The sequence below is a fragment of the Paenibacillus sp. FSL L8-0436 genome, assembly GCF_038593025.1.
GTDB lineage: Bacteria > Bacillota > Bacilli > Paenibacillales > Paenibacillaceae > Paenibacillus_AQ.
Window position 1 is genome coordinate 2821069 of sequence record NZ_CP151955.1, and the last position, 56333, is coordinate 2877401.

62 protein-coding genes and 2 pseudogenes (2 of these 64 only partly in view) are annotated in these 56333 nt (G+C 49.0%); 46 read left to right on the forward strand and 18 right to left on the reverse strand.

Annotation, left to right across the window (positions count from 1 at the left end; translation table 11 throughout):
- Window positions 1-23 carry the end of a HAMP domain-containing sensor histidine kinase gene (locus NSS79_RS12780; protein ID WP_342439629.1) on the forward strand. Its footprint begins 1012 nt before the window's first position, so only the last 23 of its 1035 coding nucleotides appear in the window; the start codon falls outside the window, past its left edge; its stop codon occupies window positions 21-23.
- A 14-nt stretch (window positions 24-37) separates the two neighbouring features.
- Here NSS79_RS12780 and NSS79_RS12785 read toward each other — a convergent pair whose 3' ends face one another.
- Window positions 38-1159: a saccharopine dehydrogenase NADP-binding domain-containing protein gene (locus NSS79_RS12785; RefSeq protein WP_342439630.1), complete on the reverse strand. Its 1122-nt coding sequence runs from the start codon at window positions 1157-1159 to the stop codon at window positions 38-40.
- Entirely contained in the window at window positions 1156-1887 is a 732-nt protein-coding gene (locus NSS79_RS12790; RefSeq protein ID WP_342439631.1) for a methyltransferase, read from the reverse strand. Before NSS79_RS12790 ends, NSS79_RS12785 begins: the two co-directional genes overlap by 4 nt.
- 129 nt (window positions 1888-2016) lie before the next feature.
- On the opposite strand from NSS79_RS12790, the gene NSS79_RS12795 reads away from it, so the two are divergent.
- Entirely contained in the window at window positions 2017-3090 is a 1074-nt protein-coding gene (locus NSS79_RS12795) for a helix-turn-helix transcriptional regulator (protein ID WP_342439632.1), read from the forward strand.
- A gap of 54 nt (window positions 3091-3144) precedes the next feature.
- Here NSS79_RS12795 and NSS79_RS12800 read toward each other — a convergent pair.
- Window positions 3145-3564, reverse strand: a pseudogene (locus NSS79_RS12800) (KamA family radical SAM protein); the annotation flags it as partial.
- 54 nt (window positions 3565-3618) lie between these two features.
- Between NSS79_RS12800 and NSS79_RS12805 the strand changes: the two are divergent.
- A complete protein-coding gene (locus tag NSS79_RS12805) occupies window positions 3619-4299 on the forward strand; it encodes an HAD-IA family hydrolase (protein WP_342439633.1) in 681 nt (226 codons plus the stop codon).
- A gap of 87 nt (window positions 4300-4386) precedes the next feature.
- Window positions 4387-5595, forward strand: a complete 1209-nt coding sequence (locus NSS79_RS12810) for a mannitol-1-phosphate 5-dehydrogenase (protein WP_342439634.1) — start codon at window positions 4387-4389, stop codon at window positions 5593-5595.
- Window positions 5596-5788: 193 nt separating this feature from the next.
- Here NSS79_RS12810 and NSS79_RS12815 read toward each other — a convergent pair whose 3' ends face one another.
- Complete coding sequence (locus tag NSS79_RS12815; RefSeq protein WP_342439635.1) at window positions 5789-6283, reverse strand: MarR family transcriptional regulator; 495 nt, start codon at window positions 6281-6283, stop codon at window positions 5789-5791.
- Between the two features lie 628 nt (window positions 6284-6911).
- On the opposite strand from NSS79_RS12815, the gene NSS79_RS12820 reads away from it, so the two are divergent.
- The 3 genes from NSS79_RS12820 (at window position 6912) to NSS79_RS12830 (ending at window position 10689) form a co-directional block, all read left to right on the forward strand.
- Window positions 6912-9284, forward strand: coding sequence for a PEP/pyruvate-binding domain-containing protein (locus tag NSS79_RS12820; RefSeq protein WP_342439636.1), 2373 nt, complete (start codon window positions 6912-6914; stop codon window positions 9282-9284).
- Window positions 9285-9346: 62 nt separating this feature from the next.
- A complete protein-coding gene (locus tag NSS79_RS12825; protein WP_342439637.1) occupies window positions 9347-9946 on the forward strand; it encodes a TetR family transcriptional regulator in 600 nt (199 codons plus the stop codon).
- A gap of 494 nt (window positions 9947-10440) precedes the next feature.
- A complete protein-coding gene (locus NSS79_RS12830; RefSeq protein WP_342439638.1) occupies window positions 10441-10689 on the forward strand; it encodes a hypothetical protein in 249 nt (82 codons plus the stop codon).
- Between the two features lie 4 nt (window positions 10690-10693).
- On the opposite strand, the gene NSS79_RS12835 is transcribed toward NSS79_RS12830, so the two are convergent.
- Window positions 10694-11512 carry a protein kinase gene (locus NSS79_RS12835; protein ID WP_342439639.1) on the reverse strand — a complete coding sequence of 273 codons (819 nt, stop codon included), beginning with the start codon at window positions 11510-11512 and terminating at the stop codon, window positions 10694-10696.
- Between the two features lie 156 nt (window positions 11513-11668).
- Here NSS79_RS12835 and NSS79_RS12840 point away from each other — a divergent pair, with 156 nt between their 5' ends.
- Entirely contained in the window at window positions 11669-11911 is a 243-nt protein-coding gene (locus tag NSS79_RS12840; RefSeq protein ID WP_342439640.1) for an alpha-L-arabinofuranosidase C-terminal domain-containing protein, read from the forward strand.
- A 91-nt stretch (window positions 11912-12002) separates the two neighbouring features.
- On the opposite strand, the gene NSS79_RS12845 is transcribed toward NSS79_RS12840, so the two are convergent.
- Window positions 12003-12272: an AraC family transcriptional regulator gene (locus tag NSS79_RS12845; RefSeq protein ID WP_342439641.1), complete on the reverse strand. Its 270-nt coding sequence runs from the start codon at window positions 12270-12272 to the stop codon at window positions 12003-12005.
- Window positions 12273-12811: 539 nt separating this feature from the next.
- Here NSS79_RS12845 and NSS79_RS12850 point away from each other — a divergent pair.
- A complete protein-coding gene (locus tag NSS79_RS12850) occupies window positions 12812-13723 on the forward strand; it encodes a hypothetical protein (protein ID WP_340899013.1) in 912 nt (303 codons plus the stop codon).
- Window positions 13724-13945: 222 nt separating this feature from the next.
- On the opposite strand, the gene thiD is transcribed toward NSS79_RS12850, so the two are convergent.
- Window positions 13946-14758, reverse strand: a complete 813-nt coding sequence (thiD, locus tag NSS79_RS12855) for a bifunctional hydroxymethylpyrimidine kinase/phosphomethylpyrimidine kinase (RefSeq protein WP_342439642.1) — start codon at window positions 14756-14758, stop codon at window positions 13946-13948.
- A gap of 258 nt (window positions 14759-15016) precedes the next feature.
- Here thiD and NSS79_RS12860 point away from each other — a divergent pair, with 258 nt between their 5' ends.
- Window positions 15017-16138: a glycosyltransferase family 2 protein gene (locus NSS79_RS12860; protein ID WP_342439643.1), complete on the forward strand. Its 1122-nt coding sequence runs from the start codon at window positions 15017-15019 to the stop codon at window positions 16136-16138.
- Between the two features lie 430 nt (window positions 16139-16568).
- Here NSS79_RS12860 and NSS79_RS12865 read toward each other — a convergent pair whose 3' ends face one another.
- Window positions 16569-17330 carry an SGNH/GDSL hydrolase family protein gene (locus tag NSS79_RS12865; protein WP_038590046.1) on the reverse strand — a complete coding sequence of 254 codons (762 nt, stop codon included), beginning with the start codon at window positions 17328-17330 and terminating at the stop codon, window positions 16569-16571.
- Window positions 17331-17504: 174 nt separating this feature from the next.
- Here NSS79_RS12865 and NSS79_RS12870 point away from each other — a divergent pair, with 174 nt between their 5' ends.
- Entirely contained in the window at window positions 17505-17747 is a 243-nt protein-coding gene (locus NSS79_RS12870; RefSeq protein WP_342439644.1) for a hypothetical protein, read from the forward strand.
- 64 nt (window positions 17748-17811) lie between these two features.
- Here the strand turns inward: NSS79_RS12870 and NSS79_RS12875 are convergent, their stop codons facing one another.
- The gene (locus tag NSS79_RS12875) at window positions 17812-17970 is read right to left on the reverse strand and encodes a hypothetical protein (RefSeq protein WP_342439645.1); all 159 of its coding nucleotides are present in this window, start codon (window positions 17968-17970) and stop codon (window positions 17812-17814) included.
- 196 nt (window positions 17971-18166) lie between these two features.
- Window positions 18167-18589, reverse strand: a complete 423-nt coding sequence (locus NSS79_RS12880; RefSeq protein ID WP_342439646.1) for a hypothetical protein — start codon at window positions 18587-18589, stop codon at window positions 18167-18169.
- 138 nt (window positions 18590-18727) lie between these two features.
- Here NSS79_RS12880 and NSS79_RS12885 point away from each other — a divergent pair, with 138 nt between their 5' ends.
- Window positions 18728-19234 (forward strand): DinB family protein, encoded by a 507-nt coding sequence (locus tag NSS79_RS12885; RefSeq protein ID WP_342439647.1) that lies wholly within the window; start codon window positions 18728-18730, stop codon window positions 19232-19234.
- Here NSS79_RS12885 and NSS79_RS12890 read toward each other — a convergent pair whose 3' ends face one another.
- Window positions 19235-20059 (reverse strand): sugar phosphate isomerase/epimerase family protein, encoded by an 825-nt coding sequence (locus NSS79_RS12890; RefSeq protein ID WP_342439648.1) that lies wholly within the window; start codon window positions 20057-20059, stop codon window positions 19235-19237.
- 100 nt (window positions 20060-20159) lie between these two features.
- Between NSS79_RS12890 and NSS79_RS12895 the strand changes: the two genes are divergently transcribed.
- Window positions 20160-21134, forward strand: a complete 975-nt coding sequence (locus NSS79_RS12895; protein ID WP_342439649.1) for an acetylxylan esterase — start codon at window positions 20160-20162, stop codon at window positions 21132-21134.
- A gap of 365 nt (window positions 21135-21499) precedes the next feature.
- Window positions 21500-21877, forward strand: a complete 378-nt coding sequence (locus NSS79_RS12900; protein ID WP_342439650.1) for a YkvA family protein — start codon at window positions 21500-21502, stop codon at window positions 21875-21877.
- 54 nt (window positions 21878-21931) lie between these two features.
- Here the strand turns inward: NSS79_RS12900 and NSS79_RS12905 are convergent, their stop codons facing one another.
- Window positions 21932-22306, reverse strand: a complete 375-nt coding sequence (locus tag NSS79_RS12905; protein ID WP_038590065.1) for a helix-turn-helix domain-containing protein — start codon at window positions 22304-22306, stop codon at window positions 21932-21934.
- A gap of 148 nt (window positions 22307-22454) precedes the next feature.
- Here NSS79_RS12905 and NSS79_RS12910 point away from each other — a divergent pair.
- The 3 genes and pseudogenes from NSS79_RS12910 (at window position 22455) to NSS79_RS12920 (ending at window position 24477) form a co-directional block, all read left to right on the forward strand.
- A pseudogene (locus tag NSS79_RS12910) lies at window positions 22455-23136 on the forward strand (NAD(P)H-dependent oxidoreductase).
- Window positions 23137-23374: 238 nt separating this feature from the next.
- Window positions 23375-23791 carry a CidA/LrgA family protein gene (locus NSS79_RS12915; RefSeq protein ID WP_038590069.1) on the forward strand — a complete coding sequence of 139 codons (417 nt, stop codon included), beginning with the start codon at window positions 23375-23377 and terminating at the stop codon, window positions 23789-23791.
- Entirely contained in the window at window positions 23788-24477 is a 690-nt protein-coding gene (locus NSS79_RS12920) for an LrgB family protein (RefSeq protein ID WP_342439651.1), read from the forward strand. The genes NSS79_RS12915 and NSS79_RS12920 overlap by 4 nt, the downstream gene beginning before the upstream one ends.
- Before the next feature lie 10 nt (window positions 24478-24487).
- Here the strand turns inward: NSS79_RS12920 and NSS79_RS12925 are convergent, their stop codons facing one another.
- Entirely contained in the window at window positions 24488-25996 is a 1509-nt protein-coding gene (locus NSS79_RS12925; protein WP_342439652.1) for an alpha-N-arabinofuranosidase, read from the reverse strand.
- A gap of 154 nt (window positions 25997-26150) precedes the next feature.
- Between NSS79_RS12925 and NSS79_RS12930 the strand changes: the two genes are divergently transcribed.
- Window positions 26151-27053: an ArsR family transcriptional regulator gene (locus tag NSS79_RS12930; RefSeq protein WP_038590078.1), complete on the forward strand. Its 903-nt coding sequence runs from the start codon at window positions 26151-26153 to the stop codon at window positions 27051-27053.
- Between the two features lie 100 nt (window positions 27054-27153).
- Complete coding sequence (locus tag NSS79_RS12935; protein ID WP_173139976.1) at window positions 27154-27327, forward strand: hypothetical protein; 174 nt, start codon at window positions 27154-27156, stop codon at window positions 27325-27327.
- A gap of 191 nt (window positions 27328-27518) precedes the next feature.
- On the opposite strand, the gene NSS79_RS12940 is transcribed toward NSS79_RS12935, so the two are convergent.
- The 3 genes from NSS79_RS12940 to NSS79_RS12950 form a co-directional block, all read right to left on the reverse strand.
- The gene (locus NSS79_RS12940; RefSeq protein WP_342440361.1) at window positions 27519-28718 is read right to left on the reverse strand and encodes an MFS transporter; all 1200 of its coding nucleotides are present in this window, start codon (window positions 28716-28718) and stop codon (window positions 27519-27521) included.
- 87 nt (window positions 28719-28805) lie between these two features.
- Window positions 28806-29837 carry an ROK family protein gene (locus NSS79_RS12945; protein ID WP_342439653.1) on the reverse strand — a complete coding sequence of 344 codons (1032 nt, stop codon included), beginning with the start codon at window positions 29835-29837 and terminating at the stop codon, window positions 28806-28808.
- A 147-nt stretch (window positions 29838-29984) separates the two neighbouring features.
- A complete protein-coding gene (locus NSS79_RS12950; RefSeq protein ID WP_342439654.1) occupies window positions 29985-30818 on the reverse strand; it encodes an AraC family transcriptional regulator in 834 nt (277 codons plus the stop codon).
- Between the two features lie 156 nt (window positions 30819-30974).
- Here NSS79_RS12950 and NSS79_RS12955 point away from each other — a divergent pair, with 156 nt between their 5' ends.
- The 14 genes from NSS79_RS12955 to NSS79_RS13020 all read left to right on the forward strand — a co-directional run bounded on the left by NSS79_RS12955 (window position 30975) and on the right by NSS79_RS13020 (window position 43051).
- Window positions 30975-31634, forward strand: coding sequence for a ThuA domain-containing protein (locus NSS79_RS12955; RefSeq protein ID WP_038590084.1), 660 nt, complete (start codon window positions 30975-30977; stop codon window positions 31632-31634).
- A gap of 24 nt (window positions 31635-31658) precedes the next feature.
- Complete coding sequence (locus NSS79_RS12960; protein WP_342439655.1) at window positions 31659-32762, forward strand: Gfo/Idh/MocA family oxidoreductase; 1104 nt, start codon at window positions 31659-31661, stop codon at window positions 32760-32762.
- A gap of 271 nt (window positions 32763-33033) precedes the next feature.
- The gene (locus tag NSS79_RS12965; protein ID WP_342439656.1) at window positions 33034-33807 is read left to right on the forward strand and encodes an NAD(P)-dependent oxidoreductase; all 774 of its coding nucleotides are present in this window, start codon (window positions 33034-33036) and stop codon (window positions 33805-33807) included.
- Window positions 33808-33862: 55 nt separating this feature from the next.
- Window positions 33863-34057: a hypothetical protein gene (locus NSS79_RS12970; protein ID WP_342439657.1), complete on the forward strand. Its 195-nt coding sequence runs from the start codon at window positions 33863-33865 to the stop codon at window positions 34055-34057.
- Between the two features lie 145 nt (window positions 34058-34202).
- Complete coding sequence (locus tag NSS79_RS12975) at window positions 34203-34775, forward strand: putative ABC transporter permease (protein ID WP_342439658.1); 573 nt, start codon at window positions 34203-34205, stop codon at window positions 34773-34775.
- Window positions 34776-34933: 158 nt separating this feature from the next.
- Window positions 34934-35395: a hypothetical protein gene (locus NSS79_RS12980; RefSeq protein WP_342439659.1), complete on the forward strand. Its 462-nt coding sequence runs from the start codon at window positions 34934-34936 to the stop codon at window positions 35393-35395.
- A gap of 38 nt (window positions 35396-35433) precedes the next feature.
- The gene (locus NSS79_RS12985; RefSeq protein ID WP_342439660.1) at window positions 35434-35907 is read left to right on the forward strand and encodes an NUDIX domain-containing protein; all 474 of its coding nucleotides are present in this window, start codon (window positions 35434-35436) and stop codon (window positions 35905-35907) included.
- Window positions 35908-35931: 24 nt separating this feature from the next.
- On the forward strand, window positions 35932-36330 hold the full coding sequence (locus NSS79_RS12990) for a DUF2809 domain-containing protein (RefSeq protein ID WP_342439661.1): 399 nt from the start codon (window positions 35932-35934) through the stop codon (window positions 36328-36330).
- Window positions 36331-36541: 211 nt separating this feature from the next.
- The gene (locus NSS79_RS12995; protein WP_342439662.1) at window positions 36542-37267 is read left to right on the forward strand and encodes a response regulator transcription factor; all 726 of its coding nucleotides are present in this window, start codon (window positions 36542-36544) and stop codon (window positions 37265-37267) included.
- Window positions 37264-38358: a sensor histidine kinase gene (locus NSS79_RS13000; protein ID WP_342439663.1), complete on the forward strand. Its 1095-nt coding sequence runs from the start codon at window positions 37264-37266 to the stop codon at window positions 38356-38358. The genes NSS79_RS12995 and NSS79_RS13000 overlap by 4 nt, the downstream gene beginning before the upstream one ends.
- A 139-nt stretch (window positions 38359-38497) precedes the next feature.
- Window positions 38498-39274 carry an ABC transporter ATP-binding protein gene (locus NSS79_RS13005; protein WP_342439664.1) on the forward strand — a complete coding sequence of 259 codons (777 nt, stop codon included), beginning with the start codon at window positions 38498-38500 and terminating at the stop codon, window positions 39272-39274.
- A complete protein-coding gene (locus tag NSS79_RS13010; RefSeq protein WP_342439665.1) occupies window positions 39249-40604 on the forward strand; it encodes an FtsX-like permease family protein in 1356 nt (451 codons plus the stop codon). The genes NSS79_RS13005 and NSS79_RS13010 overlap by 26 nt, the downstream gene beginning before the upstream one ends.
- Window positions 40601-42112: a serine hydrolase domain-containing protein gene (locus NSS79_RS13015; protein WP_342439666.1), complete on the forward strand. Its 1512-nt coding sequence runs from the start codon at window positions 40601-40603 to the stop codon at window positions 42110-42112. Before NSS79_RS13010 ends, NSS79_RS13015 begins: the two co-directional genes overlap by 4 nt.
- 147 nt (window positions 42113-42259) lie before the next feature.
- Entirely contained in the window at window positions 42260-43051 is a 792-nt protein-coding gene (locus tag NSS79_RS13020; RefSeq protein WP_038590118.1) for a lipid II flippase Amj family protein, read from the forward strand.
- Window positions 43052-43112: 61 nt separating this feature from the next.
- Here NSS79_RS13020 and NSS79_RS13025 read toward each other — a convergent pair whose 3' ends face one another.
- Window positions 43113-43925 (reverse strand): hypothetical protein, encoded by an 813-nt coding sequence (locus NSS79_RS13025; protein WP_342439667.1) that lies wholly within the window; start codon window positions 43923-43925, stop codon window positions 43113-43115.
- A gap of 547 nt (window positions 43926-44472) precedes the next feature.
- On the opposite strand from NSS79_RS13025, the gene NSS79_RS13030 reads away from it, so the two are divergent.
- From NSS79_RS13030 to lepB, 3 genes are read left to right on the forward strand one after another with little or no spacing between them, the layout of a single operon-like run.
- Window positions 44473-45339 (forward strand): SDR family oxidoreductase, encoded by an 867-nt coding sequence (locus NSS79_RS13030; protein ID WP_342439668.1) that lies wholly within the window; start codon window positions 44473-44475, stop codon window positions 45337-45339.
- 30 nt (window positions 45340-45369) lie between these two features.
- Window positions 45370-45771, forward strand: coding sequence for a DUF4265 domain-containing protein (locus tag NSS79_RS13035; RefSeq protein WP_342439669.1), 402 nt, complete (start codon window positions 45370-45372; stop codon window positions 45769-45771).
- Between the two features lie 22 nt (window positions 45772-45793).
- Window positions 45794-46288 carry a signal peptidase I gene (gene lepB, locus NSS79_RS13040; RefSeq protein WP_340898957.1) on the forward strand — a complete coding sequence of 165 codons (495 nt, stop codon included), beginning with the start codon at window positions 45794-45796 and terminating at the stop codon, window positions 46286-46288.
- Between the two features lie 4 nt (window positions 46289-46292).
- Here the strand turns inward: lepB and NSS79_RS13045 are convergent, their stop codons facing one another.
- The gene (locus NSS79_RS13045; RefSeq protein WP_342439670.1) at window positions 46293-46598 is read right to left on the reverse strand and encodes a Dabb family protein; all 306 of its coding nucleotides are present in this window, start codon (window positions 46596-46598) and stop codon (window positions 46293-46295) included.
- Window positions 46599-46798: 200 nt separating this feature from the next.
- Here NSS79_RS13045 and NSS79_RS13050 point away from each other — a divergent pair, with 200 nt between their 5' ends.
- The 10 genes from NSS79_RS13050 to NSS79_RS13095 form a co-directional block, all read left to right on the forward strand.
- Window positions 46799-47260, forward strand: coding sequence for a hypothetical protein (locus NSS79_RS13050; protein ID WP_342439671.1), 462 nt, complete (start codon window positions 46799-46801; stop codon window positions 47258-47260).
- Window positions 47261-47419: 159 nt separating this feature from the next.
- Complete coding sequence (locus tag NSS79_RS13055; RefSeq protein WP_342439672.1) at window positions 47420-48454, forward strand: HD domain-containing phosphohydrolase; 1035 nt, start codon at window positions 47420-47422, stop codon at window positions 48452-48454.
- Between the two features lie 202 nt (window positions 48455-48656).
- Complete coding sequence (locus tag NSS79_RS13060) at window positions 48657-49397, forward strand: GTP pyrophosphokinase family protein (protein WP_038590140.1); 741 nt, start codon at window positions 48657-48659, stop codon at window positions 49395-49397.
- 102 nt (window positions 49398-49499) lie between these two features.
- Entirely contained in the window at window positions 49500-50174 is a 675-nt protein-coding gene (locus NSS79_RS13065) for an HAD family hydrolase (RefSeq protein ID WP_342439673.1), read from the forward strand.
- Window positions 50175-50232: 58 nt separating this feature from the next.
- A complete protein-coding gene (locus NSS79_RS13070) occupies window positions 50233-50787 on the forward strand; it encodes a YfiT family bacillithiol transferase (RefSeq protein ID WP_342439674.1) in 555 nt (184 codons plus the stop codon).
- A 418-nt stretch (window positions 50788-51205) separates the two neighbouring features.
- A complete protein-coding gene (locus tag NSS79_RS13075) occupies window positions 51206-52798 on the forward strand; it encodes a sensor domain-containing diguanylate cyclase (protein ID WP_342439675.1) in 1593 nt (530 codons plus the stop codon).
- A 155-nt stretch (window positions 52799-52953) separates the two neighbouring features.
- A complete protein-coding gene (locus tag NSS79_RS13080) occupies window positions 52954-53706 on the forward strand; it encodes a cupin domain-containing protein (RefSeq protein WP_342439676.1) in 753 nt (250 codons plus the stop codon).
- A gap of 151 nt (window positions 53707-53857) precedes the next feature.
- Entirely contained in the window at window positions 53858-54541 is a 684-nt protein-coding gene (locus NSS79_RS13085; protein ID WP_342439677.1) for a response regulator transcription factor, read from the forward strand.
- Window positions 54538-55797: a HAMP domain-containing sensor histidine kinase gene (locus NSS79_RS13090; protein ID WP_342439678.1), complete on the forward strand. Its 1260-nt coding sequence runs from the start codon at window positions 54538-54540 to the stop codon at window positions 55795-55797. Before NSS79_RS13085 ends, NSS79_RS13090 begins: the two co-directional genes overlap by 4 nt.
- Window positions 55798-55896: 99 nt before the next feature.
- Window positions 55897-56333 carry the 5' portion of an ABC transporter ATP-binding protein gene (locus tag NSS79_RS13095; RefSeq protein WP_342439679.1) on the forward strand. The gene runs 325 nt beyond the window's last position, so the window shows 437 of its 762 coding nt (coding positions 1-437); its start codon is at window positions 55897-55899; its stop codon lies off the right edge, out of view.

The window sequence follows — 56333 nt, forward strand, 5'->3', positions numbered from 1 at the left end:
TCATTGAATTGCCAAGAGGATAAAGATCGGGAACCTCTTACTGCGAGCGGACACCGGACCAGAACGTAAGCCCGTCAAGGGGATAATCGGCTCTGCCGGAGGCCCCGGCTGCTGAACTCAAGGAGAGCTGCGTACCGTTTGCCTGAAGCTTGAACAGCTGCTCAATATGATGTATTCCCGCCGGATGGGTTTCCTCATATACGCTCAGGGCAACCCCGGCGGCCACTCTGGCAGTGATTGCGGATTCCCGCATTCCTTCGATACCGGCTTCCATGACTACAGCTTTACCGCCCCGAACACCATAAGCATCGACTTTGACGGCATATTGTTCTGAACCCAGCCGAAGTTTGCCGAAAGCCTGGACCGTGAGCTTGCGGATGACTTTGTTGCGGAAGAGGGCGGTTAAGCCGATTTTTCGCATAAGAGCGATGCCGGAGGTGGCAGCCCGGGAATCAAAACATAAACGTGTAGCGACAGAAGGGACTTTTAAGGTACAGGGCAGGATCTGCTGATCGGAAAAAGGGAAAAGGTAAGTCTTGCGCGTTCCCGGCGTACCTCCGAAATTCACCTGCTTGCGTTCCGTGAAGCTTCTTGCGGCAACCTTGCGTCCTTGCTCCACACGCTCAAAGGCAGAGCCGAGACTATCAACCGTCCATTCCAGGGCAGCTTGGCCGTGACTGTCGCCTAGACCCAGCATGATGGAGATATCGACGCGCTCACGTGTATCCAGTTCATTCACCGCTTTGAGGGATAGCAGATTGGTTAAGCCGGGAGCAAGCCCCACGCTTAGAACAGCCGTGCCCTTGAGCCCGGCTGCTGTGTCCCCCAGGCTCTGAAGCAGCCGGAAGTATTCCCCATTTGCCGACACATCGACATAATGGGTTCCGCTGCGCAGACAAGCCTCCGCAAACGAGGTATCCTGCTGATCCAGGCACATGACCACCAGCTTGGTCCGCTTCAGCAGTTCTCCATCTATCGCTTCTCCCACACTAAGCCGCAGCGGCTTCACTTTGCCGTCTGTCGTCCTGCAGAATTGTTCCGCACGTTCCAGGCTTCGTCCCGCCGCATATACCACTCCAGGATGCTGTTCTCCCAGAAGCCGGCAAATTTCTGCGCCGACATGGCCATACCCGCCGACAACCACTATATCTGTTTTCATTTCGCAACCTCTTTTCCGTGCTTCACAGCGAACCAGCCATCAATCAGATAGGAGCTGAAAAAGCGGGTGACACCGGAGAACCCGCTGCTTGCGAGCAACGCTAGAAGTTCATGTTCCGGAATGGGGAAGGAGGTTTCACCGATGGAATGCTCGAACCATTCGCATTCCTGCCCGGAAATCCCGCCTGCCAGCATGTGGTTTTTCCATGCCTTTAGCGGCAAGGACCCGGGGATAGAACGGACGTCCCCGCTTAAGGTTGCCACAACCAGTATCGCCCCCTCCTGAAGCCGGCTATGGATTTCTTCCAGCATCCGCTGCTTCTGTCCGGTTTCCTTGACAAAGTGAAGCACCAGCATGCATGTGGCGGCGTCAAACAGCTTGTTCTTGTCCAGTTCATCAACCGTGCTTTGCTGGAAAGTGATTTCAGCGGCCAGCTCCGTGCGCTGCATCCGCTGCCGGGCAAGCTCAAGCATCGCCGTTGACAGATCAATGCCTGTGAGCCGCCAGTGCACATGCTGTGCGCCGAGGGTTATCAATTCTTGTCCGCCTCCGGCCCCGACAATCAGCAGGTCTGCCGGAGTTTTACCGCTGAGGTGTGCACTCAGCAATTGCTCCATGATGTCATAGAGTAGAGGATACCCCGGTATTTTTGCAGCGATTGTTGTCTCGTAATGCTGAACATCGGGATGCTCCCAGTCTCTGGCATGATGTAATTGTTTCTCTTGCATGATATCTGCTCCTGTCTCTATAGCTTGAATGTGAGTTCTCCTGATATATAATAAGAATTATTACTAATTATCAGGATTAAACACGGAATAGGCTATCCCACATATGTGGGATTTGGAAAGGACATCAGGATGAGCGAGGTTCTAAAAGGCTTGAGGATGCTGGAAATCAACCGGCAGGAGATGAGGATGACATCTCCGCAATACAGGGAGGCGGTAATCTCCAAGCTGCGGCAGTACATTCCGTTTACCGCTGCCTGCTGCACTACCGTGGACCCGCATACGCTGCTGTCCACCGGGGCGATCACAGAGCAGGGTCTTGAGGATCTGCACCCGCAGCTGTTTGAATATGAATATCTGCATGAGGATTATATGAAATATGAGCAGTTGGCCGCTGCGGCAGTGCCGGTCGCCTGTTTAAGTGGTGTAACGGAAGGGCAGCCCGGGCGGAGTGAACGTTACCGCAACGTACTCCAGCCTGCGGGCCTGGGAGACGAGCTCCGGGCTGCGCTGGTTGAAGGCGGTGGCTGCTGGGGATTCTTAACCTTGTTCCGGTCACAGCACGAACCCCCTTTTCAGGAGCGGGAGTGTGCGGTGATATCATCTGCTGTTCCGCTGATTGCCGGCGCACTCCGCAGCTATGCCTCCGAGCCCCCTCTGGGACGGATGGATACCGCACCGGAGGACAGTGGAATCATGATTCTGACGGACCAGCTGCTTCCGGTCAGCGCAAATAGTGCGGCCCAATATTGGATGAACCGTCTGCAGCAGCTGGAACGGTTGGATCACGGAGTTCTTCCCCGGCCGGTCAACGCCGTATGCCTGCGGGCACTTGGCGAGAATACGGAACCAGGAGGGTTGCCTTCGAAGGCGAAATTATGCCTGCGTGTCGAGGATGGGGCATACTTGACAGTTACGGCCAGCAGGCTTGAAGGAAGCGGCGGGAAGACGGAGCTGGCCGTTGCTTTTGTCTATGCCAAGTCCTCGGAGATCTTCCGGCTGCTGGCCGATGCCTGCCAGCTGACCGCCAGGGAGAAGCAGCTGGCCGAGATGCTGTCCCGGGGATTATCCACGAAGGAGCTGGCAGAGTCGCTGCATATTTCTGCGTACACCGTACAGGATCACCTGAAATCGATCTTCTCCAAGACCGGTGTATCCAGCCGGAGAGCGCTCATCAGCAAGCTGTTCTCACAGGGGATGGAATAGCCGGTAAGCACGCTAAACAGTCCCGATGCTGATACAAGGGGACTGTGTTGGCTTTTATAGGAGCTGCGGGATCTGGGAAGTGGAAGCAGGAGGGGGCCAGTGCTTCTCGCTGCCGGGAAGATCATCGAACCATTCTGCATCCGGTGGACATTCCAGGATCATTAATTTGCCGTACTCCTGCGCTCTGGACTGATGATATTTCAGATAGGCCTTGCCGTCTTCAATCGCCAGTATCTCGATTTTGCCGGAGGAGTGGCTCATGGATAGACGGACTCTTTTACCCAGACCTGAGGTTCTGGCCTTGGCTTCCTCAACAATGTTGTAGACACGCTCCAGCGGCAGAACGAACTCGCGGTTGCCGGCAATGGGCCGGTTCACGAAGAAATAATAGGGAGTGACTCCGGCCCAGGATAGCCGGTCGAGCAGTTCTCCGAGTACCGCCGGATCATCGTTGATGCCTTTCAGCACCGGTGAGCACGCTTTTGTGTGAGCTTAGCTTACCGGACTACTGCGAGGGAGATGGTTGATTTGATCAAAGGGATTATCTTTGATTTTGACGGAACGATTATCGACACGGAAACAGCTTGGTACACCGCTTTTAGCGAAGCCTATGGAGAGCATGGGGTAGACCTGTCGCTGGAACAGTATTCTACTTGCATAGGCACCAGTCTTAACAGTTTTAATCCCTACGAATATTTGATGACTGACCTTAAGCTGCCTATCGACCGGATGACATTCAGAACAGCGGTCCAGCAGAGGCATAGCAAGCTGATGGAGCTGGAACAGATGCGGCCGGGAATTCAGCAATATTTGGATGCTGCCAAGGACGCCGGACTGCGGATTGGCCTTGCTTCCAGCTCCTCTATGGACTGGGTGGAACGGCATTTGGAGCTGCTGGGCATACGCGATTATTTCGAGAGCATCCGCACCTCCGATCATGTAGAGAAGGTGAAGCCTGATCCGGAGTTGTATAACCAGGTCATGTCCTCTCTTGACATTAAACCACATGAGACAGTCGCTATCGAGGATTCGCCAAACGGCGCAAGAGCTGCAGCTGCGGCCGGAATGTTGTGTGTGGTGATCCCGAATGCCATTACCCGCTTTCTTGAATTTGATATGCCGCATCACCAGACCGAAAGCCTAAGTCTTCTTGACTTCGATCACGTGATTTCCCGGAGCTGCTTCGAAATCTCTGATGTGCAGGTATAAATCATTACGATGTACTGATTTTCTGCGTATAACAACTATAATTCGTGAAATTTAATAGAGTTGAATTTACTTAAGGGGGACACCGATTTGAGAGCCGTACATTTTGGAGCGGGCAATATTGGCCGGGGATTTATCGGTCCAGTGCTGTCAGACTCCGGTTATGAGGTTTGTTTTGTCGGAAGAAATAAGCTAAAAATCGCTCAGCTGCAGGAACGGGGGCGCTATCCCGTTACCCTTGCCAATGATGAGCGGGACCGCTTTATTGTGGAGAATGTAACCGCCCTTCATCTGAATGATCAGAAACAGGTAGCTCAAGCTGTAGCAGAGGCTGAGATTGTGACGACAGCGGTCGGACTAACAGCGCTGAAAGACATTGCCGGAGCCATCGCGCAGGGTATCGAGAACAGGCTAAACAGCAACCCCTATCCGAAGCCGCTTCATATTATTGCCTGCGAGAATGGCGTGGGAAGCAGTCAAAAGCTTAAAAATCTGGTCTACCGCCATTTAAAGCAGCCTTTAAAGGGACGTGCAGACCGCTGTGTCGCCTTCCCCGATGTTATGGTGGATCGCATCGTTCCTGTACAGACGCATAAAGATCCGCTGGAAATCGTTGTGGAGCCGTTCAGTGAATGGGTCATTCCCCGCAGCGAATTAATCGCTGATTATACGGAAATCAAAGGCGTCCATTATGTAGACTCCCTCGATTCCTATCTTGAAAGGAAGCTGTTTACAGTGAATACCGGGCATTGCAGCGCAGCGTATTTCGGTTACCTGGAGGGCTGCTCCAGCATTCAGGAGGCGATGTCCGACCCCGGAATTAAGGACCGTGTCCGCGGAGTGCTGCAGGAGACCGGCGCGTTGCTGGTCCATTTATACGGTTTTGATCCTGCGGCGCATGACAGATATATCCATAAGATCATGAACCGGTTCATCAACCCGAACTTCAACGATAAAATATCGCGCGTAGCCCGTTCCCCGCTTCGCAAGCTTTCACCAAATGACCGGTTGCTCCGGCCAGCTATGCTTGCCTATGAGCTTGGTCTAGAGACCTCGTATCTGGTGTCGGCCATAACTTCCGCACTTCTCTATGGCGACCCTAATGATCGGGAAGCCGTGCTTCTACAGGAAGAAATTCGGACTGCCGGTTTAAGCGCAGTGCTTGCCGCCCGGTTAGGGGTTCCAGCCGAACATCCGCTTCACGGCGAAATCCTCAAGGCATACCGGAGAGCCTGCTTGAGACATCCTCATATGGCCAGCAGCGGTTTTGAATCCATGGTTCAAATTCTTCGCGGCTAAGCTGTCCAGAAATTCGCATATCAACGGCAGTCCGAGTCATAATGCTTATGCCGGCCTGCCGTTTTAATAAGCGAAAATGGCTTTTGCAGCAATCCCGCATGTGAAAAAAGGACGATATCCCGGGGCCATTCGACCGCTGGATATCGTCCCTTTGAGTACGGCGAAGCCGTTTCCGCTTATGGCAGCAGAGGATTCAGGAAGAGGGCTTGCTGAGTGTAGCAGAGCTTAGCTGATAAATCTGGTCTTCCAGAACCGTACTTGCCTTGCCCAAAAATTGTGTGATGAGTTCAAGCTCTTCTGCCGTATACGAGGAAGCAAGGTTCAGCATTTCCGAGTGAAGCTTGAGGTAGGTGCTGCTTACCTCTTGCTTATTCTCATACAACGGGACAATAATCACTTTGCGGCGGTCATTGGGATCATTTTGCCTGCGGACATACCCGCTTTTTTCAAGCCGGTCAATTAATGCAGTAACACTGCCGGTAGTCAGCCCGGTCAGTTTGGATAGTTCCCCGGCCGTAATGGGACCTTTCTCACGCAGGATATCTACGGATAAAAAATCATTATTGTATAACCCGAGGGAAGCAGCCACGTTCTGCTGATAGATTACCGTTCGGGTTCCCAGGCCACGCATGAGTAGGGTGAGTTGTTCCTGCAGCTCCGTAGGTTGATCTTGTTCATGACTTGACATAAAACAACCCTCCTTCTGGAATGTTAATATCTCGATGGGCCAGATATTACAATCTTAAAATATTTGATGGCATGTAATAAATTAATTTTATTCTATCGAAACCATTGATATTTTGCAAAACAAGTTCAAAATAGTGTGGACCAAAGTGATTGGAACAACGGTCCGGTCGCGGAGCATTCGCACCAAGTGCATATGTCTATCCTGTTCACCAAACGAGGGGTGTCCCAAGCTGCCATTTCATGGCTAATGGGATGTCTCTTTTTGTTTGGTGAAATTAATCAACTATATCATGAACTGAAGAACTACCTAAATAGATTGAACTTGAGAATTACATTTAGGAATAAGTGGCGGAGGGGGGGTTGGAACTGTAGGAGCGATAGCGACCGCCTTTGTCTCCGGATTTCAACTGCAAGTAGCGGTATAAATCAAGAAATCGGGAGAAGGGCAGCGGCCGGAAGTCCAAACATTCTCTGTAGTCACAGCCAATCCCAAAATAGAAGAATTATAAGTTCAACATATATTGATAGATTAAAGCTTGACGTTTAACACAATAGTGAAATAAAGTATTAAAAGAAACTAAATATCAGTTTAAATAAAGTTTCAAATATATCAAAAGGAGCAATTGAATATGGGACAGATGATCCGAGGATTTGCCGAGCTAAGCCCGGAGCAATATGTCGAAGCAGGAGGTAAGGGAGCGATGCTCTCCAGAATGCTTCAGGCGGGCTATCCTGTGCCGGAGGGATTTGTTGTCTTTCCTTCGGCCTTTGAAGGCGATAAATTAAAGGAAGAGGCTTGGACTGAAAGTGCAGCCAGGTTGCGGAAAATCCGCATGTCACATAAGAATCCACGATTTGCAGTCAGATCTTCGGCCTTAAGTGAAGATTCGGCTGAGGCATCATTTGCCGGGGAGTTCGAAACGGTGCTGAACATGGAGACAGACGAACAGATTCGTGAAGCGATGTACACGGTCTATCAATCAAAGGATAGCGAACGGGTTCAAGTCTACAGCTCCATGCAGGACATGGACTCCTCCCATAAGGTTGCCATTGTCGTGCAGCTGATGATTCACTCGGAAATCTCCGGAGTCCTGTTCACCGCCGACCCCATTACAGGCAGCCGCACGGTTCTTCCGGGGAATTATGTCTATGGGCTGGGAGAGCAGTTAGTTTCAGGCGAGAGCGATGCATATTCCTTCACGCTGGCAAGGAACCGGGGCAGATATGAAGGCCCGGGTGATTTCAAGCGGTATGCAGCCAAGTTATACCGGTACGCATGCCGGCTGGAGAAGGAGCTGGGAGCTCCCCAAGATATCGAGTGGGCGGTTGCAAAGGGGCGGGTCTACCTCCTGCAGACGAGACCGGTTACGACCTTGAACCCGGGAAACCGCAATACCTTCGAGATCAACGACTCGCTCGCCGGTGATTTTCTCTGGACCAATACCAATGTGGGCGAATCCATCTCCGGTGTCTTAACACCTCTGACCTGGTCTATCCTGCGCTCCTTGGATGAAGAGTACAATATTATTCCGGGACATTATGTGATGTCCGGCAATATTTGCGGAAGGGTGTACACTAATGTTAGTCTTTCCTTATCAATGTTCTCGGGATTTGGACTGAACACCAAGTCGATATGGAAGAAAATGAGCCGGGTGTTTGGAGAGCTTCCTGAAGGCATGGTACTGCCGGTATATCCATTTACCAAACGGGAGCTCCTCAAGACAGTGCTTCCCAAGATGACGCACAGTATGAAACAAACTCGCAAGACCGTTAGAACCCTTCCGCAGTTCCTGGAAGATTCACCGGAGTGGTGCAGACGGCTGACAACCAGACTCCAAGCCGCAACAACCCGCAAGGAACTGCTGTCGCTCTGGAGGCAGGAGCTGTGGCCGCAGAATGTCACGGCGCTGTGGTCGGCGCTGGAAGCGCCCTCTGCCCATATGCAGAAGTTTGAGAAGCTGCATAAGCAGCTCCGCGAGGCAGTCGGAGAAGAAAAGGCCAATATGCTGCTGTCCAACGCCGGAGAAGCCGCCCAGCTGGAAAGCCTGGGACCGCTGATCGGAATATCCAGAGTAATAAAGGGAGAAATGAGCAGGAAGGAATACCTTATGAAGTATGGCCACCGGGGACCGAATGAAATGGAATTATCGTATCCTGACCCGGGAGAAGATGACACGTGGCTGGACAAGCAGATCGCTGAGTTCCGCAAGGCCCCTATGGATGTGGAGGACATCCTGCAGAGACAGCGGGTCCGGAGCGGAGAAGCCTTGAAGGCGTTCGAACGGCAGTATCCGGCAAAGGCTAAGCGGATTGGCCGGCGGATAGAGGAAGCCTCGGAGGGCCCGCGCCTGCGGGAAGCCGTCCGTTCCGAATGGACCCGAACGATGCGGGTGAACCGCGCATTTGCGCTTAAAGCGGGTGAGCTTGCTGGAATTGGAGAGGATGTCTTTTTTCTTTATCTGGATGAGGTTATGGATTGGCTTGCCACAGGCAATCTGGCTGCTGTACAATATTTCTCTGCGCGTAAGCAAACGTATGCAAGGTATCAGTCATTGCCGCCGCTGCCCTCGATGCTGCGGGGACGTTTCGAACCGTTCAAGTGGGCGAAGGACCCGCATCGGCGGCTGGATTACTACGATGCTTCCCAACCGTTCCCCTTATCTGAACACCCTCATGCCGAAAGGCTGAAGGGGTCTGCCGGAGCCGCTGGAAGGATTGAAGGGCGGGTGCGTGTACTGTCCAAACCGGAAGAGGGAGAGCAGTTTCAAGCCGGTGAAATTCTGGTCGCTTCAACGATCAATGTGGGCTGGACGACGCTGTTTCCGAGAGCTGCGGCCATTATAACCGATATCGGTGCGCCGTTGTCGCACGCGGCTATCGTAGCCAGAGAATTGGGTATCCCTGCTGTTGTTGGCTGCGGCAGCGCGACAGCAAGGCTGAAGACCGGCGACCGTGTTATTGTGGACGGGGGACAGGGAGTAGTAGAACTTATTGTGAACTGACGTACGGAAATAAGGGAAGCATTCATTACAGGTTAATTCTAACAGGACAGGATGTGTGTACTATGTCTACAGGCGGGAAACGAAACATGGGATTGCGTGAACGTAAAAAGGCGAAGTCCATGGCAGAGGTTCAACGGCATGCCCTGCGGCTGTTCCGTGAGCAAGGCTATAAGTCAACCACTGTGGAACAGATTGCCGAAGCTGCTGAAATTTCCTACAGCACTTTTTTTCGCTACTTTTCAAGCAAGGAGGATGTGCTGACACGTGATAATTATGATCCTCTGCTCGTGTCTGCCTTTGAGGCACAGCCGTCCGAACTTAGTCCGCTCCAGGCGCTCAAAAACGCCATGATGTCCGAGGTGCTTGATATGTCTGAAGATGAGCTGGCTACGATGCGCGAACGGAATCAGCTTGTGATTACGATTCCCGAGCTGTGGTCAGCGATGATGAACAGCATGACGCAGATGATGCAGCTGATTGCGGAGATGGTAGCGGGGCGTGTTGGCCGTCAGCCAAATGATCTCGCAGTTCGCACTTTTGCGGGAGCAGTCATCGGTGTGAACATCTCGGTCATGCTCCATTATGCAGAACACCCGGAAGAGGATTTCGCGGCAGTGCTGGATGAAGCGCTGAGCAAGCTGGAGGATGGACTGCCGTTGTAAGTAACTACTTCTATTTAGAGGTACTTTCTTTTTGTGGAGAAGTAGGGTTACACCAAGCCTTTCGGTTTGCCGGAGGGCTGTTAATGTTTTCAAATTAGCTATTGACCCGCCGGTTTATTTCTGTACCGTAAACCGCGTAAACTCAGGTAGAGGATAAGCAACTGTTTATTGTAAAGGAGAGATGAGATGCCGCATTATACAATCCGGCTCATGGAAGAGCAGGATACGCGGGAAATCGTGGAATGGAGATATGAAGCGCCTTTAAGCCGGCAGGGGAGTTCGTAAATAACAATGGAGAACACGAAATGATGTTCTTGTTGATGGAGCGTCCAAGCTGATGCCGAACTGATCAAATCCCTGCAAATTTGCACTAGGGCAAAAAATATGTTCTAATTTTAAGTATATTCTAAACCCCAGCTTTTTTGTTGCATATACTAGTAGTATCCTGATATGAGCATAAGTTGTCCTAGCCAATTTAAAGAGGAGGCGATGGTATGTTTAAGAAATTGCTGAAAAAAGTGATTCATTCCGTTGAGCATTCCCAGCATAAACACTCCAGCAGCAAACGGGGAAGGCAAGGGTATACCCGTCATTCCAGCTCCGATAAGAAAATACAGTATTCCCGTCATTCCAGCAGTGACAGACCGAGATCCCGGGGAGGCTCTTCTTCGGACTACCGTCATGGCAGCGGTCATAAAGGGCATAAATATTATAAGAATAAATACGGCAGCCATTCGAGCTGAGCGGTTAAGACCTCAGCCCAGGGAGACTTGCCGATAGCTCGGAGACAAACTCGGAGGTGCTCTGATAAGGTACACCTTCACCGAGCAACCTGATGAGAATAAGCTCCAGCTGTGGTGAGAGCTCAAGCTCCTCCATCCAGCTGCCTTCAGCTGCACCGGATGTGGGGCTGAAACGGGAGTAGAGCATGAACAGCATCAGATGTCCGATATCAAATAGATCACCTTGTATGGTTGCAGGCTTCGACGGCGTTACGCTGTTGAAGCCTGTTTGTGTTTGCTGCCGGGCTGCTGTGTCATTGCCGCCGATCGGTGCAGCTAATCCGAAGTCGATCAAATAGAGATCTTCACCCCGCATAATCACATTTGGAATACGGATATCCAGATGAACAAAACCCTTTGAGTGAACATATTGCACACGTTCCATAAGCGCCAGTGTCCACTTCACCGTGTCCTGCTCTCCGAAAGTCCGGCTGTCTGCAAAGATCAGATCCTCTAACGTTTTGCCCTCCACATAATCGGTCACCAGCCAATAGGAGCGGTTCTCGCTGAAATAATCGCGGCAGGCCGGGATGAAGGGATGCTCCAGCTGTGAAATGACCTCCCGTTCCCAGGCCAGCATCTTTTGCCCGATTCCTTTCTTGCTCGGCTTGGCCTGCTTCACAGCTACAATCTGCTGCTCCTGTTCGTCGATACACCGGTAGGTAATTCCGTAGCTGCCAACGCCAATCTGCGCTATAATTCTGTACCGTTTGCCGATAAAACAGCCTTTCTCCAGCGGATAGTCCGCCCATGCCTGCAGGAAGCTTTTTAGATATTTAAACACTTTGACGTTACCTCGTCTTCTTCATTTCTCATGATTTATAAATTATATCATTGGCCTTGGGGCATCTGCCATTGCTGTTCACCGTCGAAAGTGATGTGGAATACAATCTTACGCTGGAGGTCTCGGGAAGGCAGTGTAGAGCATTCTACTGGGGATATGATTCTCAAAACAGTTAATATGCAGGAAGTGAGCGTTGCTGCTGAGATTGTTTTGGAAGGATTGGCCGACAAGAGACTGAGTATAGAAGTGTACGAAATGTCGGGACATCAGCCGGAGGACGAAAACAGCTTCGAGCGTCCCATGCTTGTCTCCCCGAAACAGAAGGCCTTGCAGACAGAGGGCAGCAGCTTTGCTTATGAGTTTCCGAAGCAGTCGGTGGCAGTGATGAGACTCCGATAACCAACCTTGTATAGCTGAGAATAGACCAAAGCGCTTGGCTTCCCGGGAAGCAGGCGCTTTCTGCTGTTTTATCCGCTCTTTTGCACTGGTGTTAGGGGACGGGCCCTGCGGATTTCACCCGAAACTGGCTTGGGGTAAGCCCGACGAACTTCTTAAACTGCCGCATAAAATGCACGCTGTTCTCATAGCCGCAAGCGGAAGCAATATGGCTTACCGGGTAGGAAGTGTTCTCCAGCAAATACGAAGCGTACCCTAGCCTGTTGTAAATGACGTCAACCATGACCGGAATTCCGAAGATCTGCTTGTACATATGCTGGAAATGCGACCGGCTGAGCCGCAGCTTCTCTGCAAGCTGATCCACGGTAAACCAAATCCAGGTTCCGGATCAGCGTGTCAAACGGAAGATTCAGCTGACTGAAGAAATCCTCGGCGTCCTCCATTTCAAAGTGGAACCAATCATGGATTATCGGACATCCGGCCCCCCGGTAGAACTGAAGGCTGCTTTTCTTGTAGATAATGTAGGTGTTTTTGTCGGCGATGATCGTTTGGCCCTGTAGCTGTATCTCCATGGTGCTGCGGAACATTAAAAACAGATAATCCCCCGAGCCATGGGGACGGTCTATCGTGAACCCTTCGGGATGGATGACGTTAAGGGTCAAGTGAAAAATACATGTGAGATTAACAGATAATAAGTTAGTAAAGGAGATAAAAGTATGAGAGTGTTCATCCGGGATTCTGAATGGAAGCATTCAGTTATTCGTAATCAGATGTCAGAACATTCAGAGAGAAATTGTGTCGAGTGTCAGTAAAATATATAATGAAAGAGTAAACACAGCTAAGAACAGAGACGGCAGCGACAAAGCAAGGCGGGCATCATACATACCAAAGGAGAAATTTAATGTGAATGAGAAGCTGAAAAAGGCATATGAACGAGTGGGATTGTCTGAAAACGTATCCAGAGAAGAGATAAATAAACGGTTTGATCTGCTGCTTAAACGGCGGCGTTCCAAAGCTTCCGATGATGAAAGGTCGGCGCCGGAGGAGGATTTTCAGGCCTTCAAGTTTATTCTGGATAGTCTGGACGAGCAGGAGATTCAGGAAGCCGAACAGCAGAGACTGGCGAAATACGGCAAGCTTTCCGGTTTTGCGAGTAAATGGGAACGGTTTATGCGCCTGTACAAGACACATGTAATTGTATCCATTATTATCGTTATTGTACTGGCTGTAGGCGGGAACGCGCTCTATAATAATTGGCAGCATAAGAAATACCTCGCCTCTCTGCCGCCGGTTGATGCGGAAATCATGTTCCTGGGCAATTTCGGGGTTCAGGACCCGGATGGTAAGACGGATGCTCTGGAAAAGGCAGTTATCGCCCAATACCCTGATTGGAAGCGGGTAGAGGCCAGTATCGTTTATCTCCCGCAAACAGGACCCGGTTCGGATACGTTTGATATGAACTATATGCAGAAGGCCGTTGTAGAACTTGCGGCGAATCAGCCGGATGTTCTCATTCTGGATGAAGCAACCCTGGAATGGATCGGAGGGCAGGATGGCTTCGGGAATCTGGAGGCCGTCGTAGCAGACGGGGCAATTGCCAAAGACGATTCCCGCCTGAAATGGGGGAAAAATGAAGAAAGCGGACAAGAGGAACTGTACGGCGTAGACATTACAGATTCACCGTTTGTTTCCGCGCTTCCACTCAACCACAATTCCAAAAACATCATTATTGGGGTCCTTGGTGAAGATGAAAATAAGGACAAGCTCATTTCGTTCATTGAGAAGATTGCCGGGAAGTCAGCCGCTCAAAAATAAGCCTTGAGGTTCTCTGAAACTTCGATTGTATAGAACAAACCGTTATCATGCTGCATTGCGCAGCACGATAACGGTTTTTTACAATAGGCAAACAAAAACCGTGACACCTTATACGGGGCACGGTTTTGTTATGCGTATAGTAAGCAGGTAGCAGGTTGAGGGACGGATATCCAGTCAGGGAATTACAGCCCTGTCTGTGCAGTCCTACAGCCCCGGCTTGTCCTACTGTTTCAGGCGGTAACCGCCATGAAATACAGGGCCGACATATTGATTGAAGGCGTAACCGCTGCGGATGGCTGCGGAGACGAAATCCTTCGCTTTGACTACTGCGTCATGCACAGACAGGCCGTTCGCCAGGCCGCCGGTAATGGCAGCTGCAAACGTGCAGCCTGCTCCGTGATTGTATGCAGGTTCAATCTTGGCGGTCTCAAGTACAGTATATTCGGAGCCGTCGAAGAAGACGTCTATCGCAAGGTCTCCACCTAGCGCTTTACCGCCTTTGACAACAACATTTTGGGTTCCCAGCAAATGGATCAGGCGCGCAGCCTCTTTCATTTCTTCAATCGTTGTGAGCTTGCCTAGTCCAGAAAGCACCCCTGCTTCAAACAGGTTGGGAGTGGCTACGGTAGCCAGCGGCAGCAGCAAATCACGGATGGCATTTGCGCTCTCCGGGTTCAGCACCTCGTCTTCACCTTTGCAGACCATAACCGGGTCAATGACCACATTGGTCTGGAGGTTTTCCTTGATCGCTTTTTCCGCAACAAGCACAATATCCACACTGCCCAACATCCCTGTCTTCATCGCGTCCACAGGTCCACCGGCAAAGATAGTCTTTAGCTGCTCCGCCACGATGGAAGAGTCAATCGGGTAGACATTATGGTGCCAGCCATTATCCGGGTCCATGGTGACAATAGTCGTTAATGCGCTGAAGCCGTAGGTGCCATACTCCTCAAAGGTTTTTAAATCAGCTTGGATGCCTGCGCCTCCACTGGAGTCACTGCCGGCAATGGTTAGGGTTTTTATGATCTTTGACAAAGGTAACGTCTCCTTCTTGTATATGAAATTCTAAAGCCTGATTCAGAGGGAATCATTTTAAACTCTACGATATTATAACAAAAAACACCGCCAGCGTCCTCAAAAAAGCACACTGTGCTTGTTTCACTCCGGGCTTTCTCCTTAGGGTCAGTGGTGAATGCGGAAATATCATAGGTAGGAGCAAGGGTTCCATTCCTGCTGCGGTGCATATCAATATAGGAGAAAAGCGCGTGCTCACAAAACTTTGAGGAGGGTACTATGATAGAAATCAGCTTATGCATGATTGTCCGCAACGAGGAGAATAGCCTGCCCCGCTGCCTGTCTTCGGTAGGGGCAATTGCTGATGAAATCATCATTGTGGATACCGGGTCAACGGACAACACCAAAGAGATCGCCTTGTCCTATGGGGCGGTTATTTATGATTTTACCTGGATTGATGATTTCTCAGCCGCCCGCAATTTTGCTTTCAGCAAAGCTACCAAGGAATATATCTTCTGGCTGGATGCCGATGACTACCTGAAGGACGTGGATCATGCACGGTTCAGGGAGCTGAAGCACAGCTTGCCAGACGGTGTGGACAGTGTGAACATGCAGTACAATCTGGCTTTTGACGGAGAGGGGAGAGTCGTCACCTCTTTGCGCCGCAACCGGCTGGTCCGCAGAAGCTGCAATTTCAAGTGGATAGGTCCGGTGCATGAGTATCTGGAGGTCTACGGGCCCGCTTACAGCAGTGATGTCTGCATCACTCATGAAAAAGACAAAGTGTATACGGACCGCAATTTGCGGATCTATCAGAAGCGGGTGGCGGAGGCTGAAGTATTCTCGCCGCGTGACCAGTATTATTATGCCAACGAACTGCGCGACCATGGAATTTATGAGGAAGCCTGCCGCTATTATGAGCTGTTCCTCGACGGAGGTTTGGGCTGGATTGAAGATAGTTACCAGGCCTGTCTTAGGCTGGCTGAATGCCAGGAGCGGCTTGGAGACAGGGAGGGAGCCTTCCAGTCATTATGCCGCACGCTGCAGTATGATACTCCCCGGGCGGAGTTTTGCTGCCGGCTAGGTGCCTGGCATGTAGAGAAAGACCAGCTGCTCCCGGCTGTCTACTGGTATGAGCTTGCGATTAAACTCCCGCGGAATAATGATTCAATGGGTGTGAAGAACGAGGCGTTTGCCACCTGGGTGCCTAATCTTCAGCTTGCTTTATGTTATGACCGGCTGGGCCAGCGCGAGAAAGCTAATCTATTCAATGAAGCCGCTTTGCTCTATCATCCCGTCCATCCCAGTATGCTCTACAACCGCAATTATTTCAAAAATGTGCTCGGAGACCATTATGTAGAGCTGCATTCACGGGAAGCTGGCGAAAAGGAAGCGGAATAACACGTTGCCCGCCTAGCGCCTTGGCCGCTTTGCTGTTTGAATTAGGGGCTTTTAAGCAGACCTACTTGCATGCTGCGGCTGCATCCGGACTCCAATGCAGCTATTTCGGATAAACTGCATCATTCAGCGAGGAATCGGACCTCATGGACGTTATGCTCTACATTTGGCGATAAATGGCCGCCTTTTGGCGAGAATAACGGCTATGCAGTCCGCCGGCAAGGAATACAGCACGTTCCAGGTAAGATAGCCGCTCCTCAGTCCGGTAGACGCAGCAAACATAATAAGCCAGTTTACTGGAACAGCATTGTCTGAATCACAGAGCCGGAACCATCTGTTCCGCCAGCTGCCTGCGGTAGTTTCCATCCCATAATCCCTGAACAGGCGGCAAAAGGCCCGCTGCATCTATCATATGCAGCGGGCCTTTTAGACTTTAATGACTGTGTGCAGCCTGTCCGGTGCTGTCCACCAGCAGCTGGGGTTCACTGCTTCGGATGAAATCCAGCACCTTATCAAAGATGATACGGTGTCCTTCTTTATTGGGGTGAATCCCGTCCCGGCAGATGAACTTGGTGAAATCCGGCTGCTGGAGAAAAGCGCCCCGGACATCAATGATTTTGGTTCGGGTGCTCTCGGCGACCTTGATAATCGTGGAATTGTATCTTTCCTGCCACCAGTAGATTTTAGTGATGCTGCCGAGCCATTTCAGAATATTCACTTCCGATGCCGGGTTGTTTCCGCTGACCCATTTGAAGTAGCTGTCCGCATCCAGCGGAGGAAGACTCATCAGAATAGGCATAATCCCTTGGCTTTTCAGGAAATCAATCATATCCAGCAGCATTTTTTCGAAAGCCGTGAAATCGGTCTTGGGATTATGTTCTGCTTCAGGGTTATTCATAATTTCCTCCCAATGAAAGTCGCAGTCATTTCCCCCGTATTCGATCAGTACCACATCCGGCTTCTCTTTCAGCACATCCCGTTTCAGATTGCCGAAGCCCTTGAGCAGTGTGTTGCCGAATCTGGCCGTATTGCGCAGCGCCCCCTTCAGATTGCCCTGAAGCAGCGACACGTAATTTTCTTCCAGAATGACATATTTGCTTCTCGCTTCATCATAGACCACCCCTTTGGAGATGGAATCGCCGCTCACCATATATTTAAACTGGGGCACGGCAGTTTGTTTGTCCGATACGTTCATATGACTAGCCTCACCTCCGATAGCTATATTGTACTTAATCTTAGTGTAATCCATTCGTCCAAGGATTGCATATGTATATATGTCATGGATTTAGGGGCTGAAGAGGTCCAGTCACTTCTTGAATAATGCCATATCCTATATAGAGTTAAATTTGTGACAAGGAGGCGTTTTGTAATGACCCAGGTTGTTGATTTCAGTAAAAGCTCAATATCCAGCTTCATCCAGTCGATTTCCGTGCCGATCCTTGGCGCTCCTTCAAGCAATACACTGACTCAGTTTGGACTCGCGACAGCGCAGGGAGGCAGTGTCCTGCTCAATGCTTCGGTTGGCGTTCAAAATACACTCGGAAGTCCGGATCTGCTGTTCACGATTTTGCGCGGGGCAGCCGCTATTTTTTCAATTCGTGCAAGTGATTAATATCAATTTGCAGATCTTTCATTTTCGGGGCAGCAATTTTACCCGCGTCCCGGTAGGTGAGGCCTTATTTCAGGTCAATCCCCAGCAGCTTGTCGTTCAGACCTTTTCTGTGAACCTTGCTGATTATTATGAAGCCCAGATCAATTTCTACAGTGCTGTTAATACTGTCATAAATGTGTTCGCCCTGGACGCAGCCGGGAACATCGTTAACAGCATCCTTCAACCTGAGTTTACATACATCGATCGCTTAACAATTATCTCTACTTGAAAATGGGGTGATACGAATTGGTGAATGTCAATATTACCGCCGGGCTTCCGGGCAATCATATTGAACCTCCCATCGCAGTAAATACGTTGAGTCCGAATATTCTGTGCGCGGTGGCGGTGGATGACAGCACAGGTACAGCTTTGACCGGGTTTTACAGGTCTATTGACGGGGGGCTGACATGGTCGGCTACCTTCTGCCACTGTGATAGAACGATCAGCTTGCCGGTGGTATGATAACTGGGAAAGGATACATGATTTTCCGGCAAAAAAAGCGGCTCGTAACATAAGGACAGGCGTACATGAATTCCCTTTCCATTCTTGCTGGCGGCTTCGGCCACAGGCACAGTGGTATAGAAATTGGAAACAATGACATCGCTGGCCGGAAAGTCGGTTTCACGCAGCACCGTGTGGTCGGTGCGGAGCAGGGTGGAATGGATCTCATAGGAAATGTCGCCCTCCAGCGGAATGAGAATCACAACCTGGTGGCCCAAAGCTGTCAGGCCATTGGTGAGCTCCACCAGCATCCGTTGCGCCCCGCCATGGCATAAGGTGAGAATGGGGAATGTGAACCTCATCGATGCTCGCCTCCCTTCTGGAGAATATAGCATCAGCAGCGATGCTTTTTGTATACTATTTTATTCAGAAGGATAGGAAGAGTACCGGGTATCCGGTCATTAATCAAAATCGGGACTAGCGAACAGGAGGCAAAGAGGATGAGTGAAATGATTGCGGCGTGTATGAGAAGGCTGGATCAATCCCTGGAGTATGTAGAGAAAGCTGTCGGCAAGCTGCCGGAAGAGAAGATATGGTTCCGTCCCCGACCGAAAATGAATGCAATCGGCAACCTTTGCCTTCATATCGCAGGCAGCGAATACCAGCATCTGGTCAGCGGGATTGGCAATCAGCCGGTGATCAGGGACAGACCGGGTGAGCTTCTGGAGACAGGCGGACATAGCCGGGAAGAATTGCTCACCCTGCTAAGATCGGTAAGAGCCGAGAGCTGGTCCGTTGTCCGGAAGCTCACGGCTGCAGATTTGGAGCAGGTAGTTACCATTACCTACCCGGAGAATTCCGGCGTGGACAGCTACCAGTGGAGCATCCAGAAGGTACTGATCGGTGCGGCAGAGCATTATTCCTACCACACCGGGCAGATTGTGTATGCAGCGAAGTGGCTGCAGGAGGAAGACGCACATCTTTTGAACTGGAAGCATTACAATTAATCATGTCAGCAGGGCAACTGTTTCCCGAATCTCAGGAAGAGTGATTTCTTCTAGGGAGACATCAATCATAGGCTTGAAGGTCTGAAGCTTTTGCAGGAATTCTGCAGTGTGGAACAGCCCCTGGCCCGCTTTTCCGTGACGGACATGGTTCCCTTCGCGGTAGATATCCTTCAAGTGGGCCAGGATCATCCGGTCACCGAGCAGACTGAAGGCACTGTCCACAATTTCATCCTGCCGGGACACATCGTCACCGATCCAATTGCAGGGGTCGAACACGACGCCTATGGAGCTGGAAGGCACCTCATCCAATAGGCGGCGCATTTTTTGCGGGGTGGATAAGGTGTGGGTGCTGACGCCTTCGATCCCCAGAAATACGCCCCATTTCTCCGCTTCCTCGGCCAATTCTTCCACCGTAGTCCGCAGCGTTTCCCAACCGATCTCCTCGTAACGGTAAGGCTCCATCTCTTTAAACGTATGCAGGTCCCCGGTTTCTGTAGCTACCATCGGTGCGCCGAACTGTCTGGCAAACTGCAAGTGTTCCTTGAAACGGTCGATTTCTGCCCTGCGGACCACCGGGTCCGGATGAACGGGATTGATGTAGCAGCCGAGAACACCGATACGGATCCCTGCCTTGTCGAATTGCTCGCCGATATAATTGGCCAAGCCGGGACTCAGTTTGCCGGGGGAAGTGTCGATATCCTGTATTGCCTTGGACAGGGCGAGCTGTACGAAGCTGATATCGTGGGCCTGCAGTGTGGAAGTTAAGGTCTGGAGCGGCAGACAACCTGCTGAATGCGCCAAAGTTCCGTATCGAATGATGAACATCTCCTTTTGAATTCTCTGGATTTATATTATTATTACTATTAATATTAATAACGCTTACAAGAACTTGCAATAACAAAGACTAAGTTTAGGAGATTATGCTATGAATACTATTGAACTGCGTAAGCAGGAACTGGAAAACTGCCGTCCTGAACCGACACTTGATGCACAGTCAGCCGACAATTACTGGGATGGAATCCTTGCGGAATATGAACAGAAGCCGCTGCACATTACCACTGTTCCCGAAGAAACACCCTATCCGGGCATGGAGGTTAACAAAGTCAGCTTCAAGGGATTTGATGAAACCACGGTGTATGCCTGGCATATTCAGCCGTCCTGGAATGCAGAAGCCGGGCAGGTGCTGCCCTGTATCGTTACATTTCCGGGTTATACCGGGGACCGGGGATACCCGGAACGTTATGCCTCATGGGTGCTTCTCGGCTATGCTGTTTTGGCTGTAGATGTGCGGGGCCAGCTGGGTGAGACGGGAAACCTGCTGCCCCAGAGCAGCGGTGTTGCCAAAGGCTGGATCACCCAGGGGATCCTGGAGAAGGAGCACTCCTACTACATGGCTGCGGCGATGGATGCCATCCGGGCCGTGGATACCGCCGCGCAGCTGCCCGGCATAGATCCCTCACGCATCGCTGTTACCGGCGGCAGCCAAGGAGGCGGACTTTCCCTGCTGGCAGGCGCGCTGAACCCGCGTGTCGCTGCGGTCGCTGCCGACATTCCGAATCTTTGCCGGCTGGATTTCGGGGTGCTGAATTCAACCAGCTCTTTGACAGAGATCGCTGATTACATCAAGCGGTACCCTGAGCATCTGGAACGCATTCTGCATAATCTTGCCTATTTCGATATCGTGAATCTGGCGCACCGCTTTACTGCACCTGTAATGATGTCTGTCGGCTGGAAGGACACGGTATGTATGCCGGAAACGATCTATGCGGCGTATAACCGCATTGCGGCGCCCAAAGAAATCTGGGATTACCCATTCTCCGGACATGAGGTCGGCGAGTTCCATAACCGTCAGAAGGCGATATTTTTTGAGCGGCATTTGGGGACAGCGCAGCAGCAATAGGTAATTCTCACACCCTTGATTTGGAGTAACACCGGGTCAAGGGTTTTAATTTTAGCTATATAGATTGAACTTGAGAATTACATTTAGGGAAGAGTGGCGGAGGGGGATTTTGGAACTGTAGGTGCGACAGCGTCCGCCTTTAGGTTTGGATTTCTACCGCGATCCGCGGTTAATTCAGGAAATCCAAACCTAACAGCGGCCGGAAGTCCAAACATTCTCTGTAGTCACGGCCAATCCCAAAATAGAAGAATTATAAGTTCAATCTATATAGGGCGCGTTGCCCGAAGGGGTATGGTGTATATGTTATAATGAGGGAGCTTTAGAACTTATTAAAGATTAGTCTATAATTACAGGAGGTATCGCTAATGGAGAAGGACGGAAACAAGCTTCCCGCAGAACTCGTAGTGGACCATTTCAAATACAGCAAAGAGAACGAGAGGCTGGTGCAGAAGAGTTTCTGGAGCAAAACCAGGAAATTCGCCGGCAAAATTCCTTTTACCAAAGATGCGATTGCGATGTACTATTGCGCCATTGACGCCAAAACTCCATTGTGGGCAAAAGGTATTGCCTTCGGAGCACTAGCCTATTTCATCTCGCCGATTGATGCTATTCCTGATGCCTTACTTGGTCTGGGACTGACAGATGACGCAGCTATTATTGCGGCAGGCATTCGGGCAATCGCCGGACAGGTAACGGACGAACACCGGGAGAAGTCAGAGGTTTTCTTCAACGGGGAAAAATAAAAGCAGGTCATACAAAAAAAGGTGCAGCATCAAACCTGCACCCCTGTTTCTGAATCAACTAGGGCAGCTTTCTTTGGAAAGCTGTTTTATTTTGTATTCTTCGCCCCAATCCCTCATCAGCATAATGATCGGGATCAGTGTCCGGCCGAATTCGGTCAGGGAATACTCGACCTTTGGCGGCACTTGATGGTAGACCTCGCGGTGCACCACTCCGTCTTCCTCCAGCTCACGGAGCTGCAAGGTCAGCATCCGCTGGGTAATGCCGGGACAGATACGGCGGAATTCATTGAACCTTTTCTTGTCGTCCATTAAATGGTATAGAAGCACACCCTTCCATTTGCCGCCAATAACGTCGAGTGTAAATTCTACGGGGCACGCTGTTTCGTTGCCGTCCGGGCATTGGCCAAATCCGCCTTTTCGATCTCGCATTCGGGGATCACTCCTATAGTATCAATTTGTATACTACATAACAAAAATGTGCGTACTACAAAATCCATTATATATACTTTAATATTATGCTTGTAAGCCACAATCAGTCAAACTAAACTCGTCCCTTTATAGAAAGGGAGTATGTACGATGGAAGCCAGTGCGACAGCAGCGGCCAAGCATGAAATCCTATCCGCCTTTGAATTCAGACATGCGACGAAAGTGTTTGACAGCAGCCGGAAAATCAGCGAGGATGATTTTCAGTTTATTTTGGAGACGGGACGGTTGTCTCCAAGCTCCTTCGGGTTTGAGCCCTGGCGGTTTGTTGTGGTGCAGAGCCCGGAAATCCGCGAGAAGCTGCGCCCCTTTGCCTGGGGGGGCCCAGGGACAATTGCCAACCGCCAGCCATTTTGTGCTGATCTTGTCCAGACAACCCGGAGATATGGCCGCCGGATCGGATCATATCCGGCATATGATGGAACAGGTGCAGAACCTGCCGCCCGAAGCTGCTGAAGGTAAGCAGCAGACTTACAATACTTTCTTGAAAGTCGACTTTGGCCTGAAAGACAATGAACGGGCCATGTTCGAGTGGGGGGCCCGCCAGACGTATTTGGCTCTCGGCAATATGATGACCGCTGCAGCGATGATCGGCATCGATTCCTGCCCGATAGAAGGCTTCGACAAGGTGAAGATTGAAGAGGTACTGGCTGCTGAAGGTATTATGGACCCTGAGCATTTTGGGATATCCTGTATGGTGGCCTTTGGTTACCGGATCAATGAGCCGCGCGGGAAAACTCGGCAAACTGCCGGGCAAGTGATTCAGTGGGTGTAATGTAAAGAGGTGTAATGTAAATAGAAGAAACCTCTCCATGTGAGCGGCAGTGTGAGAACACGATCCCGTTCTGGAGAGGTTTCTTTTTAGGATATAAGGATTTTATTTGATCTACACGTATGAAAATACATAGAAGCTTCGAAAAATAATTGAAAATTTACTGAAAGTTCTGCTACTCTAATATAGTCAGTATTTTTACATAGGATATTCACTATAAGACTGAAGGGATTCCTGCATCATGAAAATCATCCGCATTATTGCCGAGGTCGGAATATTGTACGCGTTCTATCTGGCCGGAGACTATCTGCAAAAGCTGCTGCATCTCCCGGTTCCGGGCAGTATTGTCGGGCTTCTGCTTCTGTTTATATTGCTGCTCTGCAAAATCGTGCCGCTCAAGCTGATTGAGAATGGCTCCTCCTTTATTCTGGCCTATCTTCCGATGTTCTTCATTCCGGCGACTGCCGGGATTATGAACCACCTTGATATTTTCAGCGGCAGAGGACTCCTGCTGATTGCCATTCTCGTGGTGAGCAGTGTGCTGACTATGGTCGTTACGGCCCATTCCAGCCAGTGGTTCACCGGCCGCAGCGCCAGACGCAGAAGCAGAAATAGCTACCGCACTGGAAGCCTTAGAGAGAAGGGGAAGGAAGCATGAGATTTTTGCTCGCAGTTGGTTTTGTCCTGCTTAATGTGGGAATTTATCTCCTGATGTCCATGCTTTATAAACGTTTTCGTTTCCCCGTACTCCTGCCGGCCCTGACGGCTACCTTTACAGTGGTTCTGCTGCTGATGGGCTTTCATATTTCCTACGACACTTATATGATCGGCGGTGAGTGGATCAACAAGCTGCTTGGACCTGCAGTTGTCTCTCTCGCTTATCCGTTGTACAAACAGCGTCATGTGTTGTGGCAGAATCTCCCCGCAGTGCTAGGAGGTACGGTAACCGGACTTTTGGTCGGGATGTTCAGCGGCCTGCTGATGGCGGCAGGAATGGGATTTTCCAAATTATATGTTCTTTCCGTCCTGCCGAAATCGATTACGACCGCTGTAGCGATTCAAATTTCCAGCAATCTGGGCGGAGATTCCTCGCTGACTTCCGTATTTGTGATGATTGCCGGATTCACCGGAGCCATCGGCGGTCCTTACATCATCAAGCTGTTCCGCATCCGGGGCGAGTCCGGCATCGGGATCGGTCTGGGCACAGCTTCACATGCACTTGGTACGGCAAAAGCCTTGGAATACGGCGAGCAGTCCGTCTCCATGAGTTCCGTAGCGATGACGGTGTGCGCAATCGTCGGCTCCATTATCGGTCCGCTCGTGGCCTGGATCATGTATCATTAATACCTCTGGCCTAGCCGTTCACCTGCAGCCGGATCACATTCCAGGAAGCCTTGGGAAGCAGGGCGCTTACGCGTCCGCCGTCTGCCGTGGCAGTGCCGCGGTCATGCGGCAGGACTGTTCCCGGGTTGCTTCGGGTGTTCGTTGCATGAATATCCTCATGTTCCAGTACGGTATGCTGGAGCACGGTAACAGCCCCGAAGCTGCGCAGGTCCACAGTTAGCTCCAAGCCTTCTGCCAGATGGCGGTTAACGGCAAACACAGTTACCTCGTTCTGCTCTTCGTTGTATACACTGATTGCTTCCAGATAGGGAACATCGGTGAAATCCTTGGAATCATATTTCGGACTGGAAATGAGCGGGTGCAAAACAGTCCCGCGGCCATAGACAGAAGCATGCATATAAGGATAGTACGTGGTCTGCAGCCAGAGCGGGCCGCCGTTTTCGGTCATAATTGGTGCAATGACATTAATAAGCTGGGCAATGCAGGCCATCTTCACCCGGTCCGCATGCTTCAGCAGGGAGATTAGACAGCAGCCCACAACAAGCGCATCCTCCAGCGTGTACACATCCTCGAATTCCGGCGGGGCGACCTGCCAATGCTGCTCGGCGCGGCTTGAACCCTGGGACTTCCACACATTCCATTCATCCATGGAGAGATAAATCTTTTTCCTGCTCTTTTTCTTGGCCTTGATATAATCGCATACAGCGGCTACACTGTCGATAAACTGGTCCATATCCAGGGAGCGGGCCAGGAAATTAGGGGTATCGTCTTCATTGTTATTGTAGTACGTATGCAAAGACAAGAAATCCACATTATCATAGGTGAGATCCAGCACAGTAGCTTCCCACTCGGCGAAGGTGTTCATCCCGCTGCCTGAGCTGCCGCAGGCGACAAGCTCAAGCGAAGGATCCACCCAGCGCATGGCTTTAGCTGTTTCATTGGCTAGGCGCCCGTATTCGACTGCCGTCTTGGCCCCGATCTGCCATGGACCATCCATTTCATTGCCAAGACACCAGGTTTTGAAGGCATGGGGGGCTGCATAACCGTGGGAGATGCGCAGATCACTCCAGTAAGAGCCGGAGGGATGATTGCAATACTCGACCAGATTTCTGGCCGCATCGATCCCGCGGGTACCGAGATTGACAGCCATCATGACTTCGGAACCTGCCAGCTTAGCCCACTCTGCGAATTCATTAGTACCCATTTGATTGGTTTCGGTCGTCCACCAGGCGAGTTCAAGAGAACGCTTACGCTCAGCCTTGGGACCAACTCCATCTTCCCAGTTGTAGCCTGAGACGAAATTTCCGCCGGGATAACGGATAATCGGGACATTCAGCGTGCGGATGGCCTGCAGGGCATCTCCGCGGAAGCCATTCTCATCTGCCGTTGGATGTCCCGGTTCGTAAATACCGCCGTAGACAGCCCGTCCCAGATGTTCAATGAAAGAACCGTAGACCCGCGGGTCCACCTCAGCCAGCTTAAAATCCTTATCAACAATCATCGAGGATTGTATCGTCATGAATTACCTGCTCCTTTGTTTAGGATTAATGATTATATTAATCCGTTGAAGTAATAACTGATTACATAATACGTATGTCAAGCTATACTAAGCAATATAAATATTAAGGATTAATAAAAATATTAATTCAATTACGGAAAATGGAGGATAAGATATGTATTTAACAACGGATTCAGAATCCCTTAAGGTCTATGAAGCGCTGGCGAGTGAGGTCAGATTGCGGATTATTGAACTGCTTGGCACGCAGGAAATGCATATCAAAGAGCTGGCAGCCAGACTTTATCTCAGCAGTGCAATCGTGAGCTCCCATGTCGCCAAGCTCCAAAAGGCAGGAATTGTAAGTTCACAAATGAAGCGAATCGACGGAGGGACCTACAAGTTCTGTTCGCTGTCGGCCAATTTCCTGCAGATTAAGCTATCGGGATCAAAGGGTATCGCCAGAAAAGTGGTCGAGGTGTCGGTGCCTGTGGGACATTATACCGATCTGCAAGCTTCGCCTACCTGCGGCATAGCCACAACGGAGAAGCTGATCGGGTATTATGATGATCCGCGTTATTTTCTCGATCCGGAACGGGTGGATGCGGGGATTTTATGGTTCGCCAAAGGTTACGCCGAGTACAAGGTTCCTAACTATCTTTTTATGGACCAGACGGTTCAGGAGATCGAGATCTCCATGGAAATCGGCTCAGAGGCACCGCATGTGAACGAGAAATGGCCTTCGGACATCAGCTTTACCTTGAATGGTATGGAGCTGGGGAAATGGACCAGTCCCGGGGACTTCGGGGTGATGAGAGGACGCCTTACTCCGGCCTGGTGGAACTCGGATGTCAACCAATATGGGCTGCTCAAGGTCCTAAGGATTAATAAAGGCGGTACGTATGTGGACGGGCAGCAGATCTCTGCGGTCACTCTTGATGATGCGGGCTGGGAGCAGGATCACTGGATCTTCCGGCTTACTGCGGAGGACACCACCCGAAGGCGGGGCGGTTTAACCCTGTTTGGCCGCGGGTTCGGGAATTATGAGCAGGACATTGTCTTCCGGGTATATTACGAATAGCCGACCTGCAATTTTTCAGGACTATTCTGCAAAATGTTTGCAAACCAGGTCAACGGGTAACTATAACTATGTGGCCCAAAAAAGTCTAGGAGGAATTCACATGTCAGATCACACGCAAAACGAAGCGGATCTCCGCAATAAAGAAAACAAAGACGGTGATTCTCTCGCCGAGCGCAAAAAGATGGAGAACGGCGTCGATATTGAACCGGAGGCTGATGACTGGGTGGCTAAACCTGCAGAATCGGCTCATCCAGACCCGCTCCCCAAAAATTAATCCAAGTGAACTGCCAAAGCAGACTATCCTTTCGGGGATAGTCTGCTTTTTAGCTTGGGAAATTATAGAGCTGATTGCGGTGATGCATGATTTTGAAGACGCCACGGACCGTTAGCGATGAAAAACACAGCACAAAACAGCGGTTCTTCTGCTACCGGAGAACCGCTGTTTTTACGAACTATGTAAAGCCGTCAGATCAGTTCCTGTCTCCGCTTCAAATACAGATACAGCACAATTCCCGATACGGAGCAGACCGCAGCACATAATCCGATGAAACCATACCCCGCCTGCAGACCGCGAAGCAGGCCAAGCTCTGTTGTACTGCCATACATAGCTTTGACGGTTTCAATTACCCAGCCGATCAGGTAGTTTCCCACAACACTTCCGAGGCCCATTAAGGTCACAACAAAGGTAATGGCTATATCACTTCCATTGGGGTAGCGGCGCGCAATAAAGGCCATAACAGTAGGATAGATGATGGCGATTCCTGCCCCCGATAAAGCGAACAGAAATGCAAGGCTCTCCCCGCCAGCCAGAGCTATGAAGGTACAGACTGCCGAGAAGCATGAGAATATAATCAGGGAGAGCACAAATCCGATACGGTCCGTCAGCGGACCGAGCAAGAGTCGTCCGAGTGAGAACAACAGGAAGAATGCCGACAGCATGCCGGCGGCCTGGGCGGTATTCCAGGCATACGCTTTCTCCAGAAAGTTAACCAGCCAGCCGCCTACTGCCAATTCGGAAACGACGCCAAAGGACAGGATCATGACCATCATCCAGAGCGCAGGATCATGCATCAGGGTCCGGAAGGAAGTGCGGTCCTCGTGCGGCAGTTCATCGCCGGGAAAGGTGCTGCGCAGTGCGGACAGAATCGGCAGCAGACAGAGCGACAACATGACCAGGTACATCCCCCGCCAGTCCAGCAGATGTCCAAACACACTTAACGACATCACTCCTGTAGCCAGCAGTGGCGCTACGGTCGAACTCAGCCCATAGAAGAAGTGGGATAAATTCATCATCATCCCCGTATTTTTCACGAAAATGCGTGCCCCCAGAATCGCCAGCCCAATCTCCAGCATCCCGTTCCCGATGTACATCAGAAAGTAAGAGGAAGCAAACAGCGGATAGCTTTGCGACAGAAAAATCAACACACCCGAGATGACCATCGAGGCGAATGCAATAATGCTGACCGCCTTGATGCCCCATTTGCGGACGAGAATAGCCGTGAAAGAACAGGCGATCAGATAGCCCAGTGCATTCAGGGAGAGCAGCGTACCGAGCTGTTGCTCATCCAGGTTGAAATCAAATTGAATCCGCGGAATCGCCGGGCCTTTAATATTTTCCGAGATCCCGAATACAACAAAGCCTAGAAAGATGGTTACGAGCTGCATGATATAGATAGTGTTAGGTTTGCTCTTGGAAATGCTTGCTTGAGCCTTCACATTAAATAGCCTCCTGAGTTTGAGATGATGCGTATTTTATTTCCGTTCAACCAGCTGGAACCGGTAGGTCAGGCTTTCCATGGTTGTTGTAATCAGTCCTTTCATGTATTCCTGCCGGGTATCATTCTGGATGATCAGCTCAGGCATATGCTCGGGCGGAATGATCTCCTGGCAGCCGCTGCGCAGATCGTCCAGCATCCCTGACGATATATTGTCACCGGTGATCACGATCGTAGCAGGATTGATAATGCTGATAATAGATACCAGTGCATGAATTGCCAGCCTGCCGGGGTCTCCAGAACCCTGGACCAGCCGCAGCTGCTCCTCTCTGGAAATGCCGTAAGGCAGGTACGACACCTCACCGCTGAAATAGCTGTTTCCGTTAAGCAAACGTCCATTCACCATGAAACCGGCTCCGGGGAAATGGTTCTTAGGGAAAGTCAGCACGGCAAAATGACTCTCTTCATCCAGGAACAGCTTCTGATACAAGCCGTAAACTGTCAGATTCATATCATTCTCAATGATGATTTCTACCTCTTCATAACGTTCCTTCAGAAGGATACCGAGGGGCTGATCTGCCAGCGCCGGTACATCACATATACCAATACGGTCATGCTGAACTACCCCCGGGATGCCGATGCCAATCGCCTGCACATTCGGATGAGCCTCTATGATCTGATCCAGCCAGTCTTCGAGGGTGCCCAGAGTAATCTGTTCGAACACCTTAGCGGTCTCCTCGATCACTTCACCGTTTAGATTCGCGAGCGCATATGAAATGGATTGTATACCGCCCTCGGAACGCACGATCATACAGATCATGAAGGAATAATCCGCGTTGAACTGATATTTTCTCGCCGGTCTGCCGCCGCTGGATTCCTCCCATCCAAGTTCCAGGATTTCACCGGTCCGGACCAGTTCATTCAAGATCGTGCCGCATGTGGCCACGCTCAATCTGGTCTGCTCTGCAATGGATGCTTTCGTGCCTGTGCCGGACGTGCGCAGCATGTTTTTAACCAATTCAACATTTATTTTTTTCACCAGCTGTGTGTTATGGGATGGTTGTGACATCTAGGAACCCTCCTTCGGGATATTGATTATCATGCTATTTTTAAAAAGAGTTTTAACAAGTGTATTGTAGTTACTATTCTGCGAAGAAGCAAGACATTATTATATGGTTTGAACTTGAAAACATGAGGATAGCGATGTAACGCAGCGCTAACGCAGTTCGCTTGGTGTCCGCAGCTTGACCTGTTTAAACACACGGTTGAAGGTACGGATATTGGAGAAACCGCATTCCAGCGCGATATCCAGAATGCTTTTGTCCGTGCTCAGCAGCAGCCGTTCTGCCTGATTGACCCGGATACTGTTGAGGTACGCGATGTAACTCATGCCCGAGATGCTTTTGAAGAAACGGGAGAAATAGAACAGGCTCATGTTGGCGTGACGTGCTGCGTCGGCAAGTGTGATGGGATGCATGTAATTGACGTCGAGGTATTCGAGGACCTCCTGCATGATCTTCATATTCGTAATGCGCCGCTTATCCTTATGAGGATTGACTATGTCCAGAGGCATATTCCGTAGAATCAATGCGCACAGCTCATGCAGCAAGCCGATCATAAGCTGTTCATGATGTGGAAGCTTCTGAACATGTTCCTGCAGCAGTTCCTGCATGATTGCGGAGAGGCGGCTGTTAATGACCTCATCTTCCGGTGTGGCTGGACGGTTCTCCCTAAAAGGGGAAATGAGCCGCATATTCAGGGGCCAGCCTGCAGGAAACCCGATCAGCGAAGGGTTAAAGATAACAAAGATAAGCTTGGATTTGTTGTCCTTGCTGTCATAGTAGTGAATATCTCCGCTGCTGCAAACGGCCAGATCGCCTGCCAGAAGTACCCGTGTTTCCGAGTTGATCCCCATCCGGATCGAACCCTCCAGTACATAGATAATCTCCAGATCATTATGCCAGTGGGCCAGAAAATCTATATTTGCACTCACAAATGCAGTGAAGGGAAAAGCTGATCCATACGTTCGGTTTTCGTGAAAAGCTCTCATAATTTCTCCTGTTCTGATCTTTCACTATTTACACATAAACTTAGCAAAAAATGACCAGTCATTCAAGCAAAATGGCGAGCAGCCGGTACCCTTTTGGATTACAATTTCTTCAGGTAGACACGGTTATTGATTCCAGGACAAAAAGGAGAACTTGATATGGCGAAGAAAGCATTGATTGTAAAAGGCGGATGGGATGGTCATGAACCGAATGAGGTTGCAGCGATTTTTGCCGGCATTCTGGAGGCCGAAGGGTTTGAGGTTGAGGTATCGGATACGCTGGACAGCTTCAATAACGCCGAGGCGCTTAAGGAATTAAGTCTAATTGTGCCGGTGTGGACAATGGGTGAAATTGCGGGTGAACAGGTGTCGTCCGTTCTTGCAGCTGTGGCTTCCGGGGTAGGCATTGCCGGTTGTCATGGCGGGATGTGCGATTCCTTCCGTAATAATACAGAATGGCAATTTTTGACCGGGTCGCAGTGGGTGGCACATCCCTTCAACGATGGTGTGGATTATGAAGTGAATATTGTGAGATCCGGCTCCAGTCCGATTGTGGAAGGCATCCCGGATTTCATGGTGAAGTCAGAACAGTATTATCTGCATGTAGATCCAGCGGTAGACGTACTGGCTACAACTACTTTTGTGCTGAGCGAAGGGGAGCATTCGGCGAACGGTGTCATCACCATGCCAGTGGTATACACGAAGAAATGGGGCAAGGGCAAGGTATTCTATAATTCACTTGGACATCATGCGGATGTTTTTGATATTCCTGAAGCCAAGGAACTGATGCGTAAAGGCTTTTTGTGGGCTGCCAACTAAAACCGTGATAAGGGGAGAATCATTGTGCGTAAAGTGAAGGTGGGCATCGTCGGCTGCGGGAATATCAGCGGCATTTATTTTGAGAATTTGACCGGAACTTTTGTAAACACGGAGGTCTATGCCTGTTCTGATCTGGATCTGGGGCGGGCACAGCAGGCAGCGGAGAAATATGGAGTTCCTCATGTATGGACGACAGAGGAATTGCTTGCTTCGGATGAGATTGAGATTGTCGTTAATCTGACCACGCCTAATTTTCATTTCGATGTGTGTAAGCAAGCTTTATTAGCCGGTAAGTATGTGTATGTCGAGAAGCCGCTGTCGCTAACGCTTGAGAATGGAACAGAGCTTGTCCGGCTGGCTCAGGAAAAGAATCTGTTCATCGGCTGCGCGCCGGACACCTTCCTCGGAGGCGGTCTGCAAACCTGCGCCAAGCTGATTGCGGACGGCTATATCGGAGAGCCGGTAGCAGCAACGGCCTTCATGCTCTGCCATGGTCATGAGAGCTGGCATCCGGACCCTGAATTCTACTATCAGGCCGGAGGCGGCCCAATGTTTGATATGGGACCGTATTATCTTACGGCTCTGGTATCTTTGCTTGGCCCGGCCAAAACGGTATGCGGCATCACCAAAACCTCTTTTGCCACACGGACGATCACCAGTGAGAAGAAGTTCGGCAAAGTGGTTGATGTAGAAGTACCTACACATGTCGCCGGAACCATTGAGTTCGTCAGCGGCGCCGTGGCAACGATGATTACCAGCTTCGATGTCTGGCACAGCACATTGCCGCGGATCGAAATCTACGGATCGCAAGGCACATTGATCGTACCGGACCCTAACACCTTCGGCGGTCCGATCCTGCTGCGTCCGGCTCACAGCACGGAATTCCAGGAGATTCCGCTGATCTACAATTATGCCGGGAACAGCAGAGGCATTGGCGTGGCGGATATGGCCCGCTGTATCGGGACAGGAGACACCCCGCGCGCAAACGGCGAGCTGGCCAATCATGTGCTTGAAATGATGCATGCGTTCCATACAAGCTCCGATACCAAACGTTATGCGGAGCTGTCCACCAGCTGCGAACAGCCGAAGCTGCTGCCGCTGGGTTTGGTTAAAGGGTACCTGGAGTAGCAAATATACAAAACGAGAAGAAAGATAAGGATAATTTATTGCGCGAAGCATAATAATTCTTATCTTCTCAAAAAGCAGCGGCCCGTTTCCGGTACTTCCGGGAACGGGCATTGCTTTTTTGTGTTGTAACAGTGCTGTTGGCATTCAAACGGCTCGCCGCTGTCCTGAAAATGGCTTTGGCCAGCCCGCAAATTTGAGCCATTTGTAATCTTTTCCTCTCCAGCGGTTAATAATGCATAGGATAGTAGGCTGGAAAGGGGAGTTGTAATTAATGAAACGCAAACTCTTGCTAACAGGGGCGGCTGGAAGAATTGGCAATGCACTCTTCAAGGGGCTGAAAGAAAGCGGCAGATATGATGTTGTAGGAGCGGATATTCAAGCGGACGAAGAGCAAGATATCGTTCAGATGGATATCGCGGATGAAGCCCGGCTGGCAGAGCTTACCAAGGGTGTCGATACGGTACTCCATTTTGCCTGGATTAAGGATAATGACGATTTCCTGGGTAAGGTGCTTCAAGGGAATGTAGGGAGTGCTTACAAATTATTTGAGGCGGCTGTACAGAACGGTGTGCGGCGCATTGTATTCGCCAGCTCCAATCATGCGACCGGATATTATAAGACCGATGAGAAAACGGGTCCAAGCGACCCTTACCGGCCGGACAGCTTTTACGGGTTAAGCAAATGTTATATCGAGCTGCTCGGCCGCCTATACTCAGACCAGGGCAAAATCTCTTCGCTGAATATCAGGATCGGTAACTTCCCCGGGGACGACCGCCCCCATTCGGAACGGGCAGGACATATCTGGATCTCTGAACGCGATTTGCTGCAATTAGTAGAATGCTGCATTGAGGCGGATGAGGAACTGAAATATTTGAATCTGTATGGGACCTCTGCGAATACTGACAACTATTATACCATCGGGTATCTGGAGGAACTGATCGGATACAAGCCTCAGGATGATGCGGCAGAGCTGCTTGAACAGGCCAAGGCAGAAGGCAGGAATGTACGTCAGGATGAAACGGAATATCAGGGAGGGGTGACGTAAGATCATCGCAGATTTCCAGGGTCTCAAGCAATTTCAATTGCGGGGAGGAAACGAAATGCGTAGTCGGAACGAGAACAGCCGGTATCGGCAGAAACGCGGGGAAGCGCAGGCAGGCAACCTTGAGAAAAAGTACGGTTCGGACTTTGGTGTACGCAGCGATATGAAGCTGGAGACACTAAGAAGACAGACGGATGGCGAGTCGCTGACACCAATGCTCAAGGAACAGCATGTTAAGAATCTTATAGAATAAACCGGCGGAGCGCCGGGCTCATATTATGGTTTCAGGACATAACCCGCGAGGGTTATGTTTTTTTGCATAACAACAGTTCCAGAATGGCATACTAGCTCCCGAATATATGTGTGGTAATCCTCACAGGCAGGGGGCGGAACAGATCGTGATTACACCGGTGCTACCGCTGGACAGCTATAATACAGCTGTTGCAGTTGCGGGAGAATATTTCTTTTACTTTATGGTTTATTCCTTTCTGGGCTGGGTGCTGGAAGGATCGTATAATCTCTATAGTCAGGGAACCTTTCGTAAAGAGGGATTTCTGAAGGGGCCTTTTAAGCCGATGTATGGCTGTGCTCCGTTGCTCCTGCTGGCTGCCAAGGATTTACAGCTGCCGGTTCCGCTATTGCTTGTGCTTGCGCTGATCATTCCTTCAGCAGTGGAGTATACAAGCGGGTGGCTGCTGAAAGCGGCTTTTCACAGGCAATGGTGGGATTATAAGGAGCTGCCGTACCAGCTGCACGGGCATATCTGTCTGAAGTTCTCCTTATACTGGTGGGGGCTGGCTACAGCATGCATATACCTCCTCCAACCGGTGATGGAAGGATTGTATACGGTCATTGAACCGTTATGGGGAATGGTGCTGCCGATGGCTGCCCTGATGTTTCTTGCTGATTTACTTTGGACTTGCCGGGTCCGGCGGCGGGGGTTGAAGGGGCTGGAACTCGGGGAAGGTTAGAAATGAACAACTGAATCATGTTTCTCTTAGAAACGGCTATCTTCCCTATCGGGAAGGTCAAGCCGTTTCTTTCTTGTGTTTTCAGACAAGGAATCTCTGGCAGTGGTGTCAAATATAGAAACAGAGGATGATGAAATTACATCCTGACAGGAGGAATTATGAAAGGGATCATGAAATACAGTAGAACTATTATGCTTTTGGAAGCAGTCATAATCGCTGTGTTGGCAACTCTATTAATCCTTGATTTCATTGAGCGGCCGTCCAGGTCAAACGATCAGCCGAATTTGATTACACATTTTGACCAGATGGATTTGGACAGGATCAAAGAAATGATTCAGCGGTTTGTGGATGGCAAGGGTGACAATCTTACTCTGCTGAATTGGGGGATAGACAGCGGGCCATTTATCCATGATGTCTACAATGATGGGCGGGAGCTGCACTGGACACTGGACAATACACGGGACAGCATGAGCTCCGCCACAGGGAAGACCGAATATGTATGCAAGGCGATCGGGCTTGAAGATACCACTGATTATTACAGAGTGAATTTGTCGGAGTGCAGCGGCTATCCCAAGGAAGAGAAGATCAACATTATTTCCTTCCGCAAGGATGAGCTGTAGACTTAGTCTGGCAAGATTACATAAAGGGGGAAATGAACATGCCAATCTCGGAATATTACCGTGCTTTGCGTGAGAAGACAGGCTCGGGGCTGCTGATGGTGCCATCTGTAGCGGCAGTAATCAGAAATGACGACGAGGAGATTCTCTTTATTCGTAAAGGAAAAGAGCAGTTGTGGGGCTTGCCTGCCGGAGCGGTTGAACCTGGTGAAACTCCATCCAGGGCGCTGCGCAGAGAGGTCTTTGAAGAGACAGGACTGATGGTGACACCCGGGCGGATCATTGGGGTATTCGGCGGCGAAAAATATGCATACCAGTACAGTAATGGGGACATGGTTGAGTATTCGATAATTGTGTTTGAATGCTCGATTGTCAAAGGCACGCCGAGAAGCATGGACGGAGAGGCGGAAGAATTTAAATTTTTCAAGGAACAGGAGCTGCCCGAAATTGCCATCCCTTACCCCCGGGAGATTTTTATGCAGGATTCCGGTAACGGGCATGCGATATTTGAATAGAACGGGGATCCGGAAAGGGACAACATGAGAGAAAAATATGCTTACTGCCTCGCTATGCTATTGATGATGGTGCTCGGATTCGGTTCTAGAGCATTTGCAGACCAGCTGCCGCTGTTTATCTCCAGGCATTTTGGAGATGCGCTGTGGGCGGCCATGATTTACTTTGCCTTTCGCGTATTGCTTACCCGGCAACAACGGTGGATTTCGGTAGTGCTGAGTTTCGGCTTCAGCTTTGGCATCGAGTTTAGCCAGCTCTACCAAGAAATATGGATTAATGAGCTGCGCGCCACTTTATTGGGAGGATTAATTCTCGGCAAAGGTTTCCTCTGGATTGATTTGATCAGATATTCAGCAGGGATTTTGTTCTCTTATGCGGCGGACCGCTTTGGCTTCACAAGAATTCGTGCTAATAGGAAAGGATAGGGATACCAATATTCAGTTGAGGCTTCTCCAAGCTGAAATCTTGATACTCCTGCCAACTGGACGGGTGATATCACAAGAAACGGAGCCACTTACCCCTGAGCGATTGTTAACGTATGTGTTTCTGAAGGGGGAATACTTTGTATTCTTGTGTGTTTCAACATTTTGCTATACTAATAGTTGGCATACAAGGAAAGCTTGAAGGAGGAATCATATGTACCGGATTTTCATTGTGGAGGATGATAGTAAAATTAGTGCCCTTCTAAAAAGGAATATGGAGAAATACGGATTTGAAGCATGTTGTGTAACGCAATTTCGCGAAATAATTACTGAATTTGAGGCGTATGATCCACATTTGGTGATGCTTGATATTAATCTGCCGTACTTTGATGGCTATTATTGGTGCAGACAAATACGTACACGCTCCAACCTGCCGATCATCTTCATATCGGCGCGGGCGAGTGAGATGGATCAGGTAATGGCCATAGAGAACGGCGGTGATGATTACATTACGAAGCCAATTCATTTAGACCTTTTAATCGCGAAGGTAAAAAGTATTCTAAGGAGAGTTTACGGGGATTATGCGGCTTCTAACGGGAATGTCTTGCTGCCCGACAGTGAATTTAATGCACATGGCTTACGACTGAACTTAAGCCGTAATGAACTTATATGGCAAGATCAGAAAACCCAGATTACAAAAAATGAGCAGTTGTTAGCTGAATGCTTCATGCAGCAATACGGAAGAACCGTCTCGCGGGATCAACTTCTGGGAAAGTTATGGGACAATGCACAGTTTGTCGATGACAACACGTTAACGGTCAACGTGACAAGGTTGCGGAAGAAGCTGGAGGAAGTTGGTCTGCCTAATGCGATCATGACGGTTCGTGGCATGGGTTATAAACTGGCTCTGGGCGAGGAGCAGGGGGAGCTTGACTCATGAGATTGCGATCGGTTGCTTTATTTTTTCGTGATCGGCTAATTTTTGTAGTATCAACGTTTGCAATTATTGGGGTTGGTACCTGCTTAATGCTGCTGGAAAATGCGCGTTATCCTGGAATGATGGATGAGAGCACGATTATTTATTTTGTGGCTGCAGCTGCTTTTATTGGGGTACTTGGATTGGTTATTGACTATATTCGAAATCGTGAATATTACAAACAGCTCAGAAATGCGGTTGAAGGATCTGATGAATTGCAGGCGGCAGCGATCGTGCAGTCAGCTGTTACGGCAGAGCAGCACCTGGTCATACGCTTGTTAGACCGGCAAAATAGCGCTTATTTGAATAAACTTGGAGCATATCGCCGCCAGCAAGAGCTCCACAACCATTTTGTTCTGCAGTGGGTGCACCATATGAAGACCCCTTTATCGGTTATAGATATACTCTTGCAAGAAAGCCTGAAGCAGATGCCTTCTTCTGAAGAGGAGCAGAAAGAGCTTATTCTCAGTCTACATGAAGAGGCTGATCGAATGACGAGAGGTCTGGAGATGCTACTGTATACCGCGCGTCTCGATAAGTTCGAAATGGATATTCATCTCAAAAAAGTGCCGCTGCACAACGTAATTCGTGAAGTTCTGATTGCACACAAGCGGCTTTGTATCCGTCATGCCGTAATACCGCAAATTGATGGTGAGGCATGCCCGGAAACGGATGAGAAGTGGATAACAGTCGTACTAAATCAAATAGTCAGCAATGCAATTAAATACAGCAAACACAAACAAGGCATGAAAAGCCTTGTTTTTCACTTAGAGCAGAATACAGAAACAGGTTGTAAAATTAGCATAACAGATGAGGGGAGCGGCATAGCAACGCACGATATACCACGAATATTTGATCCTTTCTTTACCGGTGAGAATGGGCAATCTGCAGGAGAATCGACGGGAATGGGATTGTATTTGGCGAAGCAGGTGTGCGGCAGGCTAGGTCACGTACTATCGGTATCGTCGGAACTAGGCATAGGTACGACTTTTACAATCACTTTTCAACCTGAGAGCCTACATATTTTAGGCGGAAAAACAGGAAAAAGCATGTAGGCAATGTGACAACTTTGTTATGTGTGAAGTGTGATTTTGTAATGTAAATCGATGGGTTCAGCGAGCATGGCCCGCTATACTAAATTTTGTTAAGACCTACAGACTATGCAGACTGAAACGGGGGGAGGAAAATTGAATAATGACTTTACTTGAAACGCAGGGGCTGAGTAAAATTTACAGCTCCAAAGGCAATGTTGTTTGTACAGCTTTACATGACATTGATTTACGTGTAGAAAGCGGCGAATTTGTCGGTGTTATGGGGCCATCCGGAAGCGGCAAGACAACCTTGCTTAATCTGCTCGCTGCAATTGATCGTCCGACGGCCGGATATATAGAAATTAATGGTATTGATCCAAGCAAGCTCAGCAATAAAAATTTGGCGTTTTTCAGAAGGCGCGAGCTTGGTTTCATCTTTCAGGATTTCAATTTGCTGGACTCGCTGTCCATCAAAGAAAATATTATCTTGCCGCTTGTACTGGAAGGGGTGGCCCCTAAGTTAATCGAACATAGATTGTATATGCTAGCCGAGCGGTTAGAAATTGCCAAACTGTTGAACAAACGTACGTATGAGGTGTCTGGTGGTCAGAAGCAGCAAGCGGCTATTGCACGTGCCTTCATTAATGAACCGTCGTTAATGCTTGCAGATGAGCTGACCGGCAATCTGGATTCGAAGTCCGCGAAGGATGTGATGGATTCGTTGAAGGAGTTGAACGAACATTTGAAGGCAACGGTGTTAATGGTGACGCACGACCCGTTCTCGGCAAGCTATTGCCAGCGTATTGTATTTATTAAGGACGGCAGAATCTTCTCGGAAATTCGGCGGGGCTCCAATCGACAAACGTTTTTCCAACAAATATTGGACGCCCTGAGCGTGCTCGGAGGGAATTTTAATGACGTTCCGTTCGCTCGCGCTTAGCAACATTCGCGGCAACTGGCGGTCGTACAGCGCATTTTTTATGAGTTGCGTGTTCTCTGTAATGATCTTTTACATGTATGCAGCGTTTCTTGCTCATCCCGACCTCGCGAGTGGCCATATCTTAGGGTCTGTGAAAGTAAGACAGGGGATGTTGTTCTGCCAATACATTATCGTTGTTTTCTCGTTTCTGTTCGTACTTTATTCCAGTTCGGCGTTTTTGAAGTCGAGGAGGAAGGAATTCGGTCTTCTTTCTTTGTTTGGAATGACGCATCGGCAGCTTCTTATACTTATTATTTTAGAAAGTACCGTTATAACGATTACGGCCATTGGGGCTGGTATCGGCTTGGGCATTTTTTTCAGCAAGCCATTCTTTATGGCACTTGCTGTGCTGTTAGGGTTGAAGGATCCGATCCCGGTTGCCATACCGTTACGTTCGGTATGCATGACGGCTGGTAGTTTCTTCATGCTGTTCACACTCATTTCCTTGGGAACGGCTTTGCAGGCGGGACGTACGAAAATTGTTGTTTTGCTTAATGCAGCGGGCGGTCCGAAAGAAAAACCCGTTTATTCGTCATGGCTTGCTGTGCTTTCGGTCGTCTGCATAGCAGCCGCATATATTATGGCTCTAATGTTAAATGTAAAGAACTTCAACATGCTGGCGCTGTATATTTTGCTTACCATTTTACCTGGAACTTACCTGTTATTTACGCAGTTTAGTGGATTGCTGCTTCGATTTATCCAAAGTTGTACAGCCATATACTACAACCGAACGAATCTGATCGTATTCGCTCAGCTTGACCAAAAGCTGAAGGAGAATGCACGAATGCTGTTTATTGTATCGATTTTAAGTTCGGTTATTTTAACGGCCTCCGGTACGATTTATATGCTTGGACTTGCGGTGCAACTGGACGATATCAAGACGCAGTATGATGATGCCCAAGGAGTGATATCGCTAACGATGTTCATTGGGGTGTTCATCAGTTTGCTGTTTTTCATAGCCGCCGGCAGCTTGATTTACTTTAAACTGTTTACGGAACTGCAGGAAAATCAGGCGCAATATAAGGCGCTGACCCGAATTGGGATGTCTTCAGGCGAGCTTCGGAGAATTGTTGTTACGCAGACTGGTATTCTATTCTTCGTGCCCTGTCTTGTCGGCATCGTTCATGCGCTAGTCGCGCTCAAAGCACTGAACAACCTGCTTATGGTATCCAATTGGGTTTATTCGTTCGTCATCATCGGCATTTATATGGCCATGCAGACGATCTATTTCCTAGTCGCCTGCAGCAGCTATATGAAAATCATAAATTTGACCAAGGAGCATCAGTTATGAAATCATCATTAAAAATAGTTGTTTTTATGATCGCTATTCTTCTTCTGTCGACTAGCGGTTATTCACAGACTATAGCTAACGCCGACTCAGGCGACTCAAATAAAAAAATTCAGAAGATCGAACGCTTTGTTGAAGAACAAAGAAGTAAGAGTAAAACGCCGGGAATATCGCTAGTCATTGTAGAGAAGGGGAAAACGATATATCAGAAAGGTTTCGGTTACGCGGATGTAAAGACGAAAAAGCCAGTAACCGGTGATACTTTATTTGAAATAGGCTCAACAACGAAAGCTTTCACAGGTCTAGCCATTTTGAAATTGGAAAAAGAAGGGATGTTAAAACTAACCGATGATGTCAAGAAGTATATACCGTGGTTGGAGTTAACTTATAATGATGAGCCGCAAACGATCACTCTAAATCAGCTCCTTCATCATACTAGCGGAATAGCATCGAATACAATAACCCACATACCTGAAGGTAATACAAATGAAGCGTTAGAACTAACCGTTAAAACATTACTAAACCAGCAGCTGAATCGTAAACCGGGTAGCTCCTTCGAATATGCAACAATTAATTATGATGTATTGGGACTCGTGATCCAGATTGTAACGAAGATGCCTTATGATATTTACATGAAACAGCATATTTTAGAACCGATCGGAATGAAGGATTCATTTGTTGGACTGCATCAATCCCAGTCCGCAGAGCTGGCTACCGGATATAAAATAGGATTTATGAAAGAACAAGCCTACTCACCACCTATATATCGAGGGAATATACCAGCTGGATATATTATCAGCAATGCAAACGATATAGCGAAATGGATGACTCTGCAGCTAGGAACTGATCCGAGCAATGCTATGGATAAACAGTTAATAAAAGAATCACATGTTCCTGACCAAACTGTAGAGCCTTTTGATGTGAATACTTACTATGCCAGCGGATGGGGAATCCAGACAAAAAAAGATAAACAATATATATTTCATGCCGGAGAGAATCCGACATATACTTCGTATTTTATCATGCAGCCCGATGAACAGTTGGGGGTAGCCATCTTGACCAATATGAAAACGAGTTTTACAACTGCGATAGGTCAAGGAGTTATGGACCTGTGGGAGGGGAAAGACGTAACCAACAGTTACTCTGACAGCTACCAAAATTTAGACCGAATCGTGACAATCGTATGTATAGCCGTCGGCTGTTTCGGGGTATTATTCATATTTTTGATAATAAGAGTCATGATGAAACTCGCTCGAAAACAACGGATTTGGACAAAGTTAAATGTAAAAAGAATCCTGCTGCTGCTGCTGCATACATTGATCATTGCGGCAGGTTTGACATTAATGATTATGTTTCCGAAAATTTTACTTGGAGGATTGCCTTGGTCATTTATAAAAGTATGGGCACCTACTACGATCTGGGTGACTATTTGTAGTGCTATAGCTGTATGCATCATCTATTATATCTTTGGATTAATGCTTATTTTTTCAAAGAAAATGAAAGTATCATAAAGACAAAGAATCTTGTTCAAAAGGTACGAGAACTTGGGGATGGACGAAACGATCCACCCGGGCTCTCGTTTTCTTGCGTAATTCCAAACACTTCAGGAGGAAGCAGAATGATCCAGATAAATTTATTAATGGAGATGATATCGACAAATGACAAACAGTCTAATCGTGGTATGCCTGCTGACAATGATCATTCATACGGCAGAAACCCTGTCGTATTCTGTTCGCTTTGCCGGAGTGAAGCTGAACAAGATCGCCATAGCATTATCGTTGACCGGAATTATTGTACTAGTATCCAGAACGGCTAATATGATCCAAGCACCGCTTACCGCCAAATTTGTTGACTTTGCCAAAACACACCCGGATTTTCCCTTAATCAATTATTTGCGGATCATCATGCTGGCTTCATCGCTTGGCACTTTGATAGCGATTGCCATATTCCCTACCTTCGTGGGTCTGTTTGGAAGAGTGATATCCAAGCTGGAGGTGGAAGGCTCTATACCTAAGCTACTGACCAGCGTCACCATCGGCCAGCTTAAGAACACACGGAAATATATCAAAAAACCGAAAATAAAACTGCCCAGCTTCAGATATCTTGGCATTCCCAAACGTTTTATTATCATGAATATCTTTGTTACTGCGTTCTATACTGTAGGAGTGCTCTCCTCATTGTACGCGGCGCATTTATCGCCAGAGTTCAGCACAACCGCCTCTCAAGCTTCAGGACTTATCAACGGGCTGGCTACAATCCTGCTGACCATCTTCATTGACCCGCAGCTTGGCATTATCACGCATAAGGCTACGGAGCATTTGGAATATCGCGACCAGTTGGGAAAAATCTATGTGCTGCTGATGGGCGCACGTTTCCTCGGAACCTTGCTGGGCCAGCTTGTGCTTGAGCCTGCTTCTTATTTCATCAGCTGGCTGGTACAGCTGATATAGTGCACAACCACACTGCGCCGAAACAGGCGTTGCAGTGTGGCTGTTTCTTTGGGCAGCAGCTCTACTTCGGAATCTTGGATTCCGCCGTCCGGAGCGCAGCTGATATCTTCTGCTCCCAGCTGTACATCTGCTGAACCATGACGCGTATTTCGCTCATCTTGGCATAAGACAGCTTAATCCCTGCAGCGGCTGCAACAGCGTCTCCTGCTTTGATGGCTCCTTTATAACGTTTGTCAGCTTCAGAACGTATAGCTTGCAGCTCGCTTACTTTTTTGTTCTCTGCGGTAATTTGCTTCCGCAAAGCAGAAACCGGGGCAAGGGCATCCTTTGTCGGTTTGATTTTGGCAGCGGTAGACTTCCGCGCTTCAGCAAGGGCTGTAGTCTTTACTTTGATCTCTGCACGCGCAGCGGTTGCAGATGCCTTCAGTTTATTGCGCTTCAGATTCAAGAAAGCAGCAGACTTCTGATTATTGGCTTTACGGGCGGCTGAGGCCTGCTTGCCAAGTGTTGTGTACTGTTCCAGCAACGGTGCATGCTTCTTCTGCATCGCTTCAGCCTCGGATTTCAGTCTGTTGAGGAGAGTCTGATTAATGGACTGAAGCTGCGAATTAATCGCGGAAAGATCGCTGGTATTTTGTTTGCGGAGCGTCTGATTCCTCGAAATTTCAGCTTTAAGCGTAACTTGCAGTCCGGTGTAATCCTCATATAAATCATGAAATTCTTCCAGCGCGGAGTCCCAGTCTCCTGCTGCTGCGGCCAGCGGAATATTGCCCGTAAGGAGCACTAATACAATTAGCAAACCAGCCAATCTTCTGAAGTAAACGGGCACAGCCTTTCTGTTCATGGAACTTTCTTTGCCTGATGAATAAATCATCTTCTTCATCTCCTGTCTGCATTGCGTTAAAGCGCACAAAAAAAGCACCCCCAAGAAAGGCATAATGCCTGTCCTGCGAGGTGCTTCGCCCGCTCAACGTATATATTTGTTACTCACTATAGCTTGAAATTAATGGATAGTCAAGAGCGAAGTGGAACGCCAGTTCGTTTTATTGAAAATATATAAATTTATATGCTCCACGCTATAAATTATCCTCTATTTCTCGCTGAAACGGATACCGTCCTTTTGAGGACGGCGAAGCCGGTTCTACTTGCTTAACTACATTTCCAGATATAACCTATTCTATGATATGATGAGTGAAAGAATATACAAGGAGGACGCCGATGAATCTGGCGAATAAGATAACCGTGACGCGAATAGTAATGATCCCCGTTTTTGTAATGCTGTTTCCTATATATCCGGATGAGCATAGATCAGATGCTAATGTACTGTGCGCTTGTCCTGACTGTCTATTCGGGTTATCTATACATAAAGAATAATTACCGTATTCTGAAGCTTGATCAACATTGAACAGCAGGAGGTATATGTGATCCACGCTAACAAACAACCCTATGACAAAATAGCGCTCATCACTGGAACCTCCAGCGGGTTTGGGATGCTCAGCGCGCTTACCCTTGCGGAGAAAGGGTATCAGGTTATCGCTTCTATGCGGGATTTAAGCCGCAAAGACGAGCTGGTGCAACAGGCTGAGCAAGCCGGAGTTCTAGGGCGGATTCATCTGCTGACAATGGATGTGACAGATACGGCATCCATTGAATCGGCTGTCTCGGAGATTATTGAGCAGTTCGGCAGGCTCGATGTTTTGGTTAACAATGCAGGTTTTGCTGTCGGCGGCTTTATGGAGGAAGTAAGTATGGAGGAGTGGCGCCGGCAGATGGATACCAACTTTTTTGGCCTGGTGGAGGTCACCAAGAACATCATTCCCTTGATGCGCAAGCAGCAGACGGGCACTATTATTAATGTCAGCAGTGTGAGCGGACGGTTTGGATTTCCCGGTTATGCGCCATATGCTGCTTCAAAGTTCGCGGTTGAGGGCTTCAGCGAGAGCTTGCGCCAGGAACTGTCGTCATTTGGCATCAGAGTTGTGCTGGTGGAGCCCGGATCTTTCCGCACGCCTATCTGGGGCAAAGGTATAGAGGGAATTCAGAGCCTGGCCGATTCACCGTACAAGGAGAAGCTGGAAGAGGTGCTGCGTTATTCCCGGAGAACCGCAGAGACGGCTCCCGATCCCCGGCAGGTGGCTGAGCTGATCGGGCGTATTGCCGCCATGTCCGCACCGAAGCTCCGCTATCCCGTTGGGAAAGGGACAAGAACCCTGATTCTAGGTAAAACGCTGTTTCCCTGGAAAATGCTGGAGCGTATCATCTCCCGGTCACTCGCAAAACTGAAATAAACTTTACATCCTAAGAATTGAGGTGTGACGATGCCGGATACTGTGGGGCTGCACATATGCTTCGACGAGCTTGGCCGTGAGATTGAAATCCTTGATGTGACCCCGGTAGCGCGGGATAAATACCGCATTGAAGAGACACCGATCTTTAACCCGGGTATCGCGCTAGGCGACATCATCAGAGTGAAAGAGAAGCAGGGCATTTCATATTACGTGGAGACGGTGGAGAAATCCGGGTTCAGAAGATACGCCTGGCTGCTCAGCAAGGAAGCGGCAAGCTCGAAGGAGATCCGGGATATGAAGCAGCGCATCGAGGACGGCGAGGGGAGAACGGAGCAGATCTTCGGCGGTTTGCTTGTCATCCATATGCCCCATAGCTCTGGAATTGATGTCGAAAGCGAAATGGCCAGAATTATTGAACGATTTGAACTCTAAACTAATCAACTGAGGTGGCAAAATGAAAAAGTTTCTGAAGCAATGGGTGCCCAGCATCCTTATCGGGGTTGTCCTGTCCTTATTTATCCGTACTTATGTTGCCGAGGCGATGCGTGTGCCTACCGATTCAATGGATCCGACGATCGAGGTTAACGACCGTCTAGTCGTAGAGAAAATGCTCTGGCTGACCACGCTGAAGCATGGCGATATTGTTGTGTTTATTCCGCCTGTAGAGGGCGTGCAGAAAAAATACGTCAAACGGCTGATGGGACTGCCGGGAGACACCGTTGAGATTAAAGATGGGGCTTTGTTCAGAAACGGGGAGAAGCTCGACGAGCCGTATCTTAAGGAAACGATGAACTATACTTTCGGGCCGGTCACCGTTCCTGCAGACCATTACTTTTTCCTCGGCGATAACCGGAATGTCAGCTATGATGCCCATTTGTGGCCGACGCCTTTTGTGGCCAAGGATAAGCTGATCGGCAAAATGCTCGTCGACATCAGTGATCTGTTCTAACCCGTTACTTCGCGATGGGATAATCAACAACTACGACATTTTCAATAATCCCCTCTAGCAGTTCAACAAAATGGCGGTGTGCCGGATGGGGCCCGTATTGGCGGAGGGCTTCCTGATCTGCAAAGGTCACGCGAAGCCCTAGTGTGTATCCATGCATATTCTCAGTCTCTTCCGTGACATTCACACCTGCCGTAAGTTCTACGATTCCCGGTATTTGGTCCTTTAAACCCAGAAGTGTCTGCACCAGCAGCGCTTCTTTTTGTGGTTCATAATGCTCATTTAATTTAAAGATAACCAGATGCTCGAACATTTTACAACCTCCTGAAAGTTTTGTGAGCAATCGCTCCTTTGTTTAACTTCATCACAAAACGGCTTCGGAAGCAAATGCTTAGTTTTGTGAGCAATCGCTCCATGGTTTAAATTCATCGCAAAACGGTTTCGGAAGCAAACGGTTAGTTTTGTGAAGAGCAGTTTCAGTATACAACACAGGTCTTGTGAAAGGAGTACATTATGCCGGATACTTTTGCAACAAACATCAAATTCCCCTTAGCTTTAAGATCAATGCTGGGTATGGTTTTCCTGATCGCCATCGAAATTCAAATGATTTATATAAATTCATCTAACACGGCTCATCCTCACCCCGCACTGAGTTATTTCGTAGTAACCTGGCTCTGCGTCTGCGGTTTGTTGCTGCTGTTCTTTATGTTTCAAGCGCTGCGGAAGGCAACTGAAATTAAATGGGGGAGAGAGTCCATCTTTCTCCGAAATAGAAGGCTGTTGCCGGGAGAGATTAAGTGGATTATGATTGATGGTCCTTTAATCGGTATCATGCCAAGAGGGGAACGTATTGTACCTGTCAATCTATGCTTCAGATTTATGGATAACCGGGAGCAGGCGATGAAGGAGTTGACCAGCTGGGCTGAAGTAAACGGGGTCCAGCTAAAATACAAAAGATTCTTAAAATGGATGTAAAATCATACCGGTGGGTGGCTAAAGTAGGGGATTCATTTGAACTATGCCGGAGGCGTGAATGCGACTTTCACCATATTGTTACTTTGAGCACTTTTGACTATGATCAAGTAAAGCTCTGGGAATTTATTGATTCCTGTACATAAGAAGGGGTGCTGATACTTGAAAGTACATGTCACAGATCTCAAAAATGGCGATTGCCTTATCACGGACACTTTCAATAGTCTGGGCCTGCATGTTCTCCCTAAGGGAACTGTCGTAGAACGGGAGGAAATTACCATCCTGATGCGGCACAAAATAGATTATGTGGATATTGAGGCGCGCTTGCTGTCCCGTGATGGGGAAGATGCGGATTTAAACCACGGTTTGAATGAGGATTTTGATCTCGCGATACAAAATTACGAATCTATTTTTATGGAGGCGCTGGCTCAGGGAAGCTTTAGCCCGTCCATGGTGGACGACACACTGCGGCCGCTGCTGGAAACACTGGATGCGCAAAAAGATGTAGTTTCTCTGCTGCTCCTGCTTGACCGGGACGATATTGACACCTATCAACACTCTTTGCTGGTAGGGATGCTGTCTTATTATATTGCTTCCTGGCTTGGCTATTCCAAAGAGGAACGGTACATGATCAGCCGTGCCGGCTATCTGCATGATATCGGCAAGAGCCAGGTGCCATTGTCCATTCTGAATAAAGTTGGACTGTTGAACGCTATCGAGGAGGACGAGCTGAGACGCCATACTTCCCACGGCTACGATATTATCCGCAGCTCTATGAAGGATGAAGGTACGGCGCTCGTAGCGCTGCAGCATCATGAGTTTGAAGATGGTTCAGGTTATCCGAACATGATCCGTAAAGGTGAAATTCACCCGTATACCGAAATCGTCACTGTAGCAAACATTTACATGGGACTTACAACCTCGCGACTGAACCAGCCCAAACAGGGATTGGTTACCGTGCTGCGCCAAGTGCATGAGATGGGCTTCGGCAAGCTGAATGGTAATGTAGTACAGGCGCTTACAGGTCATATGCTGCCAGGCTTCGTAGGCAAGAATGTCCGGCTCAGCAACGGGGAAATAGGCACCATCGTGATGAATAATCCGCTGGATCTGTTCAAGCCGCTGGTAAAAGTGAACGAAACGTTCAGAGATTTGTCACGGGAGCGCAGCCTGTCGGTTGAAGAGGTATTTATCTAAACGGTATAGGTGTATCACCAAGCCAGCTCATAGCAAAGGCTATCTGATAGCGGTCTGTAGCAGACCCATCGGATAGCCTTTTTGTGTACCACCGGATTTGAATTCAGCCGCTAGATTGGCTATGATGAATGAAAGATTACTATAGGAATTGCAGCCGAATGGACATGCGGGACTTGTAGAAGTTAGAAGAGGAGAACTAATTATGAATGTCGACAACAACCAGATGGAGAATTTAAAACAGATCAAACACGAATTGACCCGCTTTATGATGATTTATAGATTCGCTCTGGAGGAAATGGAGACCAAGATTGAAATTTTGAAACAGGAGTTTCAGATCCTTCATGACTACAGCCCGATAGAGCATACCAAATCACGGATCAAATCCCCGGAGAGCATTATGAGTAAAATGCTGCGCAAGAATAGCGAGCTTTCGCTGGCTGCCGTGAAATCCAGCATCAAGGATATCGCCGGTCTGCGAATCACCTGCTCTTTTATCTCGGATATATACAGTGTCAGTGAAATGCTGCAGAAGCAGGATGATCTGAAGGTGCTTGAGGTTAAGGACTATATTAAGAATCCGAAACCGAATGGGTACCAGAGTCTGCATCTGCTTGTGGAGGTTCCGGTATTTCTGTCGGACTGCACGGAGCTGGTATGTGTTGAAGTGCAGATCCGTACGATTGCGATGGACTTCTGGGCTAGCCTTGAGCACAAAATTTTCTATAAATACAGCCAGTCGGTACCTGAACATCTGACCCGCGAACTTAAACAAGCCGCTGATAAAGCAGCTGATCTCGATCTGCAAATGGAACGCCTGCACCGCGAGATTCAGGAAATTAAAGATGCCCAGGAGGACGATTCCTTTGAAGAATTGCGCCGGATCATCCTCAACAACCAGCAATTACATCTGCCCGCCGATTTCATCAAGCTGTTAGGGAATTAGTCATAGTCTAAGCAGTGCTGATGCGTATAGCATGTACATATATTTACTGGAATCCACCGGCAGTGTTCGTAGCGGCACGCTTTAATCTCTAGGAGGAAGTTCATGAAACCATACAAAGTGATTAGCCTGGATATGTTTCAGACACTGGTAAATATCCAGGGCAGGACGGGAAATGTGTGGAGGCCGATCCTGCAGGAGCGCTATAGCGAGGAACGGGCGGCAGAGCTTGGCGGGCTGCTGTTAAGCCACTATTACAAGGCCGCGACAGCAATCCGCGATTCCGGGGTCTACTGGACCAGCAGAGAGATATACAGCGACAGCTTCCAGAAAGTGTTTCAGCAGGAGGCAATGGAGTATGATTACCTGCAGGCAGTAGATGTTTTATTTGCCGAACACCGTTTGTCAGAGTTGTATGAGGAGACGGAGCGTTTTTTGCAGCGGATTACTGGAGAATATCAAGTGTGTATTGTCAGCGATACAGATGTGGAGATGCTTCCCGATTTCTACAAGAGTTACCCTATCAGGCTGTTTACTTCAGAAGAGCACCTGTCGTATAAGAATGACAGCCATAACCGGATGTTTGGCGAAGTTATTGCGCATTATGGTGTAGAACCCGGACAGATTATCCATATTGGTGATTCTGTTTCGGATGTGCTGGGAGCGGCAAGAGCAGGCATTAAGGCCTGCTGGCTTAACCGGAATCAAGAGGTCTGGAACCATGAGGTGCAGCCGGATTATGTGGTGAAGAATTTGGATGAGTTTTACGAGTTGCTATAAGGCTGCGCGATTGATGCACGTCAAGGAGGGGCCGTTCCGGAAGGAGATGGACTTTATTATGGAGAGCTATAGATCAGCAGATCAGGAACTGGACCGTTTGCGTTACCCTATAGGAAGGTTCGAAGCGGCAGAATGCCGGACAGGCGAAGCACGGAATCAGTCGGTTCAAGATATCCGCCAGCTGGCGGATATCTTAAGCAAAGCGGTAGAGCCGCTGACACTGGAGCAGTTGAACACACCCTACCGGCCAGGCGGCTGGAGCGTACGGCAAGTGGTGCATCATCTGGCAGATACGAATATGTATGCCTATCTGCGTTTTAAGCGGGGATTGACTGAGGATGCCCCCGAGATACCTTCGTACCGGCAGGACTTATGGGCGGAACAAAGCGATTACCTGGAGGAGCCCATTGAATCTTCTCTTCAGCTGCTGAAGCACCTCAACGGGAGATTTGCGCTTTTGCTGGATGCGATGAACGAAGCGGACTATAATCGAACCTTTGTAAGCCTGGGACTCGGGACAATGACGCTGGATACGGCAGTCCAAAGATATGTATGGCATAACCGTCATCATACCGCTCAAATCAGCTCATTGGTACTTCGAAGTGGCTGGTAATCGCCCCTAATAAAAAAGAGCAAGTGGTCAGGGAAAACTTCCCGCCGCCTGCTCTTTAATTTTGTCCGGCCGCGGATGTCTTAGTCCCGGCTGGCTTGAACGATTTTATCGGCAATTTGCCGAGGATTCGTGTGAACGGTTGTCATATGATCACCGGTAAACTTCTTAAGTTCAAGCTTCTGAAATGCCGGACCTGCCGGCTCAGGAATAACCTTCCGGTATAGGGATTGTGCCTGCTCAGATGTGGCTGTATTGACGAAGACGTCGCGGAACAAACCGACAATGAGAAGGATACCTGAAGGCGGGCAAAAGATGTGCCGGCAGGTGCAGAAAATGGGGAAAAATATGCAGGTAGATTCTGTTTCGCATTCGTTTATAATTAGTACAAATAGGCTAGCGAATACAAGGAGGTTTAGGAATGCCTTTACCACGGGGAGCAGATGCCCGGTCCAAAAAGAAGCTTAGTCTGACTTGGCTGCTTATTGCCCTGGTAACACTCGTGTTTCTGCTCACAACAACGATTGTACTCATCGGTTCATATGAATCTAAGAAAAAATCACTGATGGAAACAACACTTAATCTGAATCTGTCCAATGCCGAGAGAATGAGCAAGACCGTAGATTCACTTTTTCGTTCCATGCGCAGCAGTCTGCTGTATAGCGCAGATCAGATTTCCAAGCATGAGACAGCAGAGCCGGGAGCTATTGACCGCTATTTAGAGCTAATGCGCAACAGCAGCAACTATTTTAATTCGATAATTCTGATAAACGCTGACGGCGTGGTTCTTAACAATTCACCTGCATCGCTGGGGATCGTCGGGCAACCCATAGTATCTCCTCCAGTCAAGGAAGCGCTGCGGTTAAAAAACTCATATTTATCCGCACCGTACACCACCACCTCAACGGGAAGAATGCTTTTCTTTATGAGCGAGCCGCTGTACAGCGAAGACAAGGGATATCTTGGAGTGCTCGGAGGCACCGTCTATCTGCAGGACTTCAATATCCTCAATATGATTTTCGGAAATAATAACATAGATGATACCGGCTCTTATTACTACATCGTCAGCTCTGAAGGGCATGTGCTGTTCCATCCCGATAAAGAGCGGATGAATGAAGATGTTAGCGCTAATAAGGTGGTACAGGAGCTGATGAAAGGTGAAAGCGGGCAAATGGAGGCGCTAAACGTAAAAGGGCAGTCCATGCTAGCCGGCTTTTCCGCCGTTCCGGCGAATGGCTGGGGAATTGTCGTCGTATCACCTGTAGATTTCATTCAGGAACAATTAATGGCCTATATGCGCAAGATTCTTACTTATACGATTATTCCTTTTGTAATATTGCTGATTTTTGTTTTTCTGCTGGCCCACCAGTTGGCCAAGCCATTCGTGTTTCTAGCTGACCTGGTGAACAGGATCGGCAAAGACAATATGAAGGTGCCTGAACTGAAACCTCATTGGAACCGGGAAGCGGATCTGCTGACCCAAGCAGTTGTTATAGCCTGGAAAGATATCCAGAAGCAGAATGATCAACTGGCCCAGGAGGCGATGACCGATCTGCTGACAGGGCTTGTGAACCGCAGATCACTGGAAATCAGTATGAATCAGTGGATCGCCGCGCGAATGCCTTTTTCCCTGATCGTCCTGGATGTGGACAAGTTCAAATTTGTGAATGATACGTATGGCCATTTGACTGGAGATGAGGTGCTTCGCCAGGTAGCCGGAATTATCAGCGCCAATGTCCGTCCAGGAGAGGTATGCTGCCGTTTCGGCGGAGAAGAGTTTGTAGTGCTGCTTCCAAGGACAAAGGCTGAAGATGCTTATATCGTCGCCGAAAGAATCCGCAAGACATTAGAGAAAAGCGACGTTCCTCTGGCTATGCGGGTAACTTCCTCACAGGGCATTGCCCATTATCCCACACACGGCGTCTCGCTGGAAGAGCTGCTTGGACAGGCGGACCGGGCGTTATATGCAGCCAAGAATAGAGGCAGAAACCGGACTATTATCGCCGGTGAATAAGGTCGCAGCATCTTTGCGGAAATTTAATAAGCTGTATCCATGGGGTAATTTTATTCCTGGACTTGGAGTGAGAAATTCGTCACCTGGGCCTGGGCGGATACATATCCTACTGCAGAACGAATAAAAAACGGTCAGCAGAAGGGAAGGATTGCAAAGTGACGTCATACATGGATTACAAGTCTCCCAATACACAGTTTACTTTTGATGTAAACAGCAATACAACGTTTAAGAAGGATGCCAACAACTATATCAATACCTTGTCGATAAAGGAATTGAACACCCTGGATAACACGTCTCTGCTCGATATTTTCCTCAGCAAATCCAATGTCGTCGAACCGCATTATCATCAAAATGCTGCTGAGCTGATCTATTGCATCTCCGGTGCGGCAGTGGTTTCCATAATCAATCCCTTTACGAATGAGCTGCTGCATTTTCCGATCTGCCCCGGTCAAGTAGCGAATGTGCCGCAGGGGTGGTGGCATTATGAGGTCGCAACGATAGATTGCACCCATCTGCTGGCTATCTTTAATGCACCTGTCCCGGAAGTGATTCTGGGTTCGGACATTCTGAGTCTCACACCGGCGAATGTACTTGCCCATACTTACTGTCTTAACGAAGCTAAAGTGAAGGATGCACTGGCTCCGCTTCAACCGGGTACCTTTATCGGACCGCCCGCGGACTGCTGTGAACCATCAAAGATGGCTGGTGAAAATATCGCAGCCCCCAATATGGCTCCTCACATGCCTATGCATGTTCCGCATGCCCCGCAAGTGCACTCCTTCGGGTACCAGCCATACGTCAATCCCGGCTATTATGGCCAGCCTTATGTTCAGCAGTATCACCAGCAGCCTTATGCCCAGGCCTATCCGGTTTATCAGAATGTGGTGAACCCTCCGGAGAATCTGTAAACTTATCTCACGTCCATCACCAACTACAGCCTCAGCGCTATCCTGAACCCGTCGAATTGACGGGTTTATTTATTTTGACTCTATATTCATGGTATCGTAGAGAGGGAATTATAGGCTTGTAAATTTTAACGATAAATGGAGATTATGCAAAATGAGATATGATGTCTTAATTGTCGACGACGAGGCCGTGCTGGCGGAAACTACCTGTGAGTATCTAAATATGTTTGAGGTTCGGACCGCTTATGTAACCAGTGCGGCAGAATGTGAGCGGTTTGTGCAGGAGCATGAACCGTCACTTATTCTCCTGGATATTAACCTGGGTGAAAGCTCGGGTTTTGATCTGTGCAAAAAACTAAGAGGGACACTGCAGATCCCGATTCTATTTATAAGTGCCCGTTCCAGCGACGATGATATTCTGATTGCGCTTAATATTGGCGGAGACGATTACATCCATAAGCCCTATACACTCAGTGTGCTGCTGGCAAAAGTAAAGGCTGTGCTGAAGCGGTACGGTAACAAGGATCAAGCGGAACAGCTGGTGTTTGGCCAGGTGCGGATTGATACCCAGCTCTCCCGTGTTCTCGTAAACGGAGAGGAGATCCGCTTCAAAACCATGGAGTACAAGCTGCTCTGTTATTTGGCACAGCATAAGAACCGGGTGGTGCCGAAGGAAGAACTATTCGCCAAAGTATGGGAGGATTCGTTCACCGGTGATGGAACGCTGAATGTGCATATCCGCCACCTGCGTGAAAAGATCGAATACGATCCCAACAGTCCGCAGTATATTAAGACCGTGTGGGGAAAGGGCTATGTGCTGGAGGATAGTCCCCGATGAGGTCCAGGGGAGTACTCCTGACAATGCTCGCTGTTTTTATTGCAGGAGTTGTTTTTTCGCTGTCCATAATCCCGGAAGGCATTGACATGAGGCTGGATATGGTTATGGCCAACGATGTGCTGAAGACTGTTGAGAAGAACTGGGAGCGGATTGAGCAAGTAGATTACAGCGGTATCACGCAGCAATTCGCCGTTTTGGATCAAGAGGGACTATTGCGCTACCAAACGGCGGACGGAATGTTCACGGGGCTGAATGATGCTATCCGCAACAGGGATGCAATCCTTGATGTAACGGTGCAGGGTGTGACGGCAGGCAAGCTTATTATCCGGGAGGACTACAGTGCAAGGCTCCAGCAGAATAAGCAGCAGCTGGTGACGGTTATCACAGTCAGTTTTTGCATGATGCTGGTATTGGGCGGGCTTTATGTTTTTTATTTGCAGCATGCCTTTATCTCACCATTCAAGAAGCTGCAGGGTTTCGCACGGAATGTGGCCCGGGGGAATCTGGAACTCCCGCTCAGTATGAACAAAAATAATCCGTTCGGCGTTTTCACCGAAAGCTTTGACATTATGCGTGAACAGCTCGCTGCGGCCAGGAAAAGCGAATATGAAGCCAACCGCAGCAAAAAGGAGCTGGTAGCCAGCCTCAGTCATGATATAAAAACACCCGTTGCTTCGATTAAGGCGGTCAGCGAACTGATGCTGCTTCGCGCAATGGACGCAAAGGACATCAGACAATTGAACATGATTAATGCCAAAGCCGAGCAGATAGATCTTATGGTAACGGATATGTTTCATGCGACGCTGGAGGAGCTGCAGGAATTAAAGGTTAAAGGAACTGAGGAATACAGCAGTATCCTGGATGATATCCTGCAAAATGCCGACCTGGATAACCGGATATTTCACGACCCGATCCCGGAGTGCATGATTTATGCGGATGCGCTGCGGCTGCAGCAGGTTTTTGACAACATTCTTAGCAACTCCTATAAATATGCAAATACAGCGGTAACCGTTGTTACTTACCTAACCTCCGGTTATTTACAAATCGATATTATGGATTACGGCAAAGGTGTAGACCCGGATGAGCTGCCGCTGTTGTTCAACAAATTCTACCGGGGACAAAATATAACCGGTCAGGCCGGAGCGGGACTCGGGCTTTATATTTCCAAATACCTGATGCAGGGCATGCAAGGCGAGATTGAATGCAGCAATCGTGAAGGCGGCTTTACGGTAAGCCTGCGATTAAAGCTGGTGTAAACGAATTAAGGAATGGTTAAGGTTCCGGCAAAGAAGGATTAAGAATTGATTGTGTATGATAGATCTGCAAGCTACTAATGAACAAAGGATGATCCATTCATGCAGAATACAATTCTCAGAACCGAAAAATTATGTAAAAGCTTCTCTTCCGGCGGAGTACAGCAGCATGTGCTGAAAAATTTGGATATCAGCCTGATGGAAGGGGATTTCACGATTATCATGGGCAGTTCGGGTTCGGGCAAATCGACGCTGCTGTATGCCCTGTCCGGTATGGACAGACCGTCGCTCGGTGAAGTTCATTTCGCGAACGCCAACATTGCCAAGCTGAGCAATGACCAGCTTGCCATATTCCGCAGGAACCATTGCGGATTTGTTTTCCAGCAAATCTATCTGCTCGACAACATGAGTGTGCTAGATAATATGCTTGCAAGCGGACTGCTGGTGAGCCGGAATAAGCGGGAGCTGGCCGCTAAAGCGAAGCAGCTGCTTAGCCAGGTGGGTCTGGAGGAGCCCACATGGGGCAAGTTTCCTTCACA

Coding starts and splice junctions, on each gene's coding strand:
- NSS79_RS12785 (WP_342439630.1), bottom strand. CDS start 1,159: ATGAAAACAGATATAGTGGTTGTCGGCGGGTATGGCCATGTCGGCGCA.
- NSS79_RS12790 (WP_342439631.1), bottom strand. CDS start 1,887: ATGCAAGAGAAACAATTACATCATGCCAGAGACTGGGAGCATCCCGAT.
- NSS79_RS12795 (WP_342439632.1), top strand. CDS start 2,017: ATGAGCGAGGTTCTAAAAGGCTTGAGGATGCTGGAAATCAACCGGCAG.
- NSS79_RS12815 (WP_342439635.1), bottom strand. CDS start 6,283: ATGTCAAGTCATGAACAAGATCAACCTACGGAGCTGCAGGAACAACTC.
- NSS79_RS12820 (WP_342439636.1), top strand. CDS start 6,912: ATGGGACAGATGATCCGAGGATTTGCCGAGCTAAGCCCGGAGCAATAT.
- NSS79_RS12825 (WP_342439637.1), top strand. CDS start 9,347: ATGTCTACAGGCGGGAAACGAAACATGGGATTGCGTGAACGTAAAAAG.
- NSS79_RS12830 (WP_342439638.1), top strand. CDS start 10,441: ATGTTTAAGAAATTGCTGAAAAAAGTGATTCATTCCGTTGAGCATTCC.
- NSS79_RS12840 (WP_342439640.1), top strand. CDS start 11,669: ATGATTCTCAAAACAGTTAATATGCAGGAAGTGAGCGTTGCTGCTGAG.
- NSS79_RS12860 (WP_342439643.1), top strand. CDS start 15,017: ATGATAGAAATCAGCTTATGCATGATTGTCCGCAACGAGGAGAATAGC.
- NSS79_RS12865 (WP_038590046.1), bottom strand. CDS start 17,330: ATGAACGTATCGGACAAACAAACTGCCGTGCCCCAGTTTAAATATATG.
- NSS79_RS12870 (WP_342439644.1), top strand. CDS start 17,505: ATGACCCAGGTTGTTGATTTCAGTAAAAGCTCAATATCCAGCTTCATC.
- NSS79_RS12880 (WP_342439646.1), bottom strand. CDS start 18,589: ATGAGGTTCACATTCCCCATTCTCACCTTATGCCATGGCGGGGCGCAA.
- NSS79_RS12885 (WP_342439647.1), top strand. CDS start 18,728: ATGAGTGAAATGATTGCGGCGTGTATGAGAAGGCTGGATCAATCCCTG.
- NSS79_RS12890 (WP_342439648.1), bottom strand. CDS start 20,059: ATGTTCATCATTCGATACGGAACTTTGGCGCATTCAGCAGGTTGTCTG.
- NSS79_RS12895 (WP_342439649.1), top strand. CDS start 20,160: ATGAATACTATTGAACTGCGTAAGCAGGAACTGGAAAACTGCCGTCCT.
- NSS79_RS12900 (WP_342439650.1), top strand. CDS start 21,500: ATGGAGAAGGACGGAAACAAGCTTCCCGCAGAACTCGTAGTGGACCAT.
- NSS79_RS12905 (WP_038590065.1), bottom strand. CDS start 22,306: ATGCGAGATCGAAAAGGCGGATTTGGCCAATGCCCGGACGGCAACGAA.
- NSS79_RS12915 (WP_038590069.1), top strand. CDS start 23,375: ATGAAAATCATCCGCATTATTGCCGAGGTCGGAATATTGTACGCGTTC.
- NSS79_RS12920 (WP_342439651.1), top strand. CDS start 23,788: ATGAGATTTTTGCTCGCAGTTGGTTTTGTCCTGCTTAATGTGGGAATT.
- NSS79_RS12925 (WP_342439652.1), bottom strand. CDS start 25,996: ATGACGATACAATCCTCGATGATTGTTGATAAGGATTTTAAGCTGGCT.
- NSS79_RS12930 (WP_038590078.1), top strand. CDS start 26,151: ATGTATTTAACAACGGATTCAGAATCCCTTAAGGTCTATGAAGCGCTG.
- NSS79_RS12935 (WP_173139976.1), top strand. CDS start 27,154: ATGTCAGATCACACGCAAAACGAAGCGGATCTCCGCAATAAAGAAAAC.
- NSS79_RS12940 (WP_342440361.1), bottom strand. CDS start 28,718: ATGCAGCTCGTAACCATCTTTCTAGGCTTTGTTGTATTCGGGATCTCG.
- NSS79_RS12945 (WP_342439653.1), bottom strand. CDS start 29,837: ATGTCACAACCATCCCATAACACACAGCTGGTGAAAAAAATAAATGTT.
- NSS79_RS12950 (WP_342439654.1), bottom strand. CDS start 30,818: ATGAGAGCTTTTCACGAAAACCGAACGTATGGATCAGCTTTTCCCTTC.
- NSS79_RS12955 (WP_038590084.1), top strand. CDS start 30,975: ATGGCGAAGAAAGCATTGATTGTAAAAGGCGGATGGGATGGTCATGAA.
- NSS79_RS12965 (WP_342439656.1), top strand. CDS start 33,034: ATGAAACGCAAACTCTTGCTAACAGGGGCGGCTGGAAGAATTGGCAAT.
- NSS79_RS12970 (WP_342439657.1), top strand. CDS start 33,863: ATGCGTAGTCGGAACGAGAACAGCCGGTATCGGCAGAAACGCGGGGAA.
- NSS79_RS12980 (WP_342439659.1), top strand. CDS start 34,934: ATGAAAGGGATCATGAAATACAGTAGAACTATTATGCTTTTGGAAGCA.
- NSS79_RS12985 (WP_342439660.1), top strand. CDS start 35,434: ATGCCAATCTCGGAATATTACCGTGCTTTGCGTGAGAAGACAGGCTCG.
- NSS79_RS12990 (WP_342439661.1), top strand. CDS start 35,932: ATGAGAGAAAAATATGCTTACTGCCTCGCTATGCTATTGATGATGGTG.
- NSS79_RS12995 (WP_342439662.1), top strand. CDS start 36,542: ATGTACCGGATTTTCATTGTGGAGGATGATAGTAAAATTAGTGCCCTT.
- NSS79_RS13000 (WP_342439663.1), top strand. CDS start 37,264: ATGAGATTGCGATCGGTTGCTTTATTTTTTCGTGATCGGCTAATTTTT.
- NSS79_RS13005 (WP_342439664.1), top strand. CDS start 38,498: ATGACTTTACTTGAAACGCAGGGGCTGAGTAAAATTTACAGCTCCAAA.
- NSS79_RS13010 (WP_342439665.1), top strand. CDS start 39,249: ATGACGTTCCGTTCGCTCGCGCTTAGCAACATTCGCGGCAACTGGCGG.
- NSS79_RS13015 (WP_342439666.1), top strand. CDS start 40,601: ATGAAATCATCATTAAAAATAGTTGTTTTTATGATCGCTATTCTTCTT.
- NSS79_RS13020 (WP_038590118.1), top strand. CDS start 42,260: ATGACAAACAGTCTAATCGTGGTATGCCTGCTGACAATGATCATTCAT.
- NSS79_RS13025 (WP_342439667.1), bottom strand. CDS start 43,925: ATGATTTATTCATCAGGCAAAGAAAGTTCCATGAACAGAAAGGCTGTG.
- NSS79_RS13035 (WP_342439669.1), top strand. CDS start 45,370: ATGCCGGATACTGTGGGGCTGCACATATGCTTCGACGAGCTTGGCCGT.
- lepB (WP_340898957.1), top strand. CDS start 45,794: ATGAAAAAGTTTCTGAAGCAATGGGTGCCCAGCATCCTTATCGGGGTT.
- NSS79_RS13045 (WP_342439670.1), bottom strand. CDS start 46,598: ATGTTCGAGCATCTGGTTATCTTTAAATTAAATGAGCATTATGAACCA.
- NSS79_RS13050 (WP_342439671.1), top strand. CDS start 46,799: ATGCCGGATACTTTTGCAACAAACATCAAATTCCCCTTAGCTTTAAGA.
- NSS79_RS13060 (WP_038590140.1), top strand. CDS start 48,657: ATGAATGTCGACAACAACCAGATGGAGAATTTAAAACAGATCAAACAC.
- NSS79_RS13065 (WP_342439673.1), top strand. CDS start 49,500: ATGAAACCATACAAAGTGATTAGCCTGGATATGTTTCAGACACTGGTA.
- NSS79_RS13070 (WP_342439674.1), top strand. CDS start 50,233: ATGGAGAGCTATAGATCAGCAGATCAGGAACTGGACCGTTTGCGTTAC.
- NSS79_RS13075 (WP_342439675.1), top strand. CDS start 51,206: ATGCCTTTACCACGGGGAGCAGATGCCCGGTCCAAAAAGAAGCTTAGT.
- NSS79_RS13085 (WP_342439677.1), top strand. CDS start 53,858: ATGAGATATGATGTCTTAATTGTCGACGACGAGGCCGTGCTGGCGGAA.
- NSS79_RS13090 (WP_342439678.1), top strand. CDS start 54,538: ATGAGGTCCAGGGGAGTACTCCTGACAATGCTCGCTGTTTTTATTGCA.